The organism is Arthrobacter sp. Y81, assembly GCF_002929335.1.
GTDB lineage: Bacteria > Actinomycetota > Actinomycetes > Actinomycetales > Micrococcaceae > Arthrobacter.
Genome location: NZ_PJIL01000022.1, coordinates 1 through 57,448, shown reverse-complemented (window position 1 = coordinate 57,448; position 57,448 = coordinate 1). Strand labels below are relative to the sequence as shown.

The window sequence follows — 57,448 nt, the reverse complement described above, 5'->3', positions numbered from 1 at the left end:
GGTGTCTTTCTTGAGATCGGATTGGGTGGTCGAGGAGGCCTGAATGCCGCGCAGTAAGACAAGGTCGATGTCGACGTCATCATTGCGGTGAAACTTTCGTGTCATAGTTCCGAGGGCAAATGAGCCTTGGACGTACACATGGTTGTCGGCCGTGGAATCGGCCCAGTGATCGTTGAGGATCGCCCCGACGCTTTCATAGCGAGAGGTGACCTGGGCCTTCTCCTTCGCGGTGATGTCCAGCGTGGAGATGCCGACACCCAGAACCTTTTCGAGGTCTCGGAACCCTGTTCGTTCAAGTGAAATTGTCATACCACTCCTAGGAGATAGGTGTGGCCGCCGAAGTCTCCTCACGACTCGCCGTGCATTTTCTTGAGCAAGTCTTGAGGATGTAGGCTCTTGTCATCCCGGTCGCAAGGGAATGAAAACAGCCTCAGTCGGTAGCCCTACCTCAAGGTGGGATTACCCTGAGGCTTTTTCGTGCCGTTAGGGCACGCTTTAGACACTACATGTAGTGCAAGCGCTGCGCTGGAACCCCAAGATGATGTATTACAAGTATGTCATTCAGTCCACTGGCCGTCCACAGGGCAGGGGCTTTGGAATGTCCGTGATTCCGCCGAAGTGGGAGATGAAATCCACACCCTGTGGACTACTTGGCCACATTTAATCTCCTGCGTGTCGTCAGTTTCCGGCGTGTCGTGACACGTCGCCTACTGCGCTGTCGTGCGGAGGTTGTCGCCACAAATAGCCGCCGCCCCGTCCTTTGAAGCGTCCCATCGCTTCTGAGCTCCAGCATCCATCAAAATAAAGAAGATTTAAGTGTGGACAATGTCCACACCCCCTTTGGCCTGACAAAGCATGCACCAGCCAAGTCTCCTCACCCCAGGAACGAGCCGAAACCAGGATCTTTGACGAAGGATCTCGAAGTCATGTTGTGCTCAGTCCTCCTACCCATGAAGAGGTGCAGGCCAACCACGACCTGCCACCAGGAACCAACAGAGGTACACATAACCCCGGTACAGAGCACGCGGAGAGTCCACCAGCCAAGACCCTGAACCCGCTCCCCCACAACCAAACAGGCGACCCGCGGCGCCAGGCACACACCGCGGCCAGAGTCAGAGGGACCTGACCCGCCAGAATGTACACACGTTAAAGCAAAAACCCCTCTGACGAGGGGTTATGCTGTGCCCAAGGTGGGACTCGAACCGGGTTCCGGGCCCTGCAAACACTGGGAACTCCCGGGAACATGCCGAATCCGGGCCAGTTCGCCACCAGTACGACCCGATCCGAAGCCCGAAGTGTGCACATTGTGCACACCCTCTTGTTTGCTCACTTCGCCGCCCGCAACCGGGCCTGCTCAACGGCCGAACAGGCGGGGGCGCGATTGCGCTCCAAGATGAAGAGTCGTCCCCTGGAACCGGACCGGCGCCGAGTAAGCGCCGCGGGACGGCCCTCATTCTGGAATTCGACGAACATCATGGTGGCGGGTCCCTCCTTTCGAACATAACATCGGGCAGAGAACGGCAACCTGCGTGACCAACCGAGAGGCCGGCCTTCCAGGAAGTGAGCACGCGCCACCAACGGCGTCGGCATGGTCAGCGTCCTTCCACGAGGACTCGCTCGCTTGGTCAAGGAGTCAACAAGACCGGGGGCAGTCCTGCGATTAGTCGATGGGATTTGACCAGATTTGGCACATCCAGCGATCTCTTCCATTTTGAGCGATCCGAGGTCATGGACTATTGATTCGTTGCTGGAGATTAGCCAGGTTAACAACCAAGTCCCGGAGTGGATGTCGAAAGGCTCATTGACCGCTGTGTTGGCCGTTTTAGGTCGGAGTTTAATCGAAAAGAGAGTCGGCTATAAGTCAGGCTGCATTGAATTCCGACGGGCTGGACCCCAGTCTTTCCACGCCCGTCCTAACCGTCTGACATCCAATGCCAGGGTGCTCCGTGGCTGCACTTTCCAAAGGCGGCCCGGCAGAGGCAAGGAATCTGCCTTCCGTCGGGCCGCCTCAACGAGGCTCATCCAGCGATATCTTGTGCCGCCATCTCAATCCCGATCTTGTCCACAACCTTCGCTGCGGGGATCCAGTTGCCGTCAAGGAAGCCTTGCGCGTCCAGTTCGGCCACTGCGACAGCGAACGCTATCCATGACGTTGGAAGCATTGTCAGTCCGCCTGCCGCAGCCAAAATCTTCACAGCGTCCGTGACGTCGATGCCGCGATGCCCGATTGGCCTGAGCCGTTCTTGACGAAAGGCGCGCGGAATTGAACCCGAGTCAGTCTGGCCGTGTAGCCCGGCGCCTAGTCGACCAGTTTGACCGAGTAGAAGACCCGGTCGTCCTTGCCGGCGTGTTCATGCCTGAAGTACGACGTTCGTCGAGAAGGTTTTTGTTCGTGATGGCCCTAATGTAAAACTCGTGTCCATCAAGTTCACTTACCCCAGGCGGAAATTGCCCTTGTACCCGATGTTCTTTCAGCAGGGACGACACCAATTCACTGGGGAAGTGCACCTTTGCAGGGCAGTTCCCCAACAGTCCCGAGAGCGCCTTTTCAGGCACATGGGGGCTGAGGCTTTGGCGAACCAGCGGGGATGACCACAGTCGCCCGGCGGGACTCACCATCCGTTCCCGTTATCCCAAAATGGGGGAGCATTGGCTTTCTGGCGTCTCTTGCGGTCAGTGTTGGCCCGGCGTAACGTCCGCAGCATAAGGGTTGCCTTTGGAGGCCTCCATGCGTGTGCTGCTACGCCATTTCATCACCATGACATCAGTCTTGTCCGTTTGCCTCGGCCTTTCGGCGTGCACTGCCACCGAGGCGCCATCCCCCGCGCCGACTACGGAGGCTCGCACGGTCCCACCGCTGCCCACGGTCCCACCGCTGCCGGACAGCGGCGACATCGACCCCGGTACATACCTCGTCACCAGCTTCGCAGAGAATTTCGAGATCACCGTCCCAGACGGCTGGTCGGCCGACGGCGATGGCCTGGGAAAGGACGACCCGGATCACCCGGACGATATGGCGGTTTTCGTGGGTTGGTGGCCCTCCAACCATGTGCCGACGGACGCATGCGCGTGGCAGGGCGCGCTCGTCGAGGTCAATCCGTCGGCTCAGGCCTTCGTCGACGCGATGACGGCCCAGACGTCAACGTCCAGCACCCCTCCCGTCGAGGTCATGGTGGGCGATTACCCCGGCGTCGAGTTCGACCACTCCGTCGAGGGCGACGTGGACATCAAAGCCTGCGACAACGGTCAGTTTTGCGTTCACTCCGAATACTCGAACCTATGCACCCGCTGGTACTCGAGCGCCGCTGAGCGCGAAACCTACCGGGTGGTCAACCTGAACGGCCAGCGCGCAATGTTCTGGGTGGTCCAATTCCACGAATCGATCAATCCGGAGCTGACAAGAGAGGCACGCGCCGTCTTCGACTCGATCGTGTTCAAGGTCCGACAAGTGACCAGCTGATGCGATAGGCGATCCCGCCCCCGGGCGCCGACTCCTTCTCTGACACACCGGGTTATCTCATCGACAGCCGATGGTGGAAACTGTCGTCTTCAGAAGTCGTCTGCACTCGCTCCCGCGGAATTCCGGGGTAGTGCAGACGAGTACGGACATGGAGATGTCACAAGTCCCCTGCACGGAATTGCATTCCGCTGATTTCCCAGGTGATGGAGAAGGTGTAATCGGCTGCGCCGTCAAGACCCAGGGTGGCGAGTGCCGTTGATGTGGGGGCAGACCCCCCATTAATTATGTGAACGCCATTAGCATCCATGCTGTGTCCCGAGGCGAGAGTAACCTCGTTTGGGCTCCCTACGATTCGCATCTGAACGGATAACAGCCCTCCCGGTTCCCGTGGATTCCGGAATACGGGGGTTTCCTGTCCGGACTACGCCCCGATATTCAGAACGACGAGGGACGTTTGTGACACTGTCGATCGTTTCGCGGGGGCGGGGAAGACGCATCCAATGGGAGCGGCAGAGTTGGTATTTTGGCGCCGAAGGGATGGCGGTACTTCACCAGCAGCGTCAATTTCGTCATGCAGGTGCTGAGCGGTGGGCGGCCGGTTCCTAAAATGGCTCCACGGCGGTATTTCTGGAATCCAAGATGATTGGAGGATCCAGCGATGATGGCTTTGGCTGTGCTCTCCACGGCGCAGCTTGCCCACGGCCTGATCGGGCTCCGGCAGGCGCTCCGGGAGGGGACCACCTACGATGTCTGGAAGCTCAAGGGGGACCCCGGGCGCATCAAACGAGACCAGTGGGTGCTGGGAACGGGATTGTCTGCCTCTGGCGTGATGCTGATCCTTCAGTGCGTAGCAACGGCTGGTCTGCTGAGCCGCAGGAGGCGGCGGGCGGCAGCGAAGACCCTCGGCGTCCTCGGCGCCGTAATGTGCGGTGGCTACCCGGTTGAGAAGTCCATCCGCCAGGCGTGGCAGGGGAATTCGCCCGACAGATCGATCATGCCGCTGACGGCCGCTGCGACCGGGCGTGCTGCGGTGATGGCCGAGCTGGGCCGTTGTGGAGTGGGACTGGGCTAAACGCTCCTCAGCTGATGTTGTCCATTGGTAGGTTGCTAACCCATTCCTGCCGGCCCGGCCCACGCTCCTGGTGCGCCCGTTCCGCCGCCGCCGCGGTCATCATCCTTCCCGCAGCGCAGACAGCGCGTGTAGAGGCGAGGCGCGGGACCTGCTCGGGGGCAACGGACTGCTCCTTGAAAACCACGTCATACGCCACATGACCGACATGGAAGTCGTATCAACCTACGAAGGCACAGACTTCATGCAGGCGCTCTTGGTGGGCCGGGACATCACCGGGATCTCCGCCTTCAGCTGAAGCTCCTTCACTACTAACTTCCCTGACTGTAATTCGGACTGACAAGAACTAGGACGGAAATCAAATGGCTGAGGCCTTTCTCATTGGTGGCGCCCGAACGCCGGTAGGCCGCTACGGCGGCTCTCTCTCCTCGACGCGCCCGGACGACCTCGCGGCATTGACAATGCGTGCCGCCGTCGAACGCGCGGGCATTGATCCCGCGACGGTGGACGAGGTGATCCTCGGAAACGCCAACGGAGCCGGTGAGGAGAACCGAAACGTGGCCCGCATGGCCTGGCTCCTCGCGGGCTACCCGGACAGTGTCCCGGGCATCACCGTCAACCGGCTCTGCGCTTCAGGCCTGTCTGCCATCATCATGGCCAGCCACATGGTCAAGGCGGGCGCCGCGGACATCGTGGTTGCCGGTGGGGTGGAATCGATGAGCCGCGCCCCCTGGGTTATGGAGAAACCCGACAAGGCCTTCGCCAAGCCCGGCGCCGTTTTCGACACGTCCATCGGCTGGCGCTTCACCAACCCCGCGTTCCTGAGCGGCGAGCGTTCCCATGACGGCAAGGCCGCGTTCTCTATGCCGGAGACTGCCGAGGAAGTGGCCCGCGTCTTCGGCACGTCGCGGGATGACTGCGACGCCTTCGCCGCCCGCTCGCACGAACGCGCCCTGGCAGCGATCGGTGCCGGCCGATTCGCGGACGAAATCGTCCCCGTGACCATCATCGGACGCAAGGGTGCCACCACACTCGTGGACACCGACGAAGGGCCCCGGCCCGGCACCACACTGGAGGTCCTAGCCGGACTCCGGCCCGTCGTCAAGGGCGGCTCCGTGGTCACCGCCGGGAACGCTTCCTCCCTCAACGACGGGGCCTCGGCGATCATCGTCGCCTCCGAAGCCGCGATAAAGAGGTACGGTCTGACGCCGCGGGCCCGGATTCTGGAGGGCAGCTCGGCAGGAGTGGCGCCTGAGGTCATGGGCATTGGCCCGGTCCCTGCCACGCGCAAGGTTCTGAAGCGCGCCGGCCTGTCCGTTGGTGACCTGGGTGCCGTGGAGCTGAACGAGGCATTCGCCTCACAGTCCCTTGCGGTGATGCGCGAACTGAAACTCGACGAAGACATCGTCAATGCGGACGGGGGCGCCATCGCCCTCGGCCACCCGCTCGGCTCCTCCGGGTCCCGGCTCGTCGTAACTCTCCTCGGACGCATTGAACGCGAATTGGCTGGCAACGGGCGCAAGCTCGGCCTTGCGACCATGTGCGTCGGCGTCGGCCAGGGAACAGCCCTGCTACTGGAAGGCATGTAATGACTACTCAGGAAATTTACGCCTCCGTGGATGCAACGGGTGCCGACTACGGCGGCCTCCTGGACGCCTCGGCATTCACGACTTTGCAGCTTTGCGAGCGGGAGGACCGGCTTCTGGTCCGCCTTCACCGCCCGGAGGTGCGCAACGCGATCGACGCCATCATGGTCAACGAGCTGCACGCCGTCTGCGCCCATCTGGAAGCAACACCAAAAATCCTGATCCTCACAGGCACGCCCGCGGACGCGGCGACCGGTTCAAAGGCATTTTTCGCCTCCGGCGCCGACATCGCCCAGCTCCGCGGACGCCGTCGTGAGGACGCCCTGGCCGGCATCAACTCCTCGCTGTTCGACCGGATCGCCAAACTTCCCATGCCCGTCATCGCCGCCCTCGACGGATTCGCCCTCGGCGGCGGCGCGGAGCTTGCCTACGCTGCCGACTTCCGCATCGGCACAGCGAGCCTCCGCATCGGAAACCCCGAAACCGGGCTGGGCATCGTCGCCGCCGCAGGCGCCACCTGGCGGCTCCGCGAGCTTGTCGGTGAGCCACTGGCCAAGGAAATCCTCCTGGCCGGGCGCACACTGACCGGCGAGGAGTGCCTCAGCGCCCGGCTCATCACCGAACTCGTTGAACCAGGGGAACTCCCGGAGGCGGCCCACTCACTGGCAGAACGCATCGCCCGCCAAGACCCCCTCGCGGTGCGCCTGACCAAGACTGTCTTCCACGCACCGCGGGAGGTCCACCCCATCATCGACACCCTCGCCCAAGGCATCCTCTTCGAATCCCAGGCGAAATTCGACCGTATGCAGCAGTTCCTCGACAGGAAGAAATAGCCGTGAGCATCAGCAACGAACCAACTCCGACGGCACTCCTGCCGACAACTGTCGGCGTCCTGGGCGGCGGCCGCATGGGCGCGGGCATCGCACACGCGTTCCTCATCCACGGTTCGAAAGTGACCATCATCGAGCGTGACGAGGAAGCCGCCCGCGGCGCGCACGAACGCGTCGTCGCATCCGTCGATGCATCGATCAAGCGCGGCGTGATCGCGGGCGACCGCAACGACGTCCTCCAGCGGTTCGGGACGAGCGTCGACCACGCAGAATTCGCGTCCTGCGATCTGGTCGTGGAGGCCGTGCCCGAGGATGAAAAGCTGAAGAAAGCCGCGCTCAGTGCCGTGGCCGACCACCTTTCTCCACACGCCTACCTTGCCACCAACACCTCTTCACTGTCTGTCAGCGGGCTTGCCCAGTCGATGCCGCGGCCGGAGCAATTCCTGGGCCTGCACTTCTTCAACCCGGTCCCCGCGTCGATGCTGATCGAGGTAGTCATCACGGAAAATACCTCTGACGAGACCCTTGCCGCGGCAAAGCGGTGGGTGGCCGGACTGGGCAAAACCGCTGTGGTGGTCCGGGACACACCCGGCTTCGCGTCGTCCCGCCTTGGCGTCGCCATTGCTCTGGAGGCGATGCGGATGGTCGAAGAGGAAGTGGCCAGCGCAGAGGACATCGACAACGCCATGGTCCTGGGCTACAAGCACCCGGTGGGCCCGCTCCGGACAACGGACATCGTGGGGCTCGATGTGCGCCTCGGTATCGCCGAATACCTGCACTCAACGCTGGGTGAGCGTTTCGCACCGCCCCAGATCCTTCGTGCCAAAGTCGCCGCCGGCGAGCTGGGCCGGAAGTCCGGCAAGGGCTACTACGACTGGAGGTGAACGACTGTCCGCCCACAGTCCCGAATGGGTTGCCGTTGTTGCACGCAAATAGCTCAGGTCCGGTCCGGCGACACTTTTCGATCAGTCATGACGAGGCGAATGGCTGGCAATCCAGAATCCGCTCCTGAACGTTAGGGAGGGGGCCATACCAAACGCAGAGCGGGATCGGCAGAAGCTACTCAGGCGCGTGAGGCGTCCGGCGGCCCTTTCGGTAGGACTAATGTCCATCTCACCCGACATCTGGGAAGCAGCCTGCCGGTGCCCGAATTGGCTCCAGGTGCGCAGGCTCGCGGTAGCCGCATGTCTCATCATGGATGCTTCCACGCCTGCCATATGGGGTCCGGTGGACCAGAGCAGGCGAGGACGACGGCGCGGCCTCGGTCCGGAACATTGCCGTCCCGCTGACTAGCGGCAAGCTTCAACGTCGGACCCTGGTCCCTGTACTCTAGCTCGAAGCCGTTCACCCTTTCAGGATTTCGATGGGGGCATGGCCTACCTGCTCCATCACCCGCAGGTACACCTGCAATGTATGGCAGCGCCTCAACGAATTCCCCCGGGACTCCAACCAGGGAATTCCTCGCTAAGCCGCCTGCATTGACGACATCGCGCGGGCCCAACGGCTGCCTCCGGCCATACCAATTTCCCCACGTCCTTCGTAAGGCGCCAGCCTCGGTGTGATACAGCGTGCCATCGCAATAGCTTGCCGAAGCAATCCGACGAACCGGCGAGATCGGAAGAGGAGTCCAGCATCCGAATGTATCGTGGTCCCTGTCAGTGGCGAGACCACAAAGCGCCATCCAGCGCTGACAGCGCGGACGCCGCTGACGAGGATTTCACCTGTATCTCCGAACCGCGGACGTAGTGTCTGCTTGAGCGCCGAATTCTCCCGTCACGGAGTCCACGTTGGATGAGAGCGGTTTCGGCTCAGAAGATACTGATTCGGCGGAACCCCGTATGCCTCGAGCAGATGAATCACGAACCACCTCCCCTCGACAACGCTTGGCTAAGCGATGAGTGGCTGGCTGATGCTAACCAGCCGAATCCGAGAGCACTTTGTCGAGGTAAGCGAACCGGGGGCAAAGGAACATGGCCGAAGCAGAAGAACAACGCGTCCTTGAGCTGCAGGAGCGCTTTAAGGACCAGGCGCCGCAGGCCTTCCCAGCTGGTCCGGGTCAGCCGCGAGGACTGGGACAACAACGGAGCCTAGCCGAACGCCCTCCCGATCCGCCTCACGACTATTTACACGGGTGGAACCGCTCAGCCCGTCTCTGAGCCCGTGACGTTTTCGAGGACGATGGCGAGGCCCTGGCCGACGCCGATGCAGATCGCGGCGACGCCCCAGCGCTGGCCGGTGGCCTGCAGCGTGCGGGCCAGGGTGCCGAGGATCCGGCCGCCCGAGGCGCCCAGCGGGTGGCCCATCGCGATCGCGCCGCCGTGCCTGTTCACAATGGCCGGGTCGATGCCCCAGGCGGTGATGCAGGCCAGGGACTGCGCGGCGAAGGCCTCGTTGAGTTCGACGGCGCCGACCTGGTCCCAGCCAATCCCGGCCTTGGCGAGGGCCTTGTTCGCGGCCTCCACGGGGGCGTAGCCGAAGTACTGGGGATCGTTGGCGTGCGCGCCCCGCCCGGCGATCCGGGCCAGCGGGTCCATGCCCAGCAGGGCTGCGGCGTTCTCGGAGCCGAGCCACGCCGCGGACGCGCCGTCCGAGAGCGGGGACGCGTTCCCGGCGGTGACGGTCCCGTCCTCGGTCCGGAACACCGTCTTCAGGCCGGCGAGTTTGGCGGCCGAGGACCCGGGACGGATGCCCTCGTCCCGGACCAGGCCCGTGCCCGGGACCACGGTCACGAGCCTGTCGTAGAAGCCCTCGTCCCAGGCGGCCGCGGCGAGGTTGTGCGAGGCCGCAGAGAACTCGTCCTGCGCCTGGCGGGTGATCCCGTATTTGTCGGCGAGGCGTTCGGTGGCCTCGCCGAGGGAGATGGTCCAGTCCTTGGGCATGGCCTTGTTCACCAGGCGCCAGCCCAGTGTGGTGGAGGCCAGGGTCATGTCCCCGGCCGGGTAGGGCTTCTCGGTCTTGGGCAGCACCCACGGGGCGCGGGACATCGACTCGGCGCCGCCGACCAGCATCAGCTCCGCGTCTCCGGTGTTGATCTGCCGGGACGCGATGATCACCGCGTCCAGCGAGGACCCGCACAGCCGGTTCACCGTGGTGCCCGGGATCGAGACCGGCAGGCCCGCCAGGAGCGTTCCCATCCGGGCAATGTTGCGGTTTTCCTCGCCCGCGCCGTTGGCGTTGCCGAACACCACCTCGTCGATCCGCTCGACGTCCAGCGCCGGGGCGCGCTTCACGGCTTCACCGATCACATGCGCGGCCAGGTCATCCGGGCGGACACCGGCGAGCCCGCCGCCGAACTTCCCGAACGGGGTCCGGACGGCATCGTAAACAAAAGCGTGATTCATTACTTCCTCTAAAGTCTGTCGGGCCCAACCAAGCAGCAGCTGGGGCCGTTTTAAGGACTTAAAACGGCCCTTGCTGCCAGCTATGTGGGCGCGCTGGTGGCTTCTGCCAGCGGCAGCGATTCGGGCGGGTCTAGGCTGACGGGATCCGGATGAGCTTCTTGTTGGCGAATTCGTTGATTCCGTATTGCGCCAGTTCACGTCCAACGCCGGACCGCTTCACCCCGCCGAACGGAAGGTCAGGGGCGCTTCGACTGATGCTGTTGATCCAGACCGCGCCGGTTTCGAGCTGTTCGGCAAGCTCCTGTGCGGCCTTGACGTCGGCGGTGTAGATGGAGCTTGAGAGGCCGAAGGGTGAGTCGTTGGCCAGGTCAATGGCAGCTTGGGGAGAGTCCACCCGATAAACCACCGCAGCGGGGCCGAAGATCTCTTCCGAGTATGCCCGCATTTCGGGCGTCACACCGGTCAGGACCGTTGCGGGGTAATAAGCGCCTGATTCGTTAGGTGCGTCCCCACCCGTGACAGCTGTCGCGCCCTTGGAGACGGCGTCCTGGACCAGTTCCGCGATGTCGTCCACGGAGGCCTTGGAAGACAGCGGACCGAAGGTCGTCTTCTCATCGGTCGGATCGCCCGGTGCGATCTTGGCCATGGCCTCGGTGTAGCGGCGCAGGAATTCGTCGTAGATGTCGCCGACGATGATGAAGCGCTTGGACGCTGTGCAGGCCTGGCCTCCGTTGTACATCCGGCCCGCCACGGCGCCGGCGACGGCCTTGTCCAGATCGGCATCAGGCAGCACGATGAACGGGTCGGAGCCGCCCAGCTCCAGCACATACTTCTTCATATGGCGTCCGGCGACTTCCGCCACGGCGGATCCGGCCTTTTCGGAGCCGGTCAGGGAGACGCCCTGTACCCGCGGGTCTGCGATCATGGTCGCGATCTGGCCGCTGGTGACGAACGCATTGATGTACACGTCCGCGGGCAGCCCGGCATCGCGGAACACCGCTTCGATGGCCAGCGCCGACTGCGGGCAGTTGCGCGAGTGCTTGAGGATCACGGTGTTGCCCAGCGCGATGTTGGGGGCGGCGAACCGGGCGACCTGATAGTAGGGGAAGTTCCACGGCATGATGCCGACGAGCGGTCCGATGGGCTCGGTGCGGACAACGGCTGAACCTGGGCCGCTGATGTCCAGGGGTTCATCCCTGAGGAAGCGCTCGGCGTTATCCGCGTAGTAGGCGTAGATCGAGGCCACGAGGGCAACTTCGCCACGGGCCTCGGCGATGGGCTTGCCCACCTCCAGAGTCAGCAGAGCTGCGAGTTCCTCGGAGCGTTCGCGGTGAAGTTCGGCGACGCGGGTCAGGACCTCCGCGCGTTCGGCCAGCGGAGTGGAGCGCCAGGAACGGTATTCAGTGAAGGCGCGCTTGAGCACATCCTGGACTTCCTCGTTAGTGAGGATCGGGAACTCGGCAACGCGTTCTCCGGTTGCCGGGTTGATGGTTGCGTAGTTGCTCATGGCCGAATCTCTTTCTGGTGGTGCGTCCTTGGTCTTAGCAATCACGATCCCAGCTTCCGCCTATGCAGTCCAATACTTATTCTCAGCATGATCAATGTTGTTTCTGAATCAATGACGGATCGCCCGGCCGCCGTCCCAGTTATTATGATTCTGCAATAATTCGTCATCCATTAGGTATTGGACGCTGGGTAATTGGCGGTGCAAAGGTGGGCTGGTGAAGACCATCAAGATCCACGACGCGGGCGCGACCGTCCATGTCGAGCTCAATAGACCTGAAGTCCGCAACGCCATCGACCAGCACATGGTCGATGAGTTGCATTCCGTATGCGCCGATTTGGAGCGGAAGCCCAGAATCCTCATCCTCTCCGGGACGCAGCTTCCCTCCGGCGGCATCTTTGCCTCGGGGGCTGACATCGCCCAGCTCCGCGAACGGCGCCGTGACGACGCCCTGGCCGGCATCAATTCCGGCCTCTTCCAGAGAATCTCCAAGTTGCCGATGCCTGTGATCGCCGCGGTTGACGGGTTTGCGCTCGGTGGCGGCGCTGAACTGGCCTACGCAGCGGACTTCCGGATTGCCACGCCACGGGCAAAAATCGGCAATCCCGAAACAGGCCTCGGTATTCTCGCTGCCGCCGGCGCAGGCTGGCGCCTCGTGGAACTCGTGGGCGAGCCCCTGGCGAAGGAAATACTGCTCAGCGGAAAAGTGCTCGACGGTGCAGCGGCGCTGGCTGTTCGGCTCGTCACCGAATTGCATGACCCAGACCAGCTCATCCCGGCAGCTTTTGCCCTCGCAGCGCGGATCCAAACCCAGGATCCGCTTGCTGTCCGTCTCACCAAGAGTGTCCTGCAGGCACCACGATCCGCACACCCGGCCATCGACGAACTCGCCCAAGGCATCCTCTTTGAATCGGAAGCAAAGTTTGAGCGGATGCAGGCGTTTCTGGACCGGAAAAACCACAAAGGAACCAGCAAATGACCATCCCCACTTCCCTGACCGAAGCCCCCGGCGTCCCCACGAGGGTAGGTGTTCTCGGCGGAGGCCGGATGGGCGCCGGCATCGCCCACGCCTTCCTTGTTTCCGGAGCGGAGGTGACCGTCGTCGAACGTGACGCGGCAGCTGCCGCCGCCGCACTCGACCGCGTCACCCGGACGCTGGCCAAGGCCATTGAGAGGGCTTCAGTAACGGAGGATCTGGACTCGCTGCTCGGCCGGTTCTCAGTCTCGACGGACGCCGTCGACTTCGGCAGCGCCGGTCTGGTCGTCGAAGCCGTCCCGGAGGACTTCACGCTGAAGCAGTCCGCGTTGCTCAACGTTGAGCGCCACCTTGGCGCGGATGCCTGGATCGCCACCAACACCTCCTCACTGTCGGTCACCAAGCTGGCTGCCACCCTCGGCAGGCCGGAGCGGCTGTGCGGGCTGCACTTCTTCAATCCGGTCCCGGCGTCAACGCTGGTAGAAGTCGTCCTTGGCCCCCAGTCCGCCCCCGAACTTGCCAACGCCGCCACCGGCTGGGTCCGCGGTCTCGGCAAGACCCCCATCGTGGTGAACGACGCTCCTGGCTTCGCGAGTTCGCGGCTGGGCGTTGCACTGGCACTGGAGGCCATGCGGATGCTCGAAGAAGGCGTGGCCAGTGCGCAGGACATCGACGCCGCCATGGAGCTCGGCTACCGGCACGCCTCCGGACCCCTGCGAACCACGGACATAGTCGGACTGGACGTCCGCCTTGGAATCGCCGAATACCTGCACGAAACGCTCGGCGAACGCTTCGCCCCGCCCCAGATCCTCCGCGACATGGTGGCGCGCGGGGAACTGGGACGCAAGTCCGGCAAAGGCTTCTACGACTACTCCTAATTAAGCGGCCCGAGTGTGGGAGGCAAGCGTTCGATGGCTTGCCTCCCTTTCTTGGTGCAACGGGCCGCCGCAAGGGCGCCCCAGTACGGATTGCCGCCAACGCGGAACGGCGGCCGCCACTTCCCCAGGGTGTGGCAGCCGCCGTCGACAGCGTCTTGGTTCTGGCTACTCCGCCGGAGCGAGTACCTTCAGGTCGAAGCCTTCGTAGCCCGCCTCGCGGACTTCTGCGAGCTTGTTCCGGTAGTTGCCGAGGCCTCCGAGGTAGAACATGACGGTCTTCGTCTTGCCCGGGATGTTGGCGCCGAAGATCCAGGAGTCGGCCTTCGGGAAGAGCGTCATATCGGCGATCTCCTGGCAGGTCCGGGTCCAGGCTTCCTCGGCCTCTGCGGTCGGCTCCACAGAGGCAACCTGTCCGGTCTCGGCGTCGTTGATCAGCTGCGAGATCCACTCGACCTGGGCCTCGATGCTCGGCGGCAGGTTGGTGAAGGGGCCATTGGGGCCGAGGATCATGAACATGTTCGGGAATCCTGCTGTGGTGACTCCGAGGTAGCTGGTGGGTCCGTCCTGCCAGTGCTGCTGGATGGTCTCGCCGCCGCGGCCACGGATGTCCATCCGGGTGTAGTTTCCGTCCACGGCGTCGAAGCCTGTGGCGAAGATCAGGACGTCGATCTCGTGCTCCACGCCGTCCGAGGTCCTGATGCCCGTGGGCGTCAGTTCGACGATCGGCGTCTCCTTGACCGAGACCAGCTCTACGTTGTCCCGGTTGAATGTGGCGTAGTAGCCGCTGTCGCACAGGGGGCGCTTGGCGTAAAGGTCGGTCGGAGTGAGCTTGCGGGCCGTCTCCGGGTCCTTGACGATCTCGGCGATCTTGCCGCGGACGAATGCTGCGGCGGCTTCGTTGGCGTCCCGGTCCGTGGCGATGTCGCCGAAGGTGTTGAACATGAAGCGGAATCCGCCGCCGGTTTCCCAGGCCTTCTGGAAGACGGCCTGCCGTTCCGTTGCGGAGACGCTCATAGCCGGAACGGTGCTTTCCTCGAACCCGAAGGCGACGCCGGAACCCCGGACCTGTTCCCAAATCTTGCTGTAGTCCTTCTTGACGGACGCCACGTATTCCGGCGTGACAGTGGTGTTGCCGACGGGGACGCTGTACTGCGGTGAGCGCTGGAAGACGGTGAGGTGTCCGACCTTGGGTGCAATGGCGGTGATGATCTGCAGGCCGGTGGAGCCGGTGCCGATCACGCCGACGCGCTTGCCGGTCAGGTCCACGCCTTCGGGCCAGGCGCCGGAGTGGTAGATCTCGCCTTCGAAGGTGTCGATACCCGGAATGTTGGGGATATTGGTGGCCGAGAGCAGGCCGAGGCCGTTGACAATGTACTTCGCCGTGATGGTTTCGCCGGTGTCAGTGCCGATGGTCCAGCGGTTGGCCGACTCGTCGTAGTGCGCGGAGGTGATACCGGTGTTGAGCTGAATATCCTTGCGCAGGTCATAGCGGTCCACAACGTGTTCGAGGTACCGGAGGATTTCCGGCTGGGTCACGTACTTGTGGGTCCAGTCCCACTCATTCAGCAGTTCGTCGTCGAATGAGTAGCGGTAGACATAGCTCTCGGTGTCCGACAGGGCACCCGGGTAGCGGTTCCAGTACCAGGTGCCGCCGACGCCGCCGGCGCGGTCGAAGGCGCGGACGTTGAGTCCGAGTTCGTTGCGCAGCTTGTGCAGCATGTAGATGCCGCCAAAGCCGGCGCCGACGACGACGGCGTCGAGTTCAGCGGGAGAGGTGGGAGAGGTGGCGGGGGCAGTTTGCCCGTGGTTTTCAGCCATGATGGATACTCCTTTGTATTTTAGGTCTTGTGTTGTGGGGTGGCCGGGGCTCAGTACTTGTACCAGCCGGCGATGCGGGCGAGTTCGGCGTCGGCGACCTCGGAGTTGCCGGCGAGGAACGGGAAGACGTGCTGCTGGTCCTCGGCGATGGAGAGGGTCACGTCGACGCCGGCGGCCTCGGCCAGTGCGGCCAGGCGGGTGGCGTTGTCCAGGAGGGATTCGACGGCGCCGGCGGTGATGTATAGGCGCGGGAACCCGGTGAAGTCGGCGTAGAGGGGGTTGGCCAGCGGGTTCTGCGGGCTGACGGAATCGCCCAGCACGCCGGCGATCATGCCCTCGAGCAGCGGGACGGAGATCAGGGCGTCCGTGGCGTCGTTGGTGATGAGGGTTTGGCCCTTGTTCTCCATGTCCAGCCACGGTGAGAAGACGATAACCTGGCCGGGCTGTGGCTCGCCCTGTTCCTTGAGCGCCAGGGCGATGGCGATGGCGATGTTGCCGCCGGCGGAATCGCCAATGGTGGTGATGTCGTGCGGGTGGATGCCGCTCTCAACGAGAGCCTTGAAGGCGGCGACGCCGTCTTCGACCTGGGCGGGGTGCGGGTGCTCGGGTGCCCGGCGGTAGTCAAGGACAAAGGTAACGACGCCGAGAGCCTTGGCAACGTGGCCGGCAAGCTTCCGGTGGCTTGCTGCTGAGCCGACCGCGAAGCCGCCGCCGTGGGTGTAGAGCAGCACTTTCGTCCGGTCGGCACCTTCCGGGAAGGCCCAGATGCCGGGGACGCCGCCGACGACGTCCTCCTTGTAGGTGACTGCTTCGGGCTCCCGGGTGGGCTGGTGCCACTCGTCGAAGATGCTGCGGAACAGGCGCATCGTCAGATCCGGAGTGGTGGCGATGATGTTGGACCAGTCCGCGTAAAGGTCGCGGAGGGCATCGGTCGCCTGGGAAGTTTCAGTCGCTGCTGCTTCGGTCGAGATTGTCATCTCATACTCCTTCGTATGGAGGGCCTCCCGAGCCTCGCCCGGGGTGCTGATGGATCGGAATCTTGGTGCGTTTTGCCGCTAGATATAGCGTGGATCACATTTGTGCCGGCCCAGTGTTCCACTTTGAAACACCGGGCCGGCACCGGACCCGCCCGGGAGCTACTGCGTGGTGTAGCCGCCGTCAACGACGAGTTCCGCACCCGTGACGAAGGACGCTTCATCCGAGGCGAGGAAGAGGACGGCCTGGGAGACTTCTTCGGGCCGTCCCGGCCGCCCGAGGATGGTTGTTCCCAACAGGGCCTTCGCGCCTTCCGGTGTTGCCATCAGTTCCTTGGTCATCTCGGTGTCAATCACGCCCGGGTGCACGGAGTTGACCCGGATGCCGAACTTGGCAAGATCGACCGCCGCAGCCTTGGAGAGCAGGCGCACTGCGCCCTTGGACGCCTGGTAGGCCGCGGCGCTGGGTGCCCCGATGAGTCCGTAGATCGAGGAAATGTTCACGATGGAGCCCCCACCGGCTGCCTGAAGCGCAGGTGCCGCCAGCTTGCAGCCCAGGAAGGTTCCCTTGGCGTTGATATTCAGGGTGCGGTCCCATTCCTCCTCGTCTGTCTCGTCGAGGGGTTTGAGGATGAGGATGCCGGCATTGTTGACGAGGACGTCCAGCTTGCCGAATTCATTGACGGCTTCTTCCAGCACACGCTGCCAGTCGTCGGACCGGGTGACATCATGCGTGATGAAGAGTGCGGAACCCCCGGCGTCGTTGATCTCCTCTGCCACGGCCTTTCCGGCGGCTTCCCGGACGTCCGTGATGACGACCTTGGCCCCTTCTGCGGCGAGGAGCAGGGCGTGCGACCTGCCCATGCCCTGGGCGGCTCCGGTGATGAGTGCAACTTTTCCTGACATGCGTCCTGCCATGGTCATTCTCCTTTGAATGCGACAACGTAGGCCCGGTTCCTCCGGGCCGAGGACCCTTCAAGCGGGGTAGTCAATTCTTATGTGACGTGGATCTCACGATGGTGTGCCGATTTGGAACAGCGCATCACCGCCAGCATTCGGCGGAGGCTTCGATTGTTGCCCCCTGCGCATAAACGACGCCGTGATTTGGTATTGGATTCCTATCAGCGCGGGTGCCATCCTTGAATGAATACAGTCAGCGCAACGATGCGAGGTCACCATGCACGCTTTTGCCGTTTTCCAAGACAGCCCCGAGATCCAGGACATCGAACTGCCGGACCCGGTGCCGACAGGAACCGAAGTCCTCTTGAGGGTGATCCGCTCGGGCGTGTGCCACACGGACACCCACCTTCGTGAGGGTTCGTACGACCTGGGCAGCCGGGGAGCGTTGAAGCTCGTGGACCGGGGCGTCACTTACCCGCTGGTCATGGGGCACGAAGTCGTCGGTGTCGTCGAGAAAGTCGGGGACCTTGTGCACGGGACCAAACCCGGGGACATCAGGCTGGTCTATCCCTGGATTGGCTGCGGCACGTGCCGGGATTGCCTGGCCGGCCGCGACAACGTCTGCGCCAACGGACGCAACCTTGGAGTCACGGAGCACGGCGGCTACGCCGAGCAGATCCTGGTCCGCGCCGAAAAGTACCTCGTGGACATCGAGGGCCTGGACCTCAGCTGGGCGGCGACGCTGGCGTGCTCGGGCCTGACGGCCTTCAGCGCAGTGAACAAAGTCCTCCCGCTGGGGCCGGACGAACCTGTTGTGGTGATTGGCGCCGGCGGAGTCGGGCTCACCGCCATCGCTACCCTCAGCGCGCTGGGGCACCAGGCCATCTGCGCCGTCGACATTTCGGAGCGGAATCTCCAGCTGGCCCGTGAGGTCGGCGCCAGCACAACTGTTCAATCCACCGATCAAGGTCTCAGCGCCAAGATCATCGGCGCAAACGGAGGCCCGGTAACAGCCGTCATCGACTTCGTGAACAACAGCCAAACGGCACCCGTAGCCTTCGACTCCCTGCGCAAGGGTGGCCAACTGGTTCAGGTAGGGCTCTTCGGCGGCGAACTGACGGTCCCGACCGCACTCATGGCCCTTAAGATGCTCACGATCCGAGGCAGCTTTGTGGGCAACCCCGAGGAGCTGAACCAGCTCGTCGCCTTGGCCAAGCAGGATGCGATTCCCCACATTCCGATCATCGACGCCGAGCTCTCCGCCGGATCTGTGGGCGAGAACCTGGACAAGCTCACGCAGGGCGGCGTCCCCGGACGTGTGGTGCTGCGCGCGGCAGACGGTGCCCAGGGCTGACCAGCCATGCAAAACCCGCGCAACGTTCCCGACGATGCCCTTCGCGCTGCCCGGGAACACCTCATCCGCCGGGGCCTCCGGGATGGGACACAGCTGGCGGAAATCGTCTCCCCGGACATCGAACACAGCTGGCGCCGCTCGATCGGCGTGGAGGCTTCGGCGCGGCCCGAGGCGTTTCTGTTCGTCAATGATTTCGATCCGGACGGGATCCTGATCCGTGCGGCCAAGAGTGTGATGGACCACTGGCTGCAAAGCCTCAGCGGTATGGGCATCTCTTTGTTCCTCAGTGACCAGTCCGGCCAGATTATTGCCCGCAGGCTCGGCGACAAGGCACACGGCAACCGTTTCGACGAGGCCTATGCCGCGGAAGGGTTCAATTTTTCGGAGCGCTCGGTCGGGACCAACGGGCTCGGCACGCCCATCGAAGGACGCCAGGCCGTGTTTGTCCGGGGAGCGGAGCATTTCAACGAGGCACTGTCCCCGCTGGCCTGTGCAGGGGCGCCGATCATGCACCCCGTTACGCGCCGCGTGATAGGTTCCATTTCCTTCGCCTGCGACACCGGTTTGGACAACCCGCTCATGCTGGCCATGTCCCGGGAAGCGAGCAGCCAGATCGAACGGCGTTTGCTCGACCTCGGCAGCGCAACGGGACTCGCCTTGGGGATGTCGCAGCTGCGGCTGAGCTCCTCCAGAGCCCCGGTCATCATGCTCGATGCCCAGGCTGTGATGACCAACATTTCCGGTCTGGCGGTCATGAGCAGTGAACTGCACACCACACTGTGGGAGCAGCTGCGCGGTCTCGAATGGACCGGCGCCAAACAAACCATCGAGATACCGTCCCTGAATGTGGACGCCACCGTCCAGCGGATCGACGATTCCGGCGGGAGTTCTGCCTTCGCGTTGGAGCTCTCACGCATACCTGATGCCGCGAGCATTCCACGGAAGGTCGATGCCGATTTGCCCGGCACCGACTCTTCGGGTGTAGGGGCTGCGTTTCCGCACGTTGTGCGCAGTGCCTTTGACCGGGCGGGCCAGGGACCCGGGGCGATCGCCGTGTGCGGGCAGGGCGGCTCCGGCAAGCTTCATCACACGCTCGCCTGGCTCAACGGACAGGACTCCGGTCCGGGTCCGTTGATCCTCGATGCCTGCCTCCTTCCGGAAGAAAAGGATGCCAGCTGGTTCCAGGCCGCCCGCGAAGCCATCGCAGACGGTCGAAGCGTTATCCTGCGGCATCTTGAGGATCTGCCCCGGAGCGAGTTGAACAGGCTCAAGGCTCTGGACGCGGCGGTGCGCCAGCAGCCGGAGCACCCTCCGGCAGGCCAAGACCGGGCAGCTCCTTCTCCGGCCCGGCTGGTTCTGACCATGAATCCCGAGGCGTGCCCGGACTTCGTCTCGGACGTCGTCTCACAAATCGCTGCGCGTGTGACTGTGCCGACTCTGTCCGAAACCAAGGAACGTATCCCCGTGCTGGCTGCGCATTTCCTGGATGCGGCCGCGCCTGCCGACAGATCCACGCTCTCTGCGGTCGCGCTGCAGGGGCTCATGCGCTGGCGGTGGCCGGGCAACGTCGCAGAACTGCGCGCCACCCTCGAGTCGCTGGGGCGCGCCCATCCCGGTCGCGTGCTGCAGGCCAATGACCTCCCGGAACATTTCAGGAACACTGGCAGGCGCACCCTGTCCAAACTCGAATCCCTGGAGCGCGACGCGATCGTTGCCGCCCTGGAACAAAGCGGGGGGAACCGCTCTGTCGCTGCGGAAGCCCTGGGGATGGGCCGAACCACCCTTTACCGGAGACTCCGTGCCCTGGGCATCGAGACGCCGGAGTTCATGGCCCCCTGACCGGGTCAAAGACAACCGTCATGACGCCGCCTTAGTCTGGCGCCCGTCATCCGGGTTCGTGTCAGCCGGCGCCGGGCAGGATCCGCTCGGCCAGCTCCAGTACCGCCCGCAGGGCAGGGCTGGAATGGTCCCGGCGCCAGGCCATCCGCAGCTCCACCGGAATCGTTTTGTCCATAACCTTCACGAAACGCACGTGGGGGTCCGTGACCGCGTCGGCCACCGAGGACAGCGTGAGCGTGCAGCCTACCTCCGCCCCGACCAGTGAGAGAGCAGTCCAGGAATCCGGGACGACCTGAACGATGTCCAGCTCGAACCCGGCGGCGTGTGTTAGTCGCCGGAGCCTGTCGTTCAGCACCGCCCCGGCATGAGGCGGCAGTGAAACGAAGGTGTCGCCGCGGAAGTCAGCCATCCGGGCTTCACCGGCGCCGGCCAGGCGGTGGCTCGCGGGGACGGCGACCACGAGGTCCTCCGCTGCAAGCAGGCGCGTTTCAATCCCGGCAGCAATGTAGTCCCAACGACCGAGGGCGATGTCCACGTCGCCACTGACCACACGGTCCATGGCAGGTTGGGCAAAGTTCTGGCTGAAGAGCTCGATCTGGATGCCCGGGTGGTCGCGCCGGACCTCTCTGGCGAGCCGGCCCACCAGGGTATGGGTGGAGGCGCCGGCATAGGCGACCCGGACGCGCCCGACTTCTCCTTTGTCTGCCGCGCGGACCGCGATGCTCGCCCGGCGGGTGGCATCAATGATGTCCGTTGCCGGCCCGATGAACGCCTCTCCGGCGCCGGTCAGCTTGACGCTGCGGGTACTCCGGTCGAACAGACGGGTTCCCAGCTCCCGTTCCAGCTGCTGGATGCTGCGGCTGACCGGAGGCTGGGCCATGTGCAGCTTCTCCGCCGCGCGGCCAAAGTGCAGCTCTTCTGCCACCGCCAGGAAGGCGCGGATCTGTTGGATCTCCATGCAAGTGATTATTGCACCTGGTGCAACAAAAAGGCCATCAATAAGTATTGGACGGATAGCAATGCGGTCGGTCATGGTTGAGGGAGAGAACCCTATGCAAGGAGCTTTTTGATGGACAGCCAACACTCCGCCGCCCTTGAGACGTCGGCATTCGGCCGCAGTGCAGGCGGCCCTCTCAGCGGCATCGTGATCGCCGATTTCGGCAGGGTGCTGGCCGGACCGTACTGCACTATGCTCTTGGCAGATCTCGGGGCAACTGTGATCAAGATTGAGAGCCCGGCCGGGGACGAGACCCGGGCATGGAAACCGCCCACCCGCGGCGATGACTCAACGTATTTCCTGTCGATCAACCGCAACAAGACCTCCATCAAGCTCGATCTCCGCGATCCGGACGACCGCCGGACGGCGCAGCGCATCGCGGAACGGGCCGACGTCGTCGTCGAAAACTTCAAGCCGGGAGACTTGGTGCGCTACGGCCTGGACTACGACACAGTCGCGGCTACCAACAAGGAAGTTGTCTACGCCTCGATCACGGGCTTCGGGACGGCCGGGGGTGCCCAGCTCCCAGGCTACGATCTACTCATCCAGGCGCTGTCCGGACTGATGGACCTCACCGGGGCGCCGGACACCGGGCCCTTCCGTTCCGGAGTTGCGGTGTTCGACGTAATCACCGGACTTCACGCCTGCATCGGTATCCTCGCCGCACTCCGGCACCGGGATCGCATCGGAGAAGGCCAGCTGGTGGAAATGAACCTGATGTCTTCTGCCCTCTCCGGCATGGTGAACCAGACGGCCGCCGTGGTGCTGGGCGGGACCGTTCCCGTCCGGCTGGGAAACGAACATCCGAGCATCTACCCTTACGAGCCTTTCGACACCGGCGACGGGAAGCTGGTGATCGCGATCGGCAACGACTCCCAGTTCCGCACCTTCTGCGCCGCGATCGGCCGGCCGGCGCTTGCCACAGATCCGAGTTTCGAAAAGGCTCCGCTCCGCAGCGCCAACCGCACCGAACTGCGGCCGCTCCTGGTGGAGTGCCTCTCGGCCCGGACCGCTTCGGAGTGGTTCGACATATTTACCGAAGCGAAGCTCCCCTGCGCACCGATCCAGGATCTGCGTGCCGGGATCGAATTCGCCGAACGAATCGGGCTGGAGCCTGTCGTGACCGTGGGGCACGGAAAGAGTGCTCAGCCCGGGGTGCGCAACCCCATCCGGCTGTCCAAGACCCCGGTCAGCTACGACCTCACGCCGCCCGATCTCGACAGCGGCGCGGAGCTGGTGCGCGCCTGGCTCGGCGACGACGACAACCAATTCGCCGGCGTCTTTGCCGGCACTCCCACCCGATCCCACGAGGAGCACTGATGACCACCGCAACGGACGTTTCCGTCAATTCCGACTTCTACGCACTGGACGACTACCTCAATGACACCGACCGTGCGCTGATCGCCAGCGTCCGGTCCTTCGTCGAAAAGGACGTCAAGCCCATCATCAACGAATACTGGGAGAAGGCGGACTTCCCGTATCAGTTGGTGCCAAAATTCGCAGGGCTGGGAATCATCGGCACAGCCATCCAGGGCTATGGTTGCCCCGGGCTGACCCGGCTGCAGACCGGCCTCGTCGCGATGGAACTCTCGCGAGGTGACGGCAGCATCAACACCTTTAACGCCGTCCACTCCGGGCTGGCGATGGGCACCATCAACCTCCTCGGCAGCGACGAGCAGAAGCAGCGCTGGCTGGTGCCGATGGCGAAACTGGAAAAGCTCGGCGCGTTCGCGCTGACCGAACCGGACCACGGCTCCGACTCCGTGGCCCTGGAAACCTCCGCCCGGCTCGACGGCGAGCACTACGTCATCAACGGATCCAAACGCTGGATCGGGCTGGGCCACGTGGCGGACCTCGTTATCATTTGGGCCCGCGACACAACCGACCAAAAGGTGAAGGCCTTCGTCCTGGAAAAGAACGACGACGGCGGCTACCCCGCCGGATACAGTGCCGAGGCCATCACAGGAAAGATGGCCAAACGGGCGATCCAGCAGGCACAGATCGAGATCGACGGTCTGCGGATCCCCGCCGGAAACCTGCTGGCCAAGTCGAAGTCCTTCCGCGACGTCGGAGCGGTGCTCAACACCACCCGCAGCACTGTGGCTTGGGAATCGCTGGGCCACGCCACCGCCGCCTATGAGATGGCGGTCCAGTACGCCCGGGAACGCGTGCAGTTCGGCAAGCCGATTGCCAGCTACCAGCTGGTGCAGAACAAGCTTGCCAACATGCTTGCGGACCTCACGGCCATGCAGCTGATCTGCTTCCGTACCGCGGCACTTCAGGACGAGGGCCGGCTCAGCAACGAACAGGCTTCCCTGGCCAAGATGTTCACCGGGGACAAGGCGCGGACGCTGTGCCGGGATGCGCGTGACATGTTTGGCGGGAACGGGATCCTGCTGGAACACCACGTGGCTCGCCACCTGACCGACATGGAAGTGGTCCATACCTATGAAGGGACGGATTCCATCCAATCCCTGATCCTGGGCCGTGAGATCACCGGCATCTCAGCCTTCTCCTGACGAAACCGACGCCGGCAGGGTTCGGTACAGTTCCGGCACCCCCTCCATAGGGAACTGCTGCACTAAGAAAGCACGGCCATCCAACAGGGTGGCCGTGCTTTCGCATGGGGGACTGGGCTGTGGAAATCGAGCACATTCCTGACACGGAGTTAGGCGCGGGCTGCCGGCCGGCGATCAGGGCGTGCAACTGGCGGTCGGACCCTACAGTCCGTATCGACGGATTCTCTCGTAGAGCGTCCCGCGTGCGATGCGAAGTTGCTCTGCAGCGTCCGATTTGTTTCCGCGGCACTCCCTTAGCACCGATGCGATGATCTCCCGCTCGGCCAGCTCCAGCTGGCTCAGCTCGGGCAGGACTACCGTCCGGGGCCCGGCGTTGGAACCTTTCACGTGCGATCCAGCAAGGCTTGCGACACTCAGACGGCTGAGCACCAATGAACAGCCCTCCGCAGTCCTGGGAGGCATCACGGGCACGATCTGCGCACGAACGCCGGTGGGCAGGACAAACTCCTTGGTGAAGGGCCCTGCCTCTTCGACATAATGCCACAGCTGTTCCCGGTCAAACGATAGGCCGCCGAGACCATCCTCGGCGATCATGGTGTAACGGTCCAGTGTAATGACGGCCGCGCCCGTTCCCGCTTTCACCCGCAAATGGGCATCAAGAAGCCGCTGATGGCGGGCGCGGGACAGGCGGGTCAGCGAATCCTGAATGCCGGTCAGCAGCATGTTGAGCGCAATCTTCAGATGCGGGTTCGGCTCGCCGGCAAGGCACGTAACGTTAACGGCGCCGAGAAGTTTTCGCGTAATTGGGTGCAGGACCGGACTCGCTGCGCAGACGAGGTTGTGCATGCGCTCATCCAGGTGGTCGGTGCCTTGAACAATGGTGGAAGCGCGGGTCGCAAGCGCGACACCGACTCCATTCGTGCCCGCAGAACCCTGGGCGAGGTCGGCGCCCTCCGTTACATCTGCGCGCGCCAGATGCCGACGCAGGCTCGGAGCAGCTGCCCATTCGTAGGTCACCCTTCCATCGGCGTCAGTAAGGGCCAGCCAGGTCGTAGTCCCTTCAAGTGCCTCCTGCGTCGAGGAGATGGCTCTTCGCGCTACCTTCAAGAGAGACAACTGCTCCTCGGCCGAATTCGACATCTTGTTGTTCCTCCGCGTCATTGCGTGTGATGGAATCGTCCAGCCGGGCGCGAGAAACTCCGCTTCACAAGCTGAACTGGTGCCGGTCAATTTGACTGTCCCCTGTCGACGTCATGAGCGGCACCCTTCAAGTGTGACATAACCCACAATCGGGTTCGGCTCCACGGGCAAATTGTTCAAAAATTGAACACTTTGACCCACCAACACTTTGCTAAAGCCCCACCCCGGCGGGTGGGCAGCGGAGTTGAGCGGCCCGGACCCCACGGTCGGCAGCCCTCCTTGGCGCCCGAACGAAGGAACCGGCTAAAGGACTGATGGAATCGGCGAGTCTGACTCACGGACCAATGTTCAAGTTCTGTACAGGGCACGGATTCAGGTGCTAATCCGCGCAAGAATCCTAGAACTCGGGTTTGTCCTGCGACCAGGTCAGGAACGGGTCCGGCTCGGCCGCACCTGATTCCGTGGAGCATCTCCACGAACCGCCGATGAGGAAAATCCTGACGCACTGCGTTATTCCTGGCATTCAACCCCCTCACCCACTCTATTCAAAGGAGCATAGACACATGCATTTTTCGTATGCCCGCGCATGGCGAAAGATCGCCGTTGCGGTCCTCGCTACCGGCCTTCTCACCTCTACCGCTGCATGCAGCACCAGCAGCAGCAGCGCCGCCCCGGGCGCCCCGGCCGCGTCCCACGGCAAAGGCACCGGCACGACGGATGGAGGCGGCGCTCTCCTCAAAGTCTTCATGCCGTCGACCTCGAACGTCTATCTGGCCGCCGCCTCGCAGTCCATCAAGGACGAGGCGAAAGCCCTGAACTACACCGTCAACATCGTCGAGAACAACTGGGACCAGACCGAGCAGGACCAGCAAGTCCAGGAATGGCTTGCCACCGGTGAGCGGGCAGCCGCGGTACTGATGTGGCCGGCTGGCGCCGCCGCCGCAACGAACTCGATTCGCCTCCTTTCCGCGCAGGCACCTGTGATCCAGTTCAATAACCTGGTCACGCCGGAAGCGTCAAAGTACGTGACCGCCTACTCGGGGGTCTCGGACACAGGCATCGGCAAGGAAGCCGGAGCCAACGCGCTCGCCGCAGTCGAGAAGCTCAAGGCCGAAGGGGTCAAGTTCCACGGCCCCGGCGGCAAGCCCAACGTCGTGGAGATCCGGTTCACCGCCGGGTACGCAGCCGGTGATGACCGTGAGAAAGCCTTCGCGGAAGCCACTCCGGGCGCTTTCAACATGCTCGCCGTCGAACCCACCCCGACCGTTGACGCGCAGGGCGGCTTCAAGGCAGCCAGCCAGGTCATCCCCCGCTTCCTCGGACAGGGCATCGACATCGTCTACGCACACAGTAACGACGTGGCAAACGGTGTGGTGCAGGCGCTGGAGCAGAACGGGCTGAAGCCGGGTAAGGACGTCATTCTGATCACCGGAACCTCCTCTGGCGACATGACCAACCTGCGCAGCGGCAAGATCTGGTCCGCCACCCTGCAGTCCCCGGTGATCGAGGGAGCCCTCGTGGTCCGGACCGCCGCGCAGTACATCGCCACCGGCCAGGTGCAGTCCGGCGACGTCACTATCGAATCGTCGGCGACCAAGCCTGAACTCAAGGTCGAAGCCCCGCACACGGCCACATACATGATGAATCCCCAAGTGACGGCCGAGAACAATGCCTCCTTCGACATCTGGGGCCTCTCGTTCGACAAGCTGATGGGCAAATAGGACCCCTCAACTGGAGTTCACCCCAACCGCGGAGCCTCGGATACCTCTCACCACCGGAGCTGTCCGAGGCTCCGCAGCCATCTGATGCGCGCCCTGTGCGCCACACATTGCAAACCTAGGAGAAACGAATGACTGGAAGCACTCCCCTTCGCCTTGAGGCGAACGGCATCTTCAAGTCTTACGGGGCAGTGAACGCCCTCTCGGACGTGCGTTTCGAACTCCGGGCCGGCGAGGTCATGGCCCTCTTGGGTGAGAACGGCGCCGGCAAAAGCACCATCGTCAAGGTCATCTCTGGCCTCGTCTCACCCGACAAGGGTTCCATCGAGATCGATGGAACCCCGACAAATATCTCCAGCGTCTCGCTGTCACAGGCGGCCGGGATCGCCGTCGTCCAGCAAGAGTTCAGCACGGTCGGAACCATGACCGTGGCCCAGAACCTCGTGCTCGGCCAGCAGGGCACGCCCTGGTGGTGGAGCCCCCGCAGACTGAACGACAACGCCGTCGCGATCCTTGAGCGCGTCGGGCTTGCCGGGCTGAACCCTTCCACACCGGTCGAGGAACTCTCCGTTGCGGAGATGCAACTTCTTGAGATCGCGCGCGTGCTGGCCAGGGACGCCAAGGTCATCATCTTCGACGAACCGACTGCAGCCCTCTCGGACGCTGAGATCGTCCGCGTACTCGATGCCGTCAAGCGTCTCGCGTCGGAGGGGCGGAGCGTCGTCTATGTCACCCACAGGCTGGGCGAGGTTTTCGAGATTGCTGACCGCGTCACCGTTTTCCGCAACGGTAAGAGCGAGGCCCCTCTAGAGGTCAAAGAGCTCGATGTTGAGACGATCGTCGCGAAGATGATCGGCCGGGAGCTGGGCCACCTCTATCCGGGCAAATCCGCGGCGGTCGGTGAAGTCGTGCTGGAGACACGCGGGCTCCGGATTCCCGAGCTCCGTTCCGAGATCAACCTGACGCTCCGGCGCGGTGAGATCCTGGGCCTGACCGGGCAGCTCGGCTCGGGAACGGCGGAGCTGATGGAGGCACTTGCCGGCGTCGGCGAGATCGTCTCCGGGGAGGTTCTCCTGGACAGCCAGCCGCTTAACACCCGCGGCAGGCAGAACGGAATCTCGGCCGGCGTTGCCTACTGCTCCGCGGACCGGAAGAAGGACGGTATCTTCGCGAGAGTCCCGATCCGCCGGAACCTGTCGTCGCCCTGGCTGCACCGGCTGTCCGCCGTAGGGTTCGTCAGCGCCCGGCAGGAAGTCGACGAGACAAACCGCTACGCCTCGCACTTCGCCATCGACGTCAAACGCATGAACTCGAACGTGGGGACGCTTTCGGGCGGGAACCAGCAAAAGGTGGCCCTGGGCAAATGGCTCGGAATTAATCCGCGCGTCCTGCTGGTTGAGGAGCCCACCCGCGGCGTGGATATCGGCGCGCGTGCCGATATCTACGCCCAGCTTCGGCGACTCAGCGACTCGGGGGTAGGCGTGATCGTCAGCTCCTCGGACACCAACGAAATCCTGGGCCTCTCCGACACGATCGCCACTTACTTCCGCGGCGAACAAACATCTATCCGACCCGCAGGCGAGTGGACCGAATCCGCCCTCGTCCGCGAAGTAATGCACCGTGAGGATGCGAATCATGACTAGTACAGCAAGCATTGCCGCCGACTTCACCGCCCGGCCAACCAGAGGCAGCGTCGTCCGCTTCGTCAACAGCCACACGCTCCCGCTTCTCCTGGCGGCGGTGTTCATCGCGTCCGCCATCAGCACGCCCGATTTCGCCACCTTTGCGAATATTCGAGCGATCCTGATCAATACCTCCATCGTCGGAATCATCGCTGTCTCGATGACTGCGATCACGATTTCCGGCAATTTTTTCTCACTCGGCATCGCGTCCTCCACCGTTCTTGCCGGCATTGTGTTCCTTGCGGTGTCAGGCCTGACCGGATCGGCGCTGGCTGGGCTCGGCGCCGCCGTCGCGGTATCGGTGACGTTGGGGATCATGCAGGGCCTCATCGTCGGCGCCGGACTCAACCCCGTCATCACCACCCTCGCCGTGGGCTCGGTCATCTATGGCCTGGTGGCGATCGCTACCAAGGGCGCCGTGGTAACCGCGGGCAGTGTGGACGTGGCGTGGCTGGCAACGTGGAACTTCCTGGAAATCCCGCTGCCTGTCTACATCTTCGTGCTCTTCACGGCCGTTGCGTGGTTCCTCACCGAACACACCCTGATCGGACGCAACATCCACCTCCTGGGCGCCAACCGCGCCACCGCCAGGAACAGCGGCATCTCTCCCCAGGCCACCACTATCTGGGCCTTCATCGCGTTTGGGGTTGGCCTCGGAGTCGCCGGCGCCCTGAACGCCTCACAGCTGCATCAGATGCAGGCCAACGACCTCGCCGGACTCACCATGGACGTCATCGCGGCGGTTCTGGTCGGCGGAACCGCCGTATCAGGCGGCGAAGGATCCCCCACCCGGTCCGCGCTCGGTGCGCTGCTTATCGTGGCCCTGGGAAATATCATGCTCCTGCACGGCCTCGACAACGGCTGGCGTGTCTTCCTCGTTGGAGGCATCGTCGTGGTGCTCGTGGTAGCTCTTCACGTTCTCAGAAAGGTCAGTACCCGATGAACGCAGCCAAGGAATTCTTCCTTAAGTACTCGCTCCAAATAGTCGTCCTCCTGCTGGTCGTCGGCATCATGGTGATGGTCTCACCCGGCTTTCGCGGGGAAGCTGCCCTGTTCTCGTCGCTCGAACGACTCATCCCGCTCGGTGTCATCGCGGCCGGACTGGCGGTGACGATGATCGCCGGCGAGTTCGATCTTTCCGTCGCCTCCATGGCCGCATTTGCAGGGGCGATCGCCGTGCAACTCGGAGGCCTCGGCCTGATAGCGAGCATCCTCATCGCCACAGTCGTGGGAGTGCTGCTCGGCTCGCTCCAAGGCTGGGTGATTGCACGGCTGGGTATCAGCTCGCTCGTGTTCACGGTTGGAACGCTGATCCTGCTCCGCGGCGCCACCTGGTTGGCTACCGACGGCGTCCCGGTCACCCTCACCGACTACAAGCTGAGCGATGCGCTCATGGTCCGGATCTGGGTCTTCACGCCTCTGTCGCTCACAACGATCGCCGTGCTCGCCGTTCTGGGCATCTTCCTGTCGCGGACACGGTGGGGCCGCGAGATCTCATCGATCGGCGGAGCCCGGCAGGAAGCCGTCGCCTCGGGAGTCAAGCTCAGGTCGCGTCTGGTGCTCGCCTTTGCCATTTCCGGTGGATGCGGCGCCCTGGCCGGGGCGCTGTCGTCCTTCCGGGGCGGGTCTGCGACGCCGGATGGTCTGGCAAACATGCTCCTTCTGGCGCTGGCGGCAGTTCTCATCGGCGGAGTCAGCCTCACTGGAGGGCGCGGCGGCATGATCAACGTCGCGTTCGGCATCGCCATCACCGCGGTCCTTGCTGCGGGAATGTCTTCCATCGGGGTCAAGGCCTTCGTGACCGAACTGTTCACGGGCGTCCTCCTTCTGGTCGTGATCCTCTTGGAATTCGCCATCTCGAAGGCGGTCGCCTATAGGGCATCCTTGCAGAGGCGCCGTCCGCACCTGGCTGTCGCCTGAGAACGTCACTGACCTCGGGCAGTTGATTCCGGCGGCGCCTCCGATTCTGCAGGGGGCGTCGCCGGGTCATTGCAATGACCCGGCGACAGACCTTTGGATGGCCTTAAGCATGGCCCGCCGACCCCGGCGCTGAGGATTTTGAGACCGCCCCGGTGACGCTGTCGTCGGTCCCGGGGCCCCAATCTGGGGGCGAGGGCTTCGAGCCTGAACCAGGCGAGCCGCATCCGGCCTCACGACCTGCTGCCTGAGGGCTTCGAGTAGAGCGACATTCCCCTATCCGGAGCGCGCGCAGATGGACTTTCCCCCCGCGTGACACGTCCCTAGGATCCCGCCATCCATGGTTCCCGCGGTTGTCGCGGGCATCTCGGGATCCGCCGTGCTGAATGCGGCGGCTGGGCTGGGCTGTGCCGACCGCCGGCCGTGGCCCGGTCGCGGCGGGCAAATGCGACCGGGCCACGGGCACCGTGTTGGCCAATGATGAGCGGCTTGCCGTGCCCTGGTCTAAGGGGCTCATGAACCCGGGCCCATCGGGTGGCAGCCCGCTCAGTTGGTTACACGAGGACCATGCCGCCGTCGATCATGATGGTCTGGCCTGTCATGTAATCGGAGTCCGAGGAAGCGAGGAAGAGCGCCGTGCCCACCACGTCCTCCGGGACACCTTTGCGACCGATCAGGTTCGCTCCGGAAAACGACTCGAAGGCCTCGCCAGGGCGGGATGAATCGCCCATGTCCATGAGGTCCAGGTCCAGCTTCTTCCAGAGCGGGGTGTCCACGACACCGGGGGCAAAGGCATTGGATGTGATCTTGTGCTTCGCCAGTGCGTGGGCGGCTGACTGGTTCAGAGCGGTCACCGCGAACTTGCTCGCGCAGTAGGACGCGAAGTTCGGGTAGCCCTGACGGCCTGCGATGGAGGACGTGACGATTAGCTTGCCGCCGTCGCCCTGCTTGATCATCTGCAAGGCGGCCTCCTGCTGGCAGATAAGGGTTCCCAAGGCGTTCACGTCGAGCGTGCTGCGGAAGTTCTCTTCGGTGGTCTCGAGGAAGTGCGTCGGCTTGATAATGCCCGCGATGGCGAACATGCAGTCCAGCCGGCCGAACGACTCCACGCTGGTTTTGACGGCCATCGCGACGTCGGCCCGATTGACGACGTTACCGGAAACGGCGACGGCTCTACCGCCGGCGGCGGTGATCTCGTCCTTGACACTTTTAGCTGCGTCGAGGTTTAGATCGAGGAGCGTGATGTTGGCTCCCTCGCCTGCCAGCGCGAGGGCGATTACGCGGCCCATACCGCTGCCGGCACCTGTAATAAGGATGCTGCGATCCTCTACACGACGTGACATGTTGTCTCCTATAGCTCTAGTGGGAGTACTTAGAGCAGGGGTGCCGAGACCGACCGGGCCGCGTTGGGGCTGCCTGCGCCGGCAAGGCGAAGGCCGGAGCCTTGCCCCTTTCACAGCGCCACCAGTCAGCCGCGCACCGTCTGCCTCCCGGCGTTCTTCTGTAATCACCCATCAGCTCGTCGGTGAGCCGAGGGATGTCCCGCGATTGCGGCACTTCCTCATCCTGCAAGACGCTTCCTCGCTGAAGACCGAAGTGTTCAAACCTTGCACACCGCCAGGTTGCCCGCTCGGCCGGTCTCCCAAAACTTGAACTGAAAGCCAGCCCCACGTCGAGCAGCAACAATTGTTGCAGTTCCGACGCGCCAATAGGATTCCGGTGATACCTTTTTACTCAATAATGAAGAGGGTGGGGAGAACGAGAAGAGTGAGCAGAACATGGACGTTGGCCAGCTGAGGGCTTTCCTTGCAGTGGCACAGGAACTCCATTTCGGGCGGGCGGCCGAACGCCTAAACATGACCCAGCCGCCCCTAAGCAGGATCATCAAACAGCTCGAAACTGAACTCGGAACGCGCCTGCTGGACCGCAACACCCGTTCCGTGAAGCTCACGTCCAGTGGGCAGGCGCTGGTCGCCCCTGCCACCGAGGTTTTCGAGGCCCTTCGCCGAGCCGAGGAGGCCGTCCGGTCCGCCGACAACGGCGAGGCCGGAATGGTGCGAATTGCTTTTGCTGGCGTCTCTACCCACCAGCTGGTGGCCCGACTCGCCAGGCAGGTGAAATCCAACAGGCCAAGGATTCAGCTGGAGCTGTCCAGCCAGAATTTCGCCCAGCCCGCTATGAAAAAACTGGTGCAAGGGGAGACAGACATCGCCCTGGGACGGTGGGATGTCATCCCGGCAGAGGTGTCCTCCCGTGTGGTCATGCCGGACTCACTCGTGGTGGCAATGCCCGACACCCACCCGCTTGCCGGCTCACGCCGGATCGCAATGGGGCGGCTTGCCACTGAGGCCTTCATATCGCTGACGCCTTTCGAGGGCGCGGTCCTGCCAGATCGGCTTCGGCGACTGGCCCATGCCAACGGTTTTGTCGCCGACATCGTTCAGGTGGCCCCTGACACGCAGACCGCGCTGGCGCTGGTAAGCGCCGAAGTCGGGTGCCATCTAACATTGGCGTCTGTCGCGCGGAATGCGACAGATCCGCATGTTGTGTTCATTCCCCTCGAGGACTCCACCGCCGATGTCGACCTCAGGGCAGCATGGCGCCGCAACGATGCAAGTCCGGCTCTACAGGCTGTGCTGGAAGAAGTCATCAGCCTCGACGGCGACACCGGGGCCTGATGCATGCCGCGGCCATCGGAATCAGATCGACCCTTCGCCCGTATCGAGGCCAAGCTGGCGCAGCCGCCGATACAGTGTGGACCTCCCCATACCCAGCAGGGCTGCGGCCTCCGATTTGTTACCCCCGGCCGCGTCGAGTGCCCTGATGATGGCCCCGCGCTCCGCCGTCTCCATCATGCTCATGTGACGTCGCGGGGGCGCCTGCTGCAGATGTTTCGGCAAATGCCGACGTTCGATGACCGAGCCTTTCGCATCCCCAATCAGGGCGGCCACAGTGTCGGCAAGTTCGGCGATGTTGCCGGGCCAGTTCCACTGGACCATGGACTGCAGGGCAGCCGGCGAGATGGTGTGCCGCGATTCCGGGTCAACCACGTTGAGGATAGCCTTGACCAGGCCGGGGATCCTTTCGGGGGTCCGGGCCAGTGCATCGGTACGCTCCTCGGTTCCGGTGGTGTCAACAAAAGCCCGAACGGCTGGCGCAGCATCATCTCGCGAGGACGTCAGTAGAAGGCTGCTTGCGCGCTGCCCATCGGACCTGGCTTGCCGGTGCCGCTCGACGACAGCGGCCAAATCCGCAACTTCGTTTTCGGCGAGGTCCTCGATCCGCCGGATCAGCACGTCGGTACCGCCTGCCAGGAGCTCCTCGATGGCCCTCCACGGAGTAGCGGCCCCGGCGGACAGGACAAATACTTCACAACGCGCCGTACTTCCCCACTCCGTACGCCGCCTCCCGGCGACTGTCGCGCGTCCAGAACCACGCGGTCCATCTACCAAGACAACGGCCGGGGCAGTCTTGCTCGGCGCCGGCGCGCCTTTGCCCTCGAGCCGTGCCCCAGAAGGCAAGGCCAGCCCAGACGGGTTGTCGGACGCGTTACTCAGATCGGAGAAGTGCACCACGTAGTGCTCACGCGGCCCATCCACCACCCTCCGGGCCGTGACCTCAATGGAGGTGGCCTCCAATTCACGACGCAGTGTATTGCTGGATGACCAGTCGTGAGATTTGAGCACTTCCCAGAGCATGACATGCGACGCGACACTGACGTAGGGCAGGCCCGGCGTGTTAGCCAGGATGGACTCTCGATCCATCACCACCGTAGGACGCTGTGAGCTGCTGAAACGCATAAAGGACATCGCAAGTGCGAGATCCTGGGGCCGGGAGGACGCCCGGAATCTCTCCTCAATCTGCTGGCTGATCTCCCGCGTCAGCGACAGCATGATCGGGCTGGCAGCCTCGAGTGGGCCGCCCAGCGAGACTGAGCCAACGACCAGACCGGCCGGTGTATAGACGGGCGCAGCCGCACACGCCAGGGCGGTCAAGGCGTCATTGTAGTGCTGGCTCCCCTTGACGAAAACCGGGCGCTTCTCGACCATGGACGTGCCCAAGCCGTTCGTGCCAATGGATTCCTCGGAGTAGTCGAAGCCCTCCGCCGCGTGCATGCTGTCGAGGCGCCGTCGCTCACTGTTGTCACTCGTTCGCCGGGCAACGATGCTGCCGCCCCGGTCGCTGAGGAAGAGTGTGGTCCCAGTGTCAGCGAGCTGGTGTTGCCAACGATCGAGCACAGGAACTGCAGCCCGGCACAGCAGAGAGTCCGTATCCACGTCTTGAAAACGTTGAGACGGGACCGAGCTTTCGACGGCGCTGCTGAGCGACCGTCGCCAACTGCGCACGATCAGGTCCGGCACTGCATCGTTGGCCCCATAGGGTCCTGTGAGGCCAACGCGAATCAGCTGCTCCCGCGCTTCCCGCACCGGATCGGACATATCTGCCCCTTTGCAATGTCGTCCGCCAGCCCGGATGTCGGCCAATCAACACTCGTCAGCACTCGCGATTGGTGCTGAGAGGGTATCAATCCCGGATTCTCGGGTCGAACGGAAGTGTCCCAAATCGAGACACCGCGTCCTTGTTGTGCCACCACAGACTAGTAACTACAAAGTGAATTATCTCACAGAGCCCAATTAGTCGGAGGAAATGACATCATGGACAACGCCGTCCCCGAGAAGATCTACCAGCTCGACGCACTCGTCGTCGGAGCAGGCTTCGGTGGCATCTACATGCTGCACAAGCTGCGCAACGAACTCGGTCTCAACGCCGTCGCCATTGACCGCGCAGGGGGCGTAGGCGGGACCTGGTACTGGAACAAGTATCCCGGCGCCCTCTCGGACTCGGAGAGCTTCGTCTACCAGTACTCGTTCGATCGCGAGCTCTACCAGCAGACCCCATGGAACACCAAATATGTGCCCCAGCGCCAGATTCTGGCGTACTTGAACGGCGTCGTGGACCGGTACAGCCTCCGTGAACACATTCAACTCGAAACCGGCATGACTGACGCTGAATTCGACGAGACCACCGGCATCTGGACAGTGCGGACCGACACGGGTGTCACGTTCCAGTCCCGGTTCCTCGTCACGGGTCTCGGCCTGCTCTCCGCGACAAACCTCCCCAAATTCCCCGGGATGGAATCCTTCCAGGGCCGCCTGGTGCACACCGGCGCCTGGCCCGAGGACCTGGATCTGGCTGGCAAGCGTGTAGGTGTGATCGGCAATGGTTCCACCGGCAACCAGGTGATCACGGCCACCGCACCCGTCGCTGCTCACTTGACCTCGTTCCAGCGCACCCCGCAGTACAGCGTGCCTGCCGGCAACCGCGAACTTACGTCGCAGGAACAGCAGGGGCACCGGGACAACTTTGAGGCCAACTGGGATCAGGTCCGGAACTCGTCCGTCGCCATGGGCTTCGTAGAGAGCGCCGTTCCGACCTTCAGCGTCAGCCCGGAAGAGCGCGAACGCATCTACCAGCAGACCTGGGAGGAAGGCGGAGGGTTCCGCTTCATGTTCGAGACCTTCTCTGATATCGCCACTGACCCGGAAGCCAACGAAGAGGCGGCCAAGTTCATCCGCCGGAAGATCGCCGATATCGTGAAGGACCCTGAGACCCGCCGAAAACTGACGCCGACGGACCTCTACGCCCGCAGGCCGCTTTGCGATTCGGGTTATTACGAAACGTTCAACCGCCCAAACGTCTCCCTCGTGAATGTCAAAGAGAACCCGATCGAGCAGGTGACGGAGCAAGGCATCGTCACGGCTGACGGAACCCTGCACGAACTTGACGTACTCATCTGCGCTACCGGCTTCGACGCTGTGGACGGCAACTACGTCCGCGTCAATATTCGTGGCCGGGACGGCGAAACGCTGAAGGAACATTGGGCCGGCGGCCCGACCAGCTATCTCGGCATGGCAACCAGTGGCTTCCCGAACATGTTCATGATCCTCGGCCCCAACGGCCCCTTCACCAACCTTCCGCCCTCGATCGAGGCTCAGGTCGAGTGGATCAGCGAAACTATCGGCCATGCGTCGAGCTCCGGTACCGGCTGGATCGAAGCCAAGGCCGACACTGAGGCTGACTGGACAGAGACCTGCTCGGATATCGCCCATCAGACCCTCTTCCCCCAGGCCGCTTCGTGGATTTTCGGGGCGAACATCCCGGGCAAGAAGCGGACGGTGATGTTCTACCTCGGCGGCATCAAGCAGTACCGCTCCATCCTCGCCGAGGAGGCCTCGAACAAGTACCCCAATTTCATGACCGACAGCAAGGCACTGACGCCGGCCTAATCCGTCCCGCGAGTTCGCAAACGAGATTCTCATCCGCATCATCTGATGCCCACATACAACTAGGAGGCGCCATGCGCGCAGCGGTCTACTACGGCAAGAACAAACTTGAGATCCGGGACGTTCAGGAACCTTCCCCCGCGGAAGGCCAGGTGAAGATCAAGGTCAGCCGGAACGGAATCTGCGGTACCGACCTCCATGAGTACTACGATGGCCCGATCTTCATTCCTCCGACCGACCCGCACCCCCTCACCGGCCAATGCCTGCCCCTGACTCTGGGCCATGAATTCTCCGGAGTGGTGACGGAAGTCGGTAAGAACGTCACCGATGTCCGCGAGGGTGACCGGGTCACGGTCGAGCCCATTTACCGCTGCGGTGTGTGCCGCCCGTGCAAGAGCGGGCATTACAACCTGTGTAACGTGATCGGATTCCATGGGCTGATGGCCGACGGCGGAATGGCAGAGTACACAGTGGTGCCAAGCAATCAGGTGCACAAACTCCCCGACAATGTCTCGCTCGAAATGGGTGCACTGGTGGAGCCGATGTCCGTCGCGTATCACGCCGCGACCATGGGCGAAGTCAATGACCAGAGCCGCGCGCTGATTTACGGCGCCGGGCCTATCGGCATCGGCATCTGGTTTGCCCTCCGCGGGATGGGACTGACCGAAATCGACGTCGTTGAACCGTCGGAGACCCGCCGAAAGTCCATTGAGACACTCGGCGCACGCACGCTGGATCCAACCAGCCAGGACGTGACCGCGCTCATCGCCGACCGGACCAACGGCGACGGCGTTGACGCGGCCTTCGACGCCGCCGGGGTTGCACCTGCCGTCCACTCAGCCCTCGAATGCCTCGGTGAACGCCGGCCGCTGATCAGCGTTGCGATTTATGAAAAGCCCCTCCCGACGCCGCTCATCAACCTTGTGCTGAGGGAGCGGCGCATCCAAGGGACCATCTGCTACACCGGGGCCGACTATTCAGCGGTGATCGACCTCATGGCCAAAGGTCACTACAAGACGACAGGGTGGGTTGAGGACATCCCCCTCAGTGGAGTGGTCCAGGAAGGGTTCGAGAAGCTCCGGGCCGGCCAGAAGATGAAGCTGCTGGTCGATCCCGCTCTCTGATCCCATCGACGAAAGTAGAAAACAAGGAAGTATCTTCCGTGGAATGTATCTGCTAGCATCGTGCCATGGACTCCAGAGACGACCCCGCTGCCTTCTATCCGCTGTTCAGTGCGCTGACCCGGCTCGAAACGGAGTTGTGGGACGCGGTTGATGCCCGCCTGCGCGATGAATGCGGCGTTCCCCTCGGCAGGTACGAGGCGATGGTTGTTGTTGCTACCGTCGGCGCGTGCAGGGTGTTCGATATTGCGTCGGCGCTGTCCATTACGGTGGGCGGCGCCAGCAAGCTCATCGACCGTGTTGAGGCGGCGGGGTTCTGCTCGCGGAAGATGAACCCGGGCGACCGGCGTTCCTCCCTGCTGGAACTCACACCGGCCGGGGCCGCGGTGGTTGACCAGGCCCGCCAGGTGGTCGAGGCAGAACTTGCCCGCTGGTTCACCCCGGCCCTGACCACGCAGGAGGCCAGCACCCTGCTCGAACTCCTGGCACGTGTGCGCAGTGCGCATCGACCTGCGCTGGACTCCAAGGTGGCCGGGCAGTGAGCGCCGGCACCATGCGGGCAGTTGTGCTGGACGGCCCCGGGCCGGCTGAGGCTCTGGTCATACAAGATAGGCCAATCCCCGAACCCGGGCCCGGCCAGGTGCTCATCCGGGTCCGGGCCTTCGGGCTCAACCGCTCAGAGCTGCATACCCGCCTGGGCCTGGCCGAAGGCGTCACCTTTCCGCGCGTGCCCGGGATCGAAGCAGCCGGGGAGGTGGTGCACTCCCCCGGCGGCGAATTCGGCGCCGGGCAAAAGGTCGTCACGCTCATGGGCGGCATGGGCCGCGTCTTCGACGGCGGCTACGCCGAGTACACGTGCGTGCCGGCACGCCAGGTCATTCCGTTCGAATCGGACCTGCCCTGGCCCATCATCGGCGCCGTCCCGGAGATGCTCCAGACCGCATATGGCTCCCTCACCATCGGCCTGGACATCCAGCCCGGCCAGAGCCTGCTCATCCGCGGCGGAACGTCGTCCGTCGGCATGGCCGCCGCCATCCTTGCCAAACGCGCCGGACTCACCGTCCTCGCGTCAACCCGCAACGCGGCCAAACAGGAAGCCCTGGCCTCGATCGGCGTCGACCATGTCCTGATCGACGACGGGAACCTGGCCGCCGCCGTGCGCCGCATTATTCCCGACGGCGTGGACGCCGCCCTCGAACTCGTCGGCACCCCGACGCTGCGCGACACATTGCACGCCACCCGGGTCCACGGCGTCGTCTGCTTCACCGGCATGCTCTCAAACCAGTGGACCATCCCGGATTTCTATCCCATCGACTACATTCCCCGCGGTGTCCGGCTCACCTCCTACACAGGCGGAGCCGCCGACCTTCCCCGCAATATGCTTCAGGAGTTCCTGCAGGCCGTCAGCGACGGCACCGCAACCGTCCCCATCGGCAAGGTCTACACCCTCGATGACATCGTCGAAGCCCACACCGACATGGAGGAAAGCCGCACCAGCGGCAAACTCGTCGTCACCACCTAAAGCCTGAGAACCGTTACGGCCCTCACTTCGCGGGGCCGGGTTCTCCCATGCCCCAAACCCAGGAACAAACCTATGCCATTTCTTGCCCTTTCAGGCCGTCCCCCTGTGTACCCGGCAAACCGGCCGGCAACCGATCTGCTGCCGCCCCAACGCCCTGACGCACTGCCGAAGGCCTCCATCGTCGTCGCCGCCCTTTCCACCATCGTCGAGTGGTACGACTTCACCCTGTATCTCTTCATGGCAACGGCCCTGTCCCGGGTAGTCTTTGGCGGCGGCCCGGATTCGCTGCTCGCCACGCTGGCCATCTTCGCGGTGTCGTACCTGCTTCGGCCGGTGGGTGCCCTGCTGTTCGGGCGGTTGGGAGACCGGCTCGGGCGACGGCCCGTTCTCCTGGTGAGTATGGCCCTCATGGCGGCGGCCATGCTCGGGACGGCGCTGCTCCCCACTCATGAGCAGGCAGGCGCGGTGGCCGGTGGGGCGTTCCTTGCTCTGCGGTGCGTCATGGCGTTCTCCGTGGGCGGCGAATATCCGGCAGTGAGTACTTATCTTCTTGAAGGGGCACGGCCCGGACGCCGCGGCCTGGTAACGGCCCTGGCGTCCATGGCGAGCGAGGTTGGGGTCCTGCTGGCCGTCGCGGTATCTGCCATCACGACGACGATGCTGGACCGGGCGGCACTGGATGACTGGGGCTGGCGTATTCCTTTTGCAGTCGGTGCGCTTTTGGCCGTGGCAACGCTGGCGGCCCGGACAAGGCTGGGCGAGACCCCCGTGTTTGCCCGACAGCAGGCAACGGGCCCGGTACGCGAACCTCTGCGGTTCATCCTTCGCACCCAGCGGGCCGGCCTCTACAGGACATTCGCTATTTCCGCGTTGGCCTCGATCACCTACTACGTAGGCATCATCTACGTGCCAACCTACCTGACGTCGGTCTCCGGCTTCCCGGAAGGCAGCTCCTTGTGGCTGTCCACCACAGCCTCCGTCTCGGTGATCGCGGTGGCGCCGCACGCGAGCGCGATCTCAGACAGGATGGGACGGCGGACGACGCTGCTGTGGTTGTGCGCCCTGGCCATCGCCCTGCCGGTACCCATGTTCGCCCTGATGTCCTTCAATTCAGTAGGGGCCGCACTTTGCGGGGCCGTCGTCTTGGCCTGCACGGCCGGCGGCATTACCGCGGTAGCCGCATCTGCGGCCACCGAACAGTTCCACCCTGCCGGCCGGCTCACGGGGCTGGCGTTGGGTGCCACGGCCGCGACAGCCGTTTTCGGCGGGCTGGCACCATACCTGGCGACCCTGCTCACCCAGGCAACAGGGTGGACACTCCTCCCCGGCGCACTGGTGGCCGCGGTGGCGCTTTCGGTATTCCCCGTCCTTGCCCGGATGCCGGAAACGTCCGGGCAAGCGTGACTTTCACAACGGCAGCAGCTCTACCTGTTGTGGCGCCTTTCTGATCCCACGAGTTGATCTGGGAATATCCGACCGCCAATGATGCTTGAAGCTTCAACAAGCCTCTAGTACAACGACCCGAGCAGGAGCCATCATGCGAGTCCCCGATCAGCCAACGGCCGCGGAAGAGCCATCCCATGTGGTGTCAACCGCCGGCTCATCCGATCCGGCGGCGCCACTGGTGGTGCTGTTGCATGGACGCGGCTCAAGCGAGCGTGAGATCATTTCCCTCGCCGACCAGCTGCCGACCGGCCCCGCCTACGCCGCGGTACGGGCGCCCATCGCCGAGGGTGGCGGCTACGCATGGTTCGCCAACCGTGGCATCGGCCGCCCGATTGCGGAGTCGCTGGCTGACTCCATGGTGTGGTTCCGGACCTGGCTTGATGCCGCAGCCCCGGCCGGCCGGCAGGTGATACTCGTCGGGTTCAGCGGCGGCGCGGCATTCGCGGGCGGGCTGATACTGGCAGACCCCCAACGTTTTTCCGGTGCGGCCATACTGTACGGCACCTTGCCGTTCGAGGCCGGGGTCCCCGTCACTCCTGCCCGGTTGGCGGGCCTTCCCGTCTTCGTCGCTCAGGGCGATCAGGACAAAGTCATTCCCCGGGAACTGCTGGACCGCACCTGGCAATACCTGCTCACGGACTCTGCAGCCAGCGCACAGGCCCGGCGCGACCCCGGAGGGCACCACATCACCGGGCAGACGCTCGTAGAAGTCGGGGGCTGGATCCACGGGCTCTTGAATTCCCAGCCTGCCTGACCACTGAGGCACCGCCAACAGTAGAAAAAGGGGTTGCGTGAAGGGTCGACGGGGCGTCCCGTCGCCCCTTCCGCACCCGCCACCCAAGACGCCCGGCTGGAACTCTCCCAGCCGGGCGTTTTGAAATCTCCCGCTCACCATCCTGGCGGGCGGAGGTCTCGGGAGCCTTGGAAACCGCCGGTTCCGAGGTCGCTGCGACTCGTCAGAAGATGATGACCGGCTTGATCGTCTTGCCGCTCCGGGAGTCTTCGAAGCCTTGGTTGATGTCTTGAAGGGTGTAGTCACTGACGAGCTTTTCGAACGGGAACCGGCCGTCCTTCCAAAGCTGGATCAGTCGGGGAATGAAGACCTGCGGCACAGAACTGCCCTGGACCACGGTCTTGAAGGTCCAGCCCTTCACGAGGGACGCGCCGATCTCGAAGCTGACCTCGGTGCCGGGTTTCGCGGCGCCGACGAGGGCGAGTGTCCCGCGCACTCCCAGGGCGTCGGCCGCCTGGCGGAGGAGCGCAGGCAGACCCGTGGTGTCCACGACGTAGTCAACGCCTGCGTCCTCCGTGATTTCGCGAAGCCGCGCGGCGACGTCGTCGGTCTTTGAATTGATGACGTGTGTCGCGCCCAATTCCCGGGCGAGTTCCAACCGGGAGTCGTGGATGTCAACGGCGACAATAATGGCACAGTCCGCGATCCGCGCCGCCATGACAGCGGCGCAGCCGACGGCGCCGGCGCCGAAAACAACAAGTGAAGACCCGATCTCCGGCTTGAGCTCATTGAGGACGGTTCCCGCCCCGGTGTTGATGCCGCAGCCCAGGGGGCCAAGATGCTCAAGCGGCACGTCCTTGTCCACACGGACGACAGACTCCTCGACAACGTTTGCGTATGTCGCGAAGGACGACTGGCCGAAGAAGTGGGACGAAATGGCTTCGTCGCCCTTGCTCAGCGACGTTTGGCCGTCGAGACGACGCCCAGCGAAGTCCGCAGCCATAAGGTTCTCGCAGTACGCCATCTGGCCGTTACGGCAACGCTTGCAGTGCCCGCAGTATGCGGCAGCCAATACAACGTGATCGCCAGGAATCACGGATACCACGGAATCGCCGACCGCTTCGACGATGCCGGCTCCCTCGTGACCGAGGACGGCGGGCAGCGGCGTCGGATAGACCCCGTCCCGAACGAGTACGTCTGTGTGGCAGATTCCGGTTGCCACCATGCGGACCCTGACTTCATTGGGCCTCAGGGCGTCCAGCTCAAGCTGTTCGACGGTGAAGGGTGAGCCGTGCTCGCGCGCGACCGCTGCAGTTATCTGCATGGGAAACTCCTCATATTTATTGCCGGGATGAGGATGCACCCCGGCGCGGTTAGCGAATCCGCGAAGTGCGGTTCGCGCTCCGACGCACCTGAATGCGCGCCGCAGCTTGGCTCAGCTGTGCCTGGATCAAGAGAAGGCGGGGCACAGCGAAGTAGACGGCCGTGGGGACGACCACAAGGGTGAGCGTGAGAGCGCGTAGGACCGGAGGCCACCCCGGCGCCCACGCTGCCAGTACGCTCATGCCCACTGCCGCCAGCGGGAATATCGCCAGCCAGGTAATCACGGCCCTGACATGGACGGATGCAATGCCGGCGGTCCGGTGATGATGCGCGTCTGTTTCATCGGCTGCAAGAGCTTTGCCCTCGTGTTCCACTCAATCTCCAAACGTACGGTTGGATTTGATGCTACTGAGCGACGGCAGGCAAAAGCAAACGAACGGTTGGAGATAGGATTGGGTGCATGGCTTGGGACACTGACGCAACAAGGGAGAAACTTCTTGATGCCGCCATCGCCGAGTTTTCGGAACGCGGCTTCTCCGGTGCGCGCATTCACCAAATTTCGCGGAACTCAGGGTGTAACCGCGAACGGATCTACTTCTACTTCGGCGGCAAGGCCCAACTCTTTGAAGCGGCACTCACCCGCCAGCTCGTCACTGCCCTGGACGACCTTCCCGTCGTCGGCCATGGACCTGTTGCGATCGCCGATTTCGCGGGGCGGTACTTTGATCTGTCCAGGAGCCGCCCGAGTCTCGCCCGGCTCACCTTCTGGGAGGGGCTTGAACGGGGCCATCCGGTCGGCGCAGAGATACGCGCCCTCCGCTCAGCCACCAAGGTGGCCGAGATTCGCACCGCACTCCCGGCAGCGACCGAGACGGCAGCGGAAGACCTGCTCCTGACGATCGTGACGCTGTGCCACGCCTGGGTATCGAGCCCGAATGTCCACCTTGTGATCACCGGCACGCCGGACGGGGACCGCAGGCGCGCGTCCATAATGCGAACCAGCGAGCTGCTCGCCCGGGACGCCGCCGGCATGGCCGGCGGGCCCTCTTAGTTGACGGCCCCGCACCTGGCGGACCGTTCCGCAGGCCCGGGAGCCGGCCGGACAAAAGCCGACGCGGATTCCCAGTTCAGCGTTCGGAACTCTCTGTGGTGGCGAATGAGGTCTCCACGGCATCCGTGTCAACAATCTCGGCGATGTTGGTGAGCGCAAATCCCAGCGCAGCCTCCTGCCACTCCGCGTTGATGCTGGACGTCGCATCCGTCACCACGACGACGCGGTAACCGTGGTCCGCGGCATCCCTTGCGGTGTGCTCCACCGCCATGTTGGTCCACACGCCCACCACAACCACGGTCTTCGCGCCAAGGTTCCGCAGCATGATGTCCAAGGGAGTGCCGTTGAATGCACTCATCCGGATCCGATCGATCACGATCTCGTCACCGACCGGCCCGGTCCCCTCGACGGCGGACGCACCCCAGGAGCCCACCTTCAAAGACTCGGGGCCGAGCATCCGAAAGATGGGAGCGTTGTCGCCGCCGACGTCGCGGCCGGGGTAGACCACGATGCGGTTGTGGAATACCGCGGCGCCGGCAGCACGCGCGGCGTCCAGGACCCGCAGCACATTGGGGACGACACCCTGCTGGACCGCGTGCGCCGCGGCCCCCGTGCCCGCGAATGCCCCGTCCTCATGGAGATTGTCGTTCTGCATGTCGACCACCAGGACCGCAGTCGAGCGGCTATCGAGTGTGAACATCACTTACCTCAGGTTTCCGATCGGCCCACGCCGATCCATTAATTTGTTGCCAGGACTAGGGCAGGGTTCCGGGGAACGCCAGGGCCGGAGCGACACCCGACTCCCCATGGCTGCGAAGATAAGGGCCGCGAATCCGCGAAGAACCATACATTCCGCAGAACTAGATTCCATGGAAGCATAGATGAGCCACCACACCAAATACTTGACGCTTCAATCTAATGGCTGTATATTTAGTTGAAGCTTCAAGCAACGCTTCTCAAGAGAAACAGAATCTAATGAAAACCCTCCTGGCCCGCATCCTCGGAAAGAAGAACCCAATGACGAACCTCACCATCATCGGCAACGGCAACATGGCCCGCGGCATCGCAACCCGCGCCCTCGCTGGCGGCCTGACCGTCGAGATCCTCGGCCAGGTTGCCTCCAAGGCGCAGGAGCTGGCTGCCGAGCTCGGCGCAGGCGTTACCTTCGGCACCACGGCCGACGCCCCGCAGGGTGACATCGTGGTCCTGGCTGTCCCGTTCGACGCAGCCAAGTCCGTGGTCATCGCTTACGGCGACGCTTTGGCGGGCAAGACCGTCGTGGACATCACCAACCCGGTGAACTTCGAAACCTTCGATTCCCTGGTTGTTGAGCCCGGCAACTCCGCCGCCGAGGAAATCGCACAGTTTGCCCCGGCCGGCGCCAACGTGGTGAAGGCCTTCAACACAACCTTCGCCGGCACCCTGGTGGCCGGGGAGTCAGGTGGACAGCCGCTGGACGTCTTCATCGCCGGGGACAACGCGGAAGCCAACGCCGCCGTCAGCAGCTTCGTCAGCGCCGGCGGCATGCGCCCCCTGGTCGTTGGTCCGCTCAAGCGCGCCCGGGAACTCGAGGGCTTCCAGTTCGTCCTCATGACGATGCAGGCGAACCCGGAGTTCGCCGACTTCAACTGGGACACCGGACTCCAGGTCACTAAGTAGCCGGGCCGGCAACAGCCGACACCTGAGCAGCCACGAGGACGACGGCGGGAAACTTCCCGCCGTCGTCCGCTTTCGTCCCAAGTGATCAGGGCAAGTGAAACCGGTTGCCGTCTAGAACACGATTACCGGCTTGATGACGGTGCCTCCCGCAGAGTCTTCGAATCCCTGGTTGATATCACTCAGGCTGTAGTTGCGCATCAGCTTGTCCATGGGGAATCGGCCGTCCTTCCACAACTGGATGAGTTTGGGAATGAACACCTGCGGTACGGAACTTCCCTGGATCACCGTTTTGAACGTCCATCCTTTGACCAGCGACAGGCCGATCTCGAACGAGACCTCTGTTCCGGGTGCGGCGGCACCGACCAGCGCCAGCGTGCCCCGGAGGGCCAGGGCGTCGGCTGCTTTGCGGAGCAGCTCCGGCCGGGCGGTCGTATCCACCACGTAGTCGGCTCCGTGCCCGTTCGTCAGGCGGAGGATCTCCTCCGTCAGGTCGGCTTCCTTCGTGTTGATCACGTCCGTCGCTCCCAGTTCTTTCGCGAGGTCCAGCCGGGAAGGGTGGATGTCGACGGCGATGATCCGGGCGCACCCCGCGATCCCGCCGGCCATGATCGCACCCGATCCGACGGCGCCGGTCCCGATAACCACGAGCGTGCTGTTCAGCGCGGGCTTGAGTTCGTTGAGGACGGCACCGGCTCCGGTCTGGATGCCGCACCCGAGCGGGGCCACGATCTCCAGGGGAACGTCGGCGTCGATCCGGACAACGCTTTCCTCGACGACGTTGGCGTAGGTCGCGAACGACGACTGGCCGAAGAAGTGGGACGAAATCACTTCCCCGTCCTTGCTCAATGCCGTGGTCCCGTCAGGCCTCCGGCCGCCGAAGTCAGCGGCGAAGAGGTTCTCGCAATACGCCATCTGGCCGGACCGGCAGCGGTCGCACTTACCGCAATAGGCGGCCGCGAGCAGGACGTGGTCGCCCGGCTGCACCGTGGTGACGGAAGCCCCGATCCGCTCCACTATCCCGGCTCCCTCGTGTCCCAGGACGGCCGGCAACGGCGTGGGATATACCTGGTCACGCACGATGGCGTCGGTGTGGCACACGCCGGAGGCCACCATCTTTACGAGGACCTCGTTCGGGCGGAGATCGTCCAGCTCCAGTTCTTCGATCGTGAGGGGTTGCCGTGGCTCCCGGGCCACTGCGGCGGTTACCTGCATAGTCGTGTCATTCCTTTTCGGATTGGTCGGGCTCTTGGGGTCAGAACGGGTACTGCTGGTCGGACTGCTCCACGGTGATCCACTTCAGCTCGGTGAATTCGTTGATGACGGCCCTGCCGTCAAACCTGCCGTAGCCACTGTTTTTCATGCCGCCATAGGGAGCCTGGGCTTCGTTCTGAACGGTTGCGCCGTTGACGTGCACGTGTCCTGCTTGAATTCGCATCGCAACCTGCAGTGCCCGGGTGCTGTCGGCACCGAATACGGCCGCGGCGAGACCGTACTCAGTATCGTTTGCCACCCGGACCGCCTCCTCGACGCCGGAAACGCGGACCACGGTGGTGATCGGCCCGAAGGTTTCCTGATCGTAGATGGACATCCCGGGCCGCACTTTGTCGATGATGGTGGCCGGCATCGATGCGCCGTCGGCATGGGAACCGACGACGAGTTCCGCTCCCTTGGCGAGGGCATCATCGATGAGGCCGTTGATTCTGGGGCCCGACTCTTCGCGGATCATGGGGCCGACGATGCAAGCTTCGTCGGTCAGCGGGTCTCCGGTGGCCAGCTGCGCTGCCCGTGCTGCGAACTTTGAAACGAACTGGTCGGCCACGCTCTCGTCAACGACGAATCGTTCGGTCGACATGCAGATCTGGCCCTGGTAGAGGAACGATCCGAAGACAGCCGCATTGACGGCGCCGTCGATGTCAGCATCATCGAGGACGACGAACGGGGCCTTGCCGCCGAGCTCGAGCAGCACCGGCTTGAGGTAGCGGGCCGCCTTTTCGGCGATGATGCGCCCCACGGCCGTTGATCCGGTGAAGTTGATCCGGCGGACCGCCGGGTGGGCGATGATGGATTCCACGACCCGGTCGGAGTCCTCCGGGGTGCTTGTCAGGAAGTTCAGCACACCGGCCGGAAGTCCGGCCTCGTGCAGGACCTCCGCAATGATCGCGTGAGTCTTCGGGCTGGTTTCCGAGGCCCGGAAGACCACCGTATTGCCGCAAACGATGGGGTAGGCGATGGCCCGGGCCGCCAGGACGCCCGCTCCATTCCAGGGAGCCATGCTAAGAACAACTCCGGCAGGCTGCCGGACAGTCATCGAGAGTGTGCCAGGTTTGTCCGTCGGGAGGGTCTCCCCCTGAATCTGGGTGGCGAGCCCGGCAGCTTCGCGGAAGAGCTGCGCCGTGAGGAAAACGTTGAATCCTGCCCAGAGTTGGGCTGCACCCACTTCTGACATCATCGTTTCGATGAACTCCGCGCCGCGCCGCTCCATGATGTCTGCGGCTTTGAGCATGACGGCCCGCCGTTCCGTGGGGCCGGTAGTTGACCAGGTGCTGAAGGCCTGTGACGCCGACTCAACAGCGTCGAGCGCATCGTCGACGCCGGCTGCCGCGCTTTCGGTCACGAGTACGCCCGTCACAGGGTTTCGACGCTCGAACGTCTTGCCTTCGCGGGCGCTTCGGGGCTGGTTGTCAATAATGAGTTGCGTTTCCAAAATGGACTCCTTAGTTGGGGTGCTGCCGGGAACGACGGTGCTCGGGCGGCCATGCGGTACTAAGTGGGCGGTGCCGTTCTTAGTGTTTGACGGTGCTGTCGGAAATGTGAGGCTGAGAGGTTGCTGAAGCTGTCCCCGTCGATTCGTTGTCGGGGAAACGCGGCACGGTCAGGACGGCGACTACGCCGATTGCTGCTGCGATGGCCCAGACGGAGAAGTTGATGAAGTTGCCCAGCGCGGCGGCCACCAGCACGCCGCCGCCCGAGATGGCCAGGACAGCGCCGATCCGTCCGACGCCGAGCGTGATACCCAGGGCTGTAGCCCGGGTTGCGCCAGAGAAGTAGGTTGCCACAAATCCGTTGACCAGGATCTGGGCGCCCACTGACCCGAAGCCGACGACCGCGACGAGCAAGTACATGACCGGAAGCGGCATGACCCCGGTTCCCATGAGAACCAGCGCCAGGCCGGAACTCGCGAAAGCCGTTGCGGTCACCGGCCGGGGCCCGAAGCGGTCGGCGAGCCTGGAGGAAACGAGCACGCCGACGACTGCGCCGATGTTGACTGTCAGGAGGAATGTCAGGGAGGAGGCCAGCGAGTATTTGGCGATGACCATGAGTTGCGGCAGCCAGGTGTTAAGCCCGTACACAAGGGTCTGGCCACAGACGCCGGCCAGGCTGAAGAGGATCATTGCAGTAAGCAGACGCCCGGTCAGCAGGGTGCGGAAACGGCCGTGCACGGGTACGTCCCCTTGTGCCGGTGCTTCGGGCAGCGGTTCCAGCCCGTATTCGGAGATGATGCGTTCCGCCTGCGCCCGGTCCCCCTTGGCAGCGAGGAACGCCGGGGATTCCGGAAGGAACTTGAACAGCAGAGGCACAACGGCGATGAGTGGAACGCCACCGAGTGCCAGCATGCCGCGGAATCCGAGCGCGGGCAGGAAGGCGAGAGCGAGAAGCGCGGCGAGGATCCCGCCGACAGCGTATCCGGAGAACATCAGGGCGTTATTGAAGTTGCGGCGGTTCGACTTGGAGAACTCCACGGTCAGGGCGATCGCCGTCGGGATTACACCGCCCAGGCCGAGGCCGGCGAGAAAACGGAACAAGCCAAAGAGCTCGGGAGTCGGCGCCCAGGCGGTCAGCAGCATCAGCACTGAGAAGGATGCGATGGAAACCATCATGACCTTCCGGCGCCCGACGATGTCAGTGAGGTATCCGATCAGGATGGCGCCGATGAACATTCCGGCCAGCGCATAGCTGCCAATGGCGCCGGTCTGCACCGGGGTCAGGCCCCAGGGTTCGTAGGCCAGGAGTTTGGGGACTATTGCTCCGTAAACGACCAGATCGTATCCGTCGAAGACGATGGCGAGGAAGCAGAGGAAGATGACAGCGGCTGCCGATTTGCGAGGGCGAACCGGAGGTAAGGCAGGCGATTGAAAAGCCATTGGGGACTCCAGGTGATATACACGACGTTGTGGCTGTGCCAGAGATGAGGGGCCGTTCGGCTGTGATCTGACCCACAACTGAATGTAACATAAATGTGTTGTGCGTCAACAGGGGTGTTGCATGTTTCCCGATTGACGCCCGTCCGGGCAAGCAAGTATTGGAGAAGCCTTATGCAGTGGAAACCCAGAGCCCTGATCCTGGATCTTTTCGGGGACTACCTCCGGTACGCCGGGAGCGAGGTCAGGCTGGCTGATATCACGGAGCTCCTCGCGGTCTTTGAAATTGAGCCGGCCACGGTCCGCGTCAACCTCTCACGCCTGCGCAAGGAGGGCTGGTTCACCACCCGGCGCGTCGGGCGGGAAACGGTCTACGCACTTACCCCCCACATGCTGGAGATCCTCAACGAGGGGCGCGAACGGATCTTCAGGCAGCGGGACGAAAACTGGGAGGGGCGCTGGACCATGGCCATTTACCAGGTTCCGGAATCCGAACGCGCCGTCCGTGAGCAGCTCCGCAAGCAGCTCGCGTGGCATGGTTTCGGCCAGCTGTCGCCATCGACCTGGCTGAGCCCGCATGACCTCATCTCCGAGGTCCGCGAAATTGCCGCCGACTATCCGCTGGCCAAAGTTGATGCCCTCTGGTGCGGGACCGGCGACCTCGCGGAGGACAGGGACCTTGCCGCGCGATGCTGGGATCTGGAGCAGCTCGGCGCGGACTATCAGGAATTCATCCGCACCTATGCCGCCCTTGATAACGAGGACGTCAACGCCGGCAAGGACGGGCGAACGGCACTCATCGAACGGATGCGACTTATCGGCGATTTTCGCCGCTTCCCCTTCAGGGACCCGCACCTGCCCCTCGAGCTGCAGCCCAAGGGCTGGCCCAGCAGCGAGGCGTACAGCCTCTTTGGTGCAATACACCGCCAGCTCGGGCCTGCCGCCAACGAATTCGTCTCCGGCATCATTGGTCAGCCCATCGGGCTGGGCCAGGAGGTCGTGGCGTAACCCAGTCGAGGCGCGGAAGCTGGCCGTGGTTCGTTGAGGAAGTCACGGCAAGGTCCGTACAGCGGCTCCCAAGGACAATATGTAACAAATAGTTGACGATCAGCCGAGAATCGTTACATAATGAGGGGGAGACGTAGCACACGTCCTCCCCCAAATCTCTAAAAGGTGGCATCGATGGCACTTCGCATAGCCTGCATTGGCGGCGGTCCCGGCGGACTGTTCTTCTCAACCCTGTTCAAGCAGACCGTTCCCGACGCCGACGTCGTACTCTTTGAGCGGAACCAGGCATCTGATGCCTTTGGCTTTGGCGTGGTCTTCTCCGACGCAACGCTGAACCGGATCAACGACGCCGATCCTGTTGTCCGCAACGGCCTCCGGGACTACGGCACCCACTGGGAGGACATCGAGGTCTGGCTCAAAGGTGAACAGAAGTCTTTCGCCGGCAACGGCATGGCCGCCATTTACCGCAAGACCCTCCTGAAGCTCATGCAGGACCGGGCGGCAGAAGTCGGCGTCGATACGCGCTTTGGCCAGTACGTCCCCGATCTGTCGCAGCTCGATGACTTCGATGTGATTGTCGGCGCTGACGGCGCCAACTCCTCCACCCGCGAACAGCTCGGCGACAGTTTGGGCCACACCGCCGAGACCGCGACTGCCAAGTTCATCTGGTTCGGCACGACCTACAAGTTCAATGGGCTCACCTTCGTTCACCGGCAAAGTGAATTCGGCAACTTCGCGGTCCACGGTTACCCGATCAGCGATGAGCTCAGCACCTTCATCGTTGAAACCGACGAAGACACCTGGCGGAAGGCCGGCCTCGATGAATTTGATGCCAGCCAGCCCCCTGGACCCTCCGACCTCAAGACCCAGCGTTTCCTCGAGAAACTGTTCGCCGAAGACATCGCCGGTGAACCGCTGGTGGCAAACAACTCCCGCTGGGCGAATTTCCGCACCCGCCGCACCCGCTCCTGGCACAAGGGCAACGTCGTCCTGCTCGGCGACGCTGTACACACCGCCCACTTCTCCGTCGGTTCCGGCACCAAGATGGCCATGGAAGACGCCATCAGCCTGGTCCGTGAAATCGCGGAACACCAGGACGACCTCGAACTCGCCTTCACAAATTACGAAGCTGAACGCCAGCCACAGGTTGCCAAGATCCAGAACCAGGCCCGCGGCGGCCTGAGCTGGTGGGAACACTTCGCCCGGTACTACAACTCCTTCGATCCGACCCAGTTCACCTTCCATTTCTTCTCCCGCAGCATCGACATCGACAAGATCCGCCAGCGCGACCCGGAGCTGGTGGCGTCTGCGGAACACGACTGGCTGGCCAGACACGGCAACTCACCGCTGGAAACGCCGCTGATCGCCGGTTCCGTCGAGTTCGCGGGGCGCCAGCTCTCCGTGGCAGAGTACAACGGCCAGGTTGCCTTGACCGGCCCCGGCGGCAGCATTGCCCTGAGCACCAACTCGGCCGACGCCGACGCCACCACCGGGCTCCTGATCACCGCGCCTGATACCGAAGCGGGTCTGCCGGCCGCCTTCGAGCACCTACCTGCCCGGGCTGCTGCCGTCGTCATCCAGGGCGGCAATCCGTTCACGCGGATCCTCCTCTCAGAGGAAGCCCGCCTGGGCCGGGGCCTGACCAGCGTCATCGTCGATGACCGGGGGCCAGTGTCGGCTCTGACCCTGGTGCTCTCCGGCCGGGCAGACGCCGTTGCAACGGAAGGCACGGAGGCAACCAATGCATAGCCTCACACCACTATTCGCACCTCGCGGCATCATCGTCGTGGGCGCCTCGTCCAGTCCGGAAAAGCTCGGCGCCGTTATGGCACAGTCGCTGGCCAACTACCCGGCTCCCGTTGAGCTCGTCAACAGCCGCGGCGAAAACGGCATGCATACCAGCGTCGCCGATGCCGCAGCAGCAATTCCGGGAGGCCCCGATCTGGCCGTGCTCTGCGTACCCGCCGCAGCCACCGCCCAGGCCCTGCGTGACAGTGCGGCAAACGGCGCCAAGGCTGCCCTTGTCTGCGCCGGGGGGTTCGCCGAGGCCGGCGGTCCCGGCATCGAATTCGCCCGCCAGGTGGAGGAAGCTGTCCGGGACACCGGCATTCGGCTGCTCGGCCCGAACACGTCCGGCTTTTTCGTCCCCCGCCGCAACCTGCGCGCCAGCTTCGTTCCCGGCGTCGCTGAACTGGAACCGGGTTCGGTGGCCGTCGTGGCGGCCAGCGGCGGAGTCAACCACGTCCTTGCTTTCCACTTGCAGCGCGCGGGAGCGGGCGTCAGCCTCGCCGTCGGCATCGGCGCGGGTACCGACATCAGCGCGCCCGACGTCCTCGACTTCCTGATCTCCGACGAACACACCAAGGCAGTCGCCCTGCACCTGGAAACCGTCGCCGACGGACCAGCCCTCATCGACGCCGTTTCACGGCTCAGTGCCGTCAAACCGGTCGTGGCTTTGGTCGTCGGGAGAAATGACGTCTCCGAGTTCGCCCAGTCCCACACGGGTGCCCTGGCCACATCCTGGCGCACCACACGGGCGGTCCTGAAACAGGCCGGTGCCGTGATCGTCGACGACGAGAACCAGCTGGTTGCCGCTGTCACCGCCCTGGCCGGGCGGCGGCTTGCCCCGGCGGCCGACCCCGGAGTCGGACTCATCACAGGGCAGGCAGGCCCCGGACTGTTGATCGCCGATGCCCTCCACAGCGCCGGCGTGACGCTGCCACGCCTGGCCCAGACCAGCCAGGACACCATCGGCACTCTGCTGCCGCCGCTGACCTTCCAGGCCAACCCCGTGGACACCGGCCGCCCCGGTCCCGGCTACGAAAAGGTCGTGGCCGCAGTGGCCTCCGACCCGGCCATCGATGTCGTCGCGGTGTACGGGCTGACTGAACCCGTCGCCGACCTTCCTCTCGCCGTCGCCAATTCCGGTGTAGCTGACACAATGCCGTTCCTGATCGGCGTAGACGGACCCGACGGCGACCTTGAACGCGCCCGAAAGTCAGCCCACCAGCATGACCTGCCGCTGATCAGCGGACCGACCTCGCTGGCCCACGGCATTACGGCTTTGGTCAACGACGCCCGCGGGCAATTCCAGCGCGCCGAAGCACCCGCTGGAGCCTTCACCTGGCCGGCACAGGAAGGGCCGTGGGACGAGAACCGCGCCAAGGAACTCCTCGGCGCACTCGGCATCGCCACCCCTGCCCGGCGAAGCTGCAGCACCCGGGCCGCGGCCCATGACGCTCTCTCCGAGCTGGGCGGTCCGGTTGCGGTCAAGCTGCTCGACGCCGCGGTTCTGCACAAAACCGAGATCGGTGGTGTGCACCTGGGGGTGAACTCCCCCGAGGCCATGGACCGGGCCCTGGACGGCCTTGAAGCCGCCGGTGCCCGCGAATTCCTCATCGAAGCAATGGCTCCATCCGGCATCGACCTCGTGGTCGGCGTCCGCCGTGATCCCGTCTTCGGACCGATCGCCGTTCTGGGCCTGGGTGGCACCACAGCGGAAGTCTTCGCCGATATTTCCATCCGCTCCGCTCCCCTGTCCGTCCGTGTGGCGGAGGGCATGCCCGGCGACCTCCAGGCCCGCGAGCTCTTGTACGGCTTCCGCTCCGGACCGATGCTGGAGACAGCGGAGCTGGCAGGCCTGCTGGTCACGCTCGGCGATGCACTCGTCTCCAATGACGGAATCGCAGAGATCGAAATCAACCCCCTGCGTCTGACCCGTGACGGGCTCGTAGCCCTTGATGCCGTAGTTATCAATGTCGAGGAGGACATGAAATGACCAGCCACACCAGTGAGGGCACCATCCCCTGGCCGGCGGACCTAGCGGCCGAATTCCGCAGCAGGGGCTATTGGGAAGACCGCACGCTAGGCGCCTACATACTCGACACAGCCGACCGGCTGCCGGACAAGATCGCGATCGTGGACGGGGACGTCCGGCTCAGCTACGCCGAACTGGCCAACAGAATGGACGCGGCCGCGGAACGCCTCCTCCAGATGGGTCTGACAGCGGACGACCGCATCATGGTCCAACTACCCAACGGCTGGCAGTTCACAGTACTGACCCTGGCGTGTTTCCGGGCCGGTGTCATTCCAGTGATGGCTCTGCCGGCACACCGGCAATATGAGCTGTCCTTCCTCACGGAACTATCCGAATCGCGGGCCATAGCGGTACCGGACGTCATCAAAGACTTTGACCACCAGTCGATGGCCGAAGAACTCGCGTCAAGCATTCCGTCCCTGGAAATCATCCTCGTTTCCGGTGCAGCGCACCCCCTGAACGTACGTCTCGAGGAAATCCTGGCACCAGGCAAGGACGTTTCGGGCGCCCGCGCCCGGCTGAACGCCGGTGCACCGTCGCCTGACTCGCCAGCCCTGTTTCTTCTCTCGGGGGGCACCACCGGGCTGCCCAAACTGATCACCAGAACCCACAACGACTACGCCTACAACATCAAAGCCACGTCCATTCCCACCGGAGTCACCGAGGACACTGTCTATCTGGGCACCCTTCCGGCTAGCCACAACTTTCCGCTGGCCTGCCCTGGCATCCTCGGAATCCTGTTCGCCGGTGGCCGCGTGGTCATGCTGCCGAGCCCCGAACCGCGGAAGGCCTTCGCCGCCATCGAACGTGAGGGCGTGACACTTTCAACCGCGGTCCCCGCGGTGGCCCAGCGATGGATTGAGTACCAGCAGGAAGCCGGCACCAAGGAGCTGGCCAGCCTCGAGGTGCTTCAGGTCGGCGGTTCGCGCCTTCCGGACGAGATTGCCCGGAAAGTGAAGCCAGTCCTGGGAGCGACACTGCAGCAGGTCTTTGGCATGGCCGAGGGGCTCATCAACACCACCCGGTTGGATGATCCCGAAGACGTCATCTGCACTACGCAGGGCCGCCCCGTGTCCGAAGCCGACGAGGTGCGCATCGTCGATGAAGCCGGCGAGGACCTGCCGGACGGCGTCCCGGGCTCCATCCTGACCCGCGGACCCTACACACCCAGGGGCTATTACCGCGCCCCCGAGGCCAACTCGCGGGCATTCACCGCTGACGGCTGGTACGCCAGCGGTGACATTGTCGAGCGGCGTCCCGACGGAAACCTGATCGTCCAGGGCCGCGATAAGGACATGATCAACCGCGGAGGAGAGAAGATCTCGGCCGAGGAAATCGAAAGCCTGGTTTATCGGATCGATGACGTGACCATGGCAGCCGCGGTCGCAATGCCGGACCAGATGCTTGGTGAACGGCTTTGCCTTTACATCACGGTCAAACCCGGACGCGAAGTGACGCTTGAACAAATCCAGGAGCTCCTGCGCCGGACCGGTGTTGCTGCCTTCAAAATCCCTGAGCATCTCGTAGTCGTCGACGAACTGCCAACCACCAAGGTCGGCAAGATCAACAAAAAAGACCTCCGCGCCGACATCGCCGAACGCCTGGCTGCCGCCGGCGCCCACGCCAAGTAGAGGATTGCTATGTCTGAGAACATCACTCATGAATCAGTGGCCGCGGGGCACACTGCTCCGGAGCCGACTCCCGAAGAGGCTGCCCAGCTCAAAGAGCTGTACCGGGATTTTGACCGGGAGAACCTGATCCCGCTCTGGACCGAGATCGCGGACCTCATGCCGATGGTCCCGACCCCGAAGGCGGTGCCCCACGTCTGGCGGTGGAGTGATCTGTATCCGCTGGCCGCCCGCGCCGGCGATCTGGTGCCGGTGGGCCGGGGCGGGGAACGCCGGGCGATCGCTCTGGCGAACCCGGGCCTGGCCGGTACGCCGTATGCCACGCCGACGCTGTGGGCGGCGATCCAGTACCTGGGTGCCCGTGAGACCGCTCCGGAGCACCGCCACTCGCAGAACGCGTTCCGTTTCGTTGTTGAGGGCGAGGGCGTCTGGACCGTGGTGAACGGGGACCCGGTGCGGATGTCCCGCGGGGATTTCCTGCTGACGCCGGGGTGGAACTTCCACGGCCACCACAACGACACCGATGAGCCGATGGCCTGGATCGACGGCCTGGACATCCCGTTCGTGCACTACGCCGACGCCGGTTTCTTCGAGTTCGGCACCGAACGCGTCACCGACGAGGCCACCCCGGACATCTCCCGCTCCGAGCGGCTCTGGGCCCACCCCGGGCTGCGCCCGCTCTCGGGCATGGATGACACCGTCAGCTCCCCCATCGCCGCCTACCGGTGGAAGTACACGGACGCCGCCCTGGCCGAGCAGCTGCTGCTGGAGGACGAGGGCCACCCGGCCACTGTGTCCCAGGGCCACGCCGCCGTCCGCTACACCAACCCCACCACCGGCGGCGACGTGATGCCGACCATCCGGGCCGAATTCCACCGCCTCCGCGCCGGCGCCTCCACCGAGACCGTCCGGGAGGTCGGCTCCAGCGTCTGGCAGGTCTTCGAAGGCTCCGGCACGGTGGTGCTGAACGGCGAGGTCAGGACCCTGGCCAAGGGCGACCTGTTCGTCGTCCCGTCCTGGGCAGCCTGGTCACTGCAGGCCGAGAGCGAGTTTGACCTGTTCCGCTTCAGTGACGCCCCCATTTTCGAACGCCTGAACTTCAACCGCACCTACATCGAAGGACGCAACAACAAATGAGACTCCTCACCCTCCGCCTCTCGAATGAGGGAACAACAGTAACCAGGGCTGTCCGTCAGGACGGGACCACCCTGACCG

General features: G+C 63.8%; 45 protein-coding genes and 1 pseudogene (1 of these 46 cut by a window edge). 30 read left to right on the top strand and 16 right to left on the bottom strand.

What is annotated here, in order from left to right; genetic code table 11:
• Window positions 1-309, bottom strand: partial view of a nucleotidyltransferase gene (locus CXQ91_RS21325; protein ID WP_104175876.1) — the beginning only. It extends 858 nt beyond the left edge of the window; the window shows 309 of its 1,167 coding nt (coding positions 1-309); the start codon lies at window positions 307-309; its stop codon lies off the left edge, out of view.
• 1,709 nt (window positions 310-2,018) lie between these two features.
• Window positions 2,019-2,162: a hypothetical protein gene (locus CXQ91_RS25060; protein ID WP_219816561.1), complete on the bottom strand. Its 144-nt coding sequence runs from the start codon at window positions 2,160-2,162 to the stop codon at window positions 2,019-2,021.
• A gap of 566 nt (window positions 2,163-2,728) precedes the next feature.
• Between CXQ91_RS25060 and CXQ91_RS21315 the strand changes: the two genes are divergently transcribed.
• The 6 genes and pseudogenes from CXQ91_RS21315 to CXQ91_RS21290 all read left to right on the top strand — a co-directional run bounded on the left by CXQ91_RS21315 (window position 2,729) and on the right by CXQ91_RS21290 (window position 7,829).
• Entirely contained in the window at window positions 2,729-3,460 is a 732-nt protein-coding gene (locus CXQ91_RS21315; protein WP_104175875.1) for a hypothetical protein, read from the top strand.
• Window positions 3,461-4,118: 658 nt separating this feature from the next.
• Complete coding sequence (locus tag CXQ91_RS21310; RefSeq protein WP_104175874.1) at window positions 4,119-4,532, top strand: hypothetical protein; 414 nt, start codon at window positions 4,119-4,121, stop codon at window positions 4,530-4,532.
• Between the two features lie 106 nt (window positions 4,533-4,638).
• Window positions 4,639-4,827, top strand: a pseudogene (locus CXQ91_RS21305) (acyl-CoA dehydrogenase family protein); the annotation flags it as partial.
• Window positions 4,828-4,891: 64 nt separating this feature from the next.
• A complete protein-coding gene (locus CXQ91_RS21300) occupies window positions 4,892-6,118 on the top strand; it encodes an acetyl-CoA C-acyltransferase (protein WP_104175873.1) in 1,227 nt (408 codons plus the stop codon).
• The gene (locus CXQ91_RS21295; protein WP_104175872.1) at window positions 6,118-6,948 is read left to right on the top strand and encodes an enoyl-CoA hydratase/isomerase family protein; all 831 of its coding nucleotides are present in this window, start codon (window positions 6,118-6,120) and stop codon (window positions 6,946-6,948) included. Before CXQ91_RS21300 ends, CXQ91_RS21295 begins: the two co-directional genes overlap by 1 nt.
• A gap of 8 nt (window positions 6,949-6,956) precedes the next feature.
• The gene (locus CXQ91_RS21290) at window positions 6,957-7,829 is read left to right on the top strand and encodes a 3-hydroxyacyl-CoA dehydrogenase family protein (protein WP_104175881.1); all 873 of its coding nucleotides are present in this window, start codon (window positions 6,957-6,959) and stop codon (window positions 7,827-7,829) included.
• Between the two features lie 1,257 nt (window positions 7,830-9,086).
• Here the strand turns inward: CXQ91_RS21290 and CXQ91_RS21285 are convergent.
• Window positions 9,087-10,286 carry a thiolase family protein gene (locus CXQ91_RS21285; protein WP_104175871.1) on the bottom strand — a complete coding sequence of 400 codons (1,200 nt, stop codon included), beginning with the start codon at window positions 10,284-10,286 and terminating at the stop codon, window positions 9,087-9,089.
• A 130-nt stretch (window positions 10,287-10,416) separates the two neighbouring features.
• Window positions 10,417-11,793 (bottom strand): NAD-dependent succinate-semialdehyde dehydrogenase, encoded by a 1,377-nt coding sequence (locus CXQ91_RS21280; RefSeq protein WP_104175870.1) that lies wholly within the window; start codon window positions 11,791-11,793, stop codon window positions 10,417-10,419.
• Between the two features lie 214 nt (window positions 11,794-12,007).
• On the opposite strand from CXQ91_RS21280, the gene CXQ91_RS21275 reads away from it, so the two are divergent.
• On the top strand, window positions 12,008-12,769 hold the full coding sequence (locus CXQ91_RS21275) for an enoyl-CoA hydratase/isomerase family protein (protein ID WP_258074203.1): 762 nt from the start codon (window positions 12,008-12,010) through the stop codon (window positions 12,767-12,769).
• A complete protein-coding gene (locus CXQ91_RS21270) occupies window positions 12,766-13,644 on the top strand; it encodes a 3-hydroxyacyl-CoA dehydrogenase family protein (protein ID WP_104175868.1) in 879 nt (292 codons plus the stop codon). Before CXQ91_RS21275 ends, CXQ91_RS21270 begins: the two co-directional genes overlap by 4 nt.
• A 165-nt stretch (window positions 13,645-13,809) precedes the next feature.
• On the opposite strand, the gene CXQ91_RS21265 is transcribed toward CXQ91_RS21270, so the two are convergent.
• The 3 genes from CXQ91_RS21265 to CXQ91_RS21255 form a co-directional block, all read right to left on the bottom strand.
• Window positions 13,810-15,462 carry an NAD(P)/FAD-dependent oxidoreductase gene (locus tag CXQ91_RS21265; RefSeq protein ID WP_104175867.1) on the bottom strand — a complete coding sequence of 551 codons (1,653 nt, stop codon included), beginning with the start codon at window positions 15,460-15,462 and terminating at the stop codon, window positions 13,810-13,812.
• A 50-nt stretch (window positions 15,463-15,512) separates the two neighbouring features.
• Window positions 15,513-16,439 carry an alpha/beta hydrolase gene (locus CXQ91_RS21260; RefSeq protein ID WP_104175866.1) on the bottom strand — a complete coding sequence of 309 codons (927 nt, stop codon included), beginning with the start codon at window positions 16,437-16,439 and terminating at the stop codon, window positions 15,513-15,515.
• A 159-nt stretch (window positions 16,440-16,598) separates the two neighbouring features.
• Window positions 16,599-17,354, bottom strand: coding sequence for an SDR family NAD(P)-dependent oxidoreductase (locus tag CXQ91_RS21255; RefSeq protein ID WP_104175880.1), 756 nt, complete (start codon window positions 17,352-17,354; stop codon window positions 16,599-16,601).
• Between the two features lie 259 nt (window positions 17,355-17,613).
• Between CXQ91_RS21255 and CXQ91_RS21250 the strand changes: the two genes are divergently transcribed.
• Window positions 17,614-18,690, top strand: a complete 1,077-nt coding sequence (locus CXQ91_RS21250; protein WP_104175865.1) for an alcohol dehydrogenase — start codon at window positions 17,614-17,616, stop codon at window positions 18,688-18,690.
• Window positions 18,691-18,696: 6 nt separating this feature from the next.
• Entirely contained in the window at window positions 18,697-20,529 is a 1,833-nt protein-coding gene (locus CXQ91_RS21245; RefSeq protein WP_104175864.1) for a sigma-54-dependent Fis family transcriptional regulator, read from the top strand.
• A 61-nt stretch (window positions 20,530-20,590) separates the two neighbouring features.
• Here CXQ91_RS21245 and CXQ91_RS21240 read toward each other — a convergent pair whose 3' ends face one another.
• The gene (locus CXQ91_RS21240) at window positions 20,591-21,487 is read right to left on the bottom strand and encodes a LysR family transcriptional regulator (RefSeq protein WP_104175863.1); all 897 of its coding nucleotides are present in this window, start codon (window positions 21,485-21,487) and stop codon (window positions 20,591-20,593) included.
• A gap of 111 nt (window positions 21,488-21,598) precedes the next feature.
• On the opposite strand from CXQ91_RS21240, the gene CXQ91_RS21235 reads away from it, so the two are divergent.
• Both CXQ91_RS21235 and CXQ91_RS21230 read left to right on the top strand, forming a co-directional pair.
• The gene (locus CXQ91_RS21235) at window positions 21,599-22,846 is read left to right on the top strand and encodes a CaiB/BaiF CoA-transferase family protein (RefSeq protein ID WP_104175862.1); all 1,248 of its coding nucleotides are present in this window, start codon (window positions 21,599-21,601) and stop codon (window positions 22,844-22,846) included.
• Window positions 22,846-24,045 (top strand): acyl-CoA dehydrogenase family protein, encoded by a 1,200-nt coding sequence (locus tag CXQ91_RS21230; protein WP_104175861.1) that lies wholly within the window; start codon window positions 22,846-22,848, stop codon window positions 24,043-24,045. The genes CXQ91_RS21235 and CXQ91_RS21230 overlap by 1 nt, the downstream gene beginning before the upstream one ends.
• Before the next feature lie 201 nt (window positions 24,046-24,246).
• On the opposite strand, the gene CXQ91_RS21225 is transcribed toward CXQ91_RS21230, so the two are convergent.
• Window positions 24,247-25,275 (bottom strand): helix-turn-helix domain-containing protein, encoded by a 1,029-nt coding sequence (locus CXQ91_RS21225; RefSeq protein ID WP_146072405.1) that lies wholly within the window; start codon window positions 25,273-25,275, stop codon window positions 24,247-24,249.
• A 473-nt stretch (window positions 25,276-25,748) separates the two neighbouring features.
• On the opposite strand from CXQ91_RS21225, the gene CXQ91_RS21220 reads away from it, so the two are divergent.
• The 4 genes from CXQ91_RS21220 (at window position 25,749) to CXQ91_RS21205 (ending at window position 30,505) form a co-directional block, all read left to right on the top strand.
• The gene (locus CXQ91_RS21220; protein WP_181038992.1) at window positions 25,749-26,906 is read left to right on the top strand and encodes a sugar ABC transporter substrate-binding protein; all 1,158 of its coding nucleotides are present in this window, start codon (window positions 25,749-25,751) and stop codon (window positions 26,904-26,906) included.
• A 128-nt stretch (window positions 26,907-27,034) separates the two neighbouring features.
• On the top strand, window positions 27,035-28,546 hold the full coding sequence (locus tag CXQ91_RS21215) for a sugar ABC transporter ATP-binding protein (protein ID WP_104175859.1): 1,512 nt from the start codon (window positions 27,035-27,037) through the stop codon (window positions 28,544-28,546).
• A complete protein-coding gene (locus CXQ91_RS21210; RefSeq protein ID WP_181038991.1) occupies window positions 28,539-29,528 on the top strand; it encodes an ABC transporter permease in 990 nt (329 codons plus the stop codon). The genes CXQ91_RS21215 and CXQ91_RS21210 overlap by 8 nt, the downstream gene beginning before the upstream one ends.
• Window positions 29,525-30,505, top strand: coding sequence for an ABC transporter permease (locus tag CXQ91_RS21205; protein ID WP_104175857.1), 981 nt, complete (start codon window positions 29,525-29,527; stop codon window positions 30,503-30,505). Before CXQ91_RS21210 ends, CXQ91_RS21205 begins: the two co-directional genes overlap by 4 nt.
• A gap of 551 nt (window positions 30,506-31,056) precedes the next feature.
• On the opposite strand, the gene CXQ91_RS21200 is transcribed toward CXQ91_RS21205, so the two are convergent.
• A complete protein-coding gene (locus CXQ91_RS21200) occupies window positions 31,057-31,845 on the bottom strand; it encodes an SDR family oxidoreductase (RefSeq protein ID WP_104175856.1) in 789 nt (262 codons plus the stop codon).
• Window positions 31,846-32,280: 435 nt separating this feature from the next.
• Between CXQ91_RS21200 and CXQ91_RS21195 the strand changes: the two genes are divergently transcribed.
• Window positions 32,281-33,180 carry a LysR substrate-binding domain-containing protein gene (locus CXQ91_RS21195; protein WP_024366080.1) on the top strand — a complete coding sequence of 300 codons (900 nt, stop codon included), beginning with the start codon at window positions 32,281-32,283 and terminating at the stop codon, window positions 33,178-33,180.
• A 21-nt stretch (window positions 33,181-33,201) separates the two neighbouring features.
• On the opposite strand, the gene CXQ91_RS21190 is transcribed toward CXQ91_RS21195, so the two are convergent.
• Complete coding sequence (locus CXQ91_RS21190) at window positions 33,202-34,941, bottom strand: helix-turn-helix domain-containing protein (RefSeq protein ID WP_104175855.1); 1,740 nt, start codon at window positions 34,939-34,941, stop codon at window positions 33,202-33,204.
• Between the two features lie 216 nt (window positions 34,942-35,157).
• Between CXQ91_RS21190 and CXQ91_RS21185 the strand changes: the two genes are divergently transcribed.
• The 6 genes from CXQ91_RS21185 (at window position 35,158) to CXQ91_RS21160 (ending at window position 41,629) form a co-directional block, all read left to right on the top strand.
• On the top strand, window positions 35,158-36,789 hold the full coding sequence (locus CXQ91_RS21185; RefSeq protein ID WP_104175854.1) for an NAD(P)/FAD-dependent oxidoreductase: 1,632 nt from the start codon (window positions 35,158-35,160) through the stop codon (window positions 36,787-36,789).
• A 71-nt stretch (window positions 36,790-36,860) separates the two neighbouring features.
• Window positions 36,861-37,910: a 2,3-butanediol dehydrogenase gene (locus tag CXQ91_RS21180; RefSeq protein ID WP_104175853.1), complete on the top strand. Its 1,050-nt coding sequence runs from the start codon at window positions 36,861-36,863 to the stop codon at window positions 37,908-37,910.
• Between the two features lie 65 nt (window positions 37,911-37,975).
• On the top strand, window positions 37,976-38,449 hold the full coding sequence (locus CXQ91_RS21175) for a MarR family winged helix-turn-helix transcriptional regulator (RefSeq protein ID WP_104175852.1): 474 nt from the start codon (window positions 37,976-37,978) through the stop codon (window positions 38,447-38,449).
• Window positions 38,446-39,429, top strand: coding sequence for a zinc-binding alcohol dehydrogenase family protein (locus CXQ91_RS21170; protein WP_258074200.1), 984 nt, complete (start codon window positions 38,446-38,448; stop codon window positions 39,427-39,429). Before CXQ91_RS21175 ends, CXQ91_RS21170 begins: the two co-directional genes overlap by 4 nt.
• A 72-nt stretch (window positions 39,430-39,501) precedes the next feature.
• The gene (locus CXQ91_RS21165; protein WP_104175851.1) at window positions 39,502-40,833 is read left to right on the top strand and encodes an MFS transporter; all 1,332 of its coding nucleotides are present in this window, start codon (window positions 39,502-39,504) and stop codon (window positions 40,831-40,833) included.
• Window positions 40,834-40,966: 133 nt separating this feature from the next.
• Window positions 40,967-41,629, top strand: coding sequence for an alpha/beta hydrolase (locus CXQ91_RS21160; protein WP_104175850.1), 663 nt, complete (start codon window positions 40,967-40,969; stop codon window positions 41,627-41,629).
• Window positions 41,630-41,831: 202 nt separating this feature from the next.
• Here the strand turns inward: CXQ91_RS21160 and CXQ91_RS21155 are convergent, their stop codons facing one another.
• On the bottom strand, window positions 41,832-42,932 hold the full coding sequence (locus tag CXQ91_RS21155) for an NAD(P)-dependent alcohol dehydrogenase (RefSeq protein WP_104175849.1): 1,101 nt from the start codon (window positions 42,930-42,932) through the stop codon (window positions 41,832-41,834).
• A 459-nt stretch (window positions 42,933-43,391) separates the two neighbouring features.
• Here CXQ91_RS21155 and CXQ91_RS21145 point away from each other — a divergent pair, with 459 nt between their 5' ends.
• Entirely contained in the window at window positions 43,392-43,982 is a 591-nt protein-coding gene (locus tag CXQ91_RS21145) for a TetR/AcrR family transcriptional regulator (protein ID WP_104175848.1), read from the top strand.
• 76 nt (window positions 43,983-44,058) lie between these two features.
• Here the strand turns inward: CXQ91_RS21145 and CXQ91_RS21140 are convergent, their stop codons facing one another.
• Window positions 44,059-44,682, bottom strand: coding sequence for a cysteine hydrolase family protein (locus CXQ91_RS21140; protein WP_104175847.1), 624 nt, complete (start codon window positions 44,680-44,682; stop codon window positions 44,059-44,061).
• Between the two features lie 275 nt (window positions 44,683-44,957).
• Between CXQ91_RS21140 and CXQ91_RS21135 the strand changes: the two genes are divergently transcribed.
• Window positions 44,958-45,641 (top strand): NADPH-dependent F420 reductase, encoded by a 684-nt coding sequence (locus tag CXQ91_RS21135; RefSeq protein WP_258074197.1) that lies wholly within the window; start codon window positions 44,958-44,960, stop codon window positions 45,639-45,641.
• 111 nt (window positions 45,642-45,752) lie between these two features.
• Here CXQ91_RS21135 and CXQ91_RS21130 read toward each other — a convergent pair whose 3' ends face one another.
• From CXQ91_RS21130 to CXQ91_RS21120, 3 genes are all read right to left on the bottom strand, one after another.
• The gene (locus CXQ91_RS21130) at window positions 45,753-46,853 is read right to left on the bottom strand and encodes an NAD(P)-dependent alcohol dehydrogenase (protein ID WP_104175846.1); all 1,101 of its coding nucleotides are present in this window, start codon (window positions 46,851-46,853) and stop codon (window positions 45,753-45,755) included.
• A 40-nt stretch (window positions 46,854-46,893) separates the two neighbouring features.
• Window positions 46,894-48,345: an aldehyde dehydrogenase gene (locus CXQ91_RS21125; protein WP_104175845.1), complete on the bottom strand. Its 1,452-nt coding sequence runs from the start codon at window positions 48,343-48,345 to the stop codon at window positions 46,894-46,896.
• Between the two features lie 79 nt (window positions 48,346-48,424).
• Entirely contained in the window at window positions 48,425-49,783 is a 1,359-nt protein-coding gene (locus CXQ91_RS21120; RefSeq protein WP_258074196.1) for an aromatic acid/H+ symport family MFS transporter, read from the bottom strand.
• A gap of 171 nt (window positions 49,784-49,954) precedes the next feature.
• On the opposite strand from CXQ91_RS21120, the gene CXQ91_RS21115 reads away from it, so the two are divergent.
• From CXQ91_RS21115 to CXQ91_RS21095, 5 genes are all read left to right on the top strand, one after another.
• The gene (locus tag CXQ91_RS21115; protein ID WP_104175844.1) at window positions 49,955-50,788 is read left to right on the top strand and encodes a PaaX family transcriptional regulator C-terminal domain-containing protein; all 834 of its coding nucleotides are present in this window, start codon (window positions 49,955-49,957) and stop codon (window positions 50,786-50,788) included.
• 174 nt (window positions 50,789-50,962) lie between these two features.
• Window positions 50,963-52,537 carry an FAD-dependent monooxygenase gene (locus CXQ91_RS21110; protein WP_104175843.1) on the top strand — a complete coding sequence of 525 codons (1,575 nt, stop codon included), beginning with the start codon at window positions 50,963-50,965 and terminating at the stop codon, window positions 52,535-52,537.
• Complete coding sequence (locus CXQ91_RS21105; RefSeq protein ID WP_104175842.1) at window positions 52,530-54,566, top strand: acetate--CoA ligase family protein; 2,037 nt, start codon at window positions 52,530-52,532, stop codon at window positions 54,564-54,566. Before CXQ91_RS21110 ends, CXQ91_RS21105 begins: the two co-directional genes overlap by 8 nt.
• The gene (locus CXQ91_RS21100) at window positions 54,563-56,236 is read left to right on the top strand and encodes a (2,3-dihydroxybenzoyl)adenylate synthase (RefSeq protein WP_104175841.1); all 1,674 of its coding nucleotides are present in this window, start codon (window positions 54,563-54,565) and stop codon (window positions 56,234-56,236) included. The genes CXQ91_RS21105 and CXQ91_RS21100 overlap by 4 nt, the downstream gene beginning before the upstream one ends.
• A gap of 9 nt (window positions 56,237-56,245) precedes the next feature.
• Window positions 56,246-57,370, top strand: a complete 1,125-nt coding sequence (locus CXQ91_RS21095) for a cupin domain-containing protein (protein WP_104175840.1) — start codon at window positions 56,246-56,248, stop codon at window positions 57,368-57,370.
• Window positions 57,371-57,448 lie beyond the last annotated feature (78 nt).

What these genes read in the sequence shown, in the direction of transcription:
- CXQ91_RS21205 (WP_104175857.1), top strand. Translation starts at nt 29,525, where the DNA reads ATGAACGCAGCCAAGGAATTCTTCCTTAAGTACTCGCTCCAAATAGTC.
- CXQ91_RS21145 (WP_104175848.1), top strand. Translation starts at nt 43,392, where the DNA reads ATGGCTTGGGACACTGACGCAACAAGGGAGAAACTTCTTGATGCCGCC.
- CXQ91_RS21155 (WP_104175849.1), bottom strand. Translation starts at nt 42,932, where the DNA reads ATGCAGATAACTGCAGCGGTCGCGCGCGAGCACGGCTCACCCTTCACC.
- CXQ91_RS21140 (WP_104175847.1), bottom strand. Translation starts at nt 44,682, where the DNA reads ATGTTCACACTCGATAGCCGCTCGACTGCGGTCCTGGTGGTCGACATG.
- CXQ91_RS21095 (WP_104175840.1), top strand. Translation starts at nt 56,246, where the DNA reads ATGTCTGAGAACATCACTCATGAATCAGTGGCCGCGGGGCACACTGCT.
- CXQ91_RS21185 (WP_104175854.1), top strand. Translation starts at nt 35,158, where the DNA reads ATGGACAACGCCGTCCCCGAGAAGATCTACCAGCTCGACGCACTCGTC.
- CXQ91_RS21235 (WP_104175862.1), top strand. Translation starts at nt 21,599, where the DNA reads ATGGACAGCCAACACTCCGCCGCCCTTGAGACGTCGGCATTCGGCCGC.
- CXQ91_RS21110 (WP_104175843.1), top strand. Translation starts at nt 50,963, where the DNA reads ATGGCACTTCGCATAGCCTGCATTGGCGGCGGTCCCGGCGGACTGTTC.
- CXQ91_RS21160 (WP_104175850.1), top strand. Translation starts at nt 40,967, where the DNA reads ATGCGAGTCCCCGATCAGCCAACGGCCGCGGAAGAGCCATCCCATGTG.
- CXQ91_RS21200 (WP_104175856.1), bottom strand. Translation starts at nt 31,845, where the DNA reads ATGTCACGTCGTGTAGAGGATCGCAGCATCCTTATTACAGGTGCCGGC.
- CXQ91_RS21135 (WP_258074197.1), top strand. Translation starts at nt 44,958, where the DNA reads ATGAAAACCCTCCTGGCCCGCATCCTCGGAAAGAAGAACCCAATGACG.
- CXQ91_RS21120 (WP_258074196.1), bottom strand. Translation starts at nt 49,783, where the DNA reads ATGGCTTTTCAATCGCCTGCCTTACCTCCGGTTCGCCCTCGCAAATCG.
- CXQ91_RS21190 (WP_104175855.1), bottom strand. Translation starts at nt 34,941, where the DNA reads ATGTCCGATCCGGTGCGGGAAGCGCGGGAGCAGCTGATTCGCGTTGGC.
- CXQ91_RS25060 (WP_219816561.1), bottom strand. Translation starts at nt 2,162, where the DNA reads ATGCTTCCAACGTCATGGATAGCGTTCGCTGTCGCAGTGGCCGAACTG.
- CXQ91_RS21265 (WP_104175867.1), bottom strand. Translation starts at nt 15,462, where the DNA reads ATGGCTGAAAACCACGGGCAAACTGCCCCCGCCACCTCTCCCACCTCT.
- CXQ91_RS21100 (WP_104175841.1), top strand. Translation starts at nt 54,563, where the DNA reads ATGACCAGCCACACCAGTGAGGGCACCATCCCCTGGCCGGCGGACCTA.
- CXQ91_RS21240 (WP_104175863.1), bottom strand. Translation starts at nt 21,487, where the DNA reads ATGGAGATCCAACAGATCCGCGCCTTCCTGGCGGTGGCAGAAGAGCTG.
- CXQ91_RS21215 (WP_104175859.1), top strand. Translation starts at nt 27,035, where the DNA reads ATGACTGGAAGCACTCCCCTTCGCCTTGAGGCGAACGGCATCTTCAAG.
- CXQ91_RS21105 (WP_104175842.1), top strand. Translation starts at nt 52,530, where the DNA reads ATGCATAGCCTCACACCACTATTCGCACCTCGCGGCATCATCGTCGTG.
- CXQ91_RS21300 (WP_104175873.1), top strand. Translation starts at nt 4,892, where the DNA reads ATGGCTGAGGCCTTTCTCATTGGTGGCGCCCGAACGCCGGTAGGCCGC.
- CXQ91_RS21220 (WP_181038992.1), top strand. Translation starts at nt 25,749, where the DNA reads ATGCATTTTTCGTATGCCCGCGCATGGCGAAAGATCGCCGTTGCGGTC.
- CXQ91_RS21315 (WP_104175875.1), top strand. Translation starts at nt 2,729, where the DNA reads ATGCGTGTGCTGCTACGCCATTTCATCACCATGACATCAGTCTTGTCC.
- CXQ91_RS21245 (WP_104175864.1), top strand. Translation starts at nt 18,697, where the DNA reads ATGCAAAACCCGCGCAACGTTCCCGACGATGCCCTTCGCGCTGCCCGG.
- CXQ91_RS21180 (WP_104175853.1), top strand. Translation starts at nt 36,861, where the DNA reads ATGCGCGCAGCGGTCTACTACGGCAAGAACAAACTTGAGATCCGGGAC.
- CXQ91_RS21175 (WP_104175852.1), top strand. Translation starts at nt 37,976, where the DNA reads ATGGACTCCAGAGACGACCCCGCTGCCTTCTATCCGCTGTTCAGTGCG.
- CXQ91_RS21260 (WP_104175866.1), bottom strand. Translation starts at nt 16,439, where the DNA reads ATGACAATCTCGACCGAAGCAGCAGCGACTGAAACTTCCCAGGCGACC.
- CXQ91_RS21295 (WP_104175872.1), top strand. Translation starts at nt 6,118, where the DNA reads ATGACTACTCAGGAAATTTACGCCTCCGTGGATGCAACGGGTGCCGAC.
- CXQ91_RS21255 (WP_104175880.1), bottom strand. Translation starts at nt 17,354, where the DNA reads ATGGCAGGACGCATGTCAGGAAAAGTTGCACTCATCACCGGAGCCGCC.
- CXQ91_RS21130 (WP_104175846.1), bottom strand. Translation starts at nt 46,853, where the DNA reads ATGCAGGTAACCGCCGCAGTGGCCCGGGAGCCACGGCAACCCCTCACG.
- CXQ91_RS21165 (WP_104175851.1), top strand. Translation starts at nt 39,502, where the DNA reads ATGCCATTTCTTGCCCTTTCAGGCCGTCCCCCTGTGTACCCGGCAAAC.
- CXQ91_RS21285 (WP_104175871.1), bottom strand. Translation starts at nt 10,286, where the DNA reads ATGAATCACGCTTTTGTTTACGATGCCGTCCGGACCCCGTTCGGGAAG.
- CXQ91_RS21195 (WP_024366080.1), top strand. Translation starts at nt 32,281, where the DNA reads ATGGACGTTGGCCAGCTGAGGGCTTTCCTTGCAGTGGCACAGGAACTC.
- CXQ91_RS21250 (WP_104175865.1), top strand. Translation starts at nt 17,614, where the DNA reads ATGCACGCTTTTGCCGTTTTCCAAGACAGCCCCGAGATCCAGGACATC.
- CXQ91_RS21270 (WP_104175868.1), top strand. Translation starts at nt 12,766, where the DNA reads ATGACCATCCCCACTTCCCTGACCGAAGCCCCCGGCGTCCCCACGAGG.
- CXQ91_RS21230 (WP_104175861.1), top strand. Translation starts at nt 22,846, where the DNA reads ATGACCACCGCAACGGACGTTTCCGTCAATTCCGACTTCTACGCACTG.
- CXQ91_RS21310 (WP_104175874.1), top strand. Translation starts at nt 4,119, where the DNA reads ATGATGGCTTTGGCTGTGCTCTCCACGGCGCAGCTTGCCCACGGCCTG.
- CXQ91_RS21115 (WP_104175844.1), top strand. Translation starts at nt 49,955, where the DNA reads ATGCAGTGGAAACCCAGAGCCCTGATCCTGGATCTTTTCGGGGACTAC.
- CXQ91_RS21280 (WP_104175870.1), bottom strand. Translation starts at nt 11,793, where the DNA reads ATGAGCAACTACGCAACCATCAACCCGGCAACCGGAGAACGCGTTGCC.
- CXQ91_RS21210 (WP_181038991.1), top strand. Translation starts at nt 28,539, where the DNA reads ATGACTAGTACAGCAAGCATTGCCGCCGACTTCACCGCCCGGCCAACC.